The 56543-nt window shown below is 73.0% G+C and carries 49 protein-coding genes, 1 tRNA gene and 1 pseudogene (2 of these 51 only partly in view); 22 read left to right on the forward strand and 29 right to left on the reverse strand.

Annotated features, from left to right (window positions below):
• The 4 genes from ispF to IE98_RS0110525 all read left to right on the forward strand — a co-directional run.
• Nucleotides 1–190, forward strand: the 3' end of a protein-coding gene (ispF, locus tag IE98_RS0110510) for a 2-C-methyl-D-erythritol 2,4-cyclodiphosphate synthase (RefSeq protein WP_030267760.1). The gene continues 338 nt to the left of window position 1, outside the view; only the last 190 of its 528 coding nucleotides appear in the window; its start codon lies off the left edge, out of view; the stop codon is at nucleotides 188–190.
• Between the two features lie 159 nt (nucleotides 191–349).
• Nucleotides 350–1741, forward strand: coding sequence for a cysteine--tRNA ligase (gene cysS / locus IE98_RS0110515; RefSeq protein ID WP_030267761.1), 1392 nt, complete (start codon nucleotides 350–352; stop codon nucleotides 1739–1741).
• A gap of 135 nt (nucleotides 1742–1876) precedes the next feature.
• Nucleotides 1877–2869, forward strand: coding sequence for a 23S rRNA (guanosine(2251)-2'-O)-methyltransferase RlmB (gene rlmB / locus IE98_RS0110520; protein ID WP_030267762.1), 993 nt, complete (start codon nucleotides 1877–1879; stop codon nucleotides 2867–2869).
• A gap of 245 nt (nucleotides 2870–3114) precedes the next feature.
• A complete protein-coding gene (locus IE98_RS0110525; protein WP_052390377.1) occupies nucleotides 3115–4644 on the forward strand; it encodes a DoxX family membrane protein in 1530 nt (509 codons plus the stop codon).
• Between the two features lie 85 nt (nucleotides 4645–4729).
• Here IE98_RS0110525 and IE98_RS0110530 read toward each other — a convergent pair whose 3' ends face one another.
• The 3 genes from IE98_RS0110530 to IE98_RS0110540 all read right to left on the reverse strand — a co-directional run bounded on the left by IE98_RS0110530 (nucleotide 4730) and on the right by IE98_RS0110540 (nucleotide 7593).
• Nucleotides 4730–5530 (reverse strand): nucleotidyltransferase family protein, encoded by an 801-nt coding sequence (locus tag IE98_RS0110530; protein ID WP_078660908.1) that lies wholly within the window; start codon nucleotides 5528–5530, stop codon nucleotides 4730–4732.
• 295 nt (nucleotides 5531–5825) lie between these two features.
• Entirely contained in the window at nucleotides 5826–6254 is a 429-nt protein-coding gene (locus tag IE98_RS0110535) for a hypothetical protein (protein ID WP_030267767.1), read from the reverse strand.
• 247 nt (nucleotides 6255–6501) lie between these two features.
• Complete coding sequence (locus IE98_RS0110540; protein ID WP_030267768.1) at nucleotides 6502–7593, reverse strand: ABC transporter ATP-binding protein; 1092 nt, start codon at nucleotides 7591–7593, stop codon at nucleotides 6502–6504.
• A 308-nt stretch (nucleotides 7594–7901) separates the two neighbouring features.
• On the opposite strand from IE98_RS0110540, the gene IE98_RS0110545 reads away from it, so the two are divergent.
• Nucleotides 7902–7975, forward strand: a tRNA-Thr gene (locus IE98_RS0110545).
• Nucleotides 7976–8052: 77 nt separating this feature from the next.
• Here the strand turns inward: IE98_RS0110545 and IE98_RS0110550 are convergent.
• Nucleotides 8053–8832, reverse strand: a pseudogene (locus tag IE98_RS0110550) (tyrosine-type recombinase/integrase); the annotation flags it as partial.
• Between the two features lie 158 nt (nucleotides 8833–8990).
• Here IE98_RS0110550 and IE98_RS42280 point away from each other — a divergent pair.
• Together IE98_RS42280 and IE98_RS50050 are read left to right on the forward strand one after the other, a co-directional pair.
• A complete protein-coding gene (locus IE98_RS42280; RefSeq protein WP_234443487.1) occupies nucleotides 8991–9236 on the forward strand; it encodes a helix-turn-helix domain-containing protein in 246 nt (81 codons plus the stop codon).
• 474 nt (nucleotides 9237–9710) lie between these two features.
• Nucleotides 9711–10121, forward strand: coding sequence for an integrase core domain-containing protein (locus tag IE98_RS50050; protein ID WP_199922894.1), 411 nt, complete (start codon nucleotides 9711–9713; stop codon nucleotides 10119–10121).
• Nucleotides 10122–10165: 44 nt separating this feature from the next.
• Here the strand turns inward: IE98_RS50050 and IE98_RS0110565 are convergent, their stop codons facing one another.
• The 3 genes from IE98_RS0110565 to IE98_RS0110575 form a co-directional block, all read right to left on the reverse strand.
• A complete protein-coding gene (locus IE98_RS0110565; protein ID WP_234443488.1) occupies nucleotides 10166–11821 on the reverse strand; it encodes a pentapeptide repeat-containing protein in 1656 nt (551 codons plus the stop codon).
• A 483-nt stretch (nucleotides 11822–12304) separates the two neighbouring features.
• A complete protein-coding gene (locus IE98_RS0110570) occupies nucleotides 12305–12601 on the reverse strand; it encodes a hypothetical protein (protein ID WP_030267772.1) in 297 nt (98 codons plus the stop codon).
• Nucleotides 12602–13099: 498 nt separating this feature from the next.
• A complete protein-coding gene (locus tag IE98_RS0110575) occupies nucleotides 13100–13882 on the reverse strand; it encodes a hypothetical protein (protein ID WP_052390380.1) in 783 nt (260 codons plus the stop codon).
• A 284-nt stretch (nucleotides 13883–14166) separates the two neighbouring features.
• On the opposite strand from IE98_RS0110575, the gene IE98_RS0110580 reads away from it, so the two are divergent.
• Complete coding sequence (locus IE98_RS0110580) at nucleotides 14167–14412, forward strand: hypothetical protein (RefSeq protein ID WP_030267774.1); 246 nt, start codon at nucleotides 14167–14169, stop codon at nucleotides 14410–14412.
• A 61-nt stretch (nucleotides 14413–14473) separates the two neighbouring features.
• Here the strand turns inward: IE98_RS0110580 and IE98_RS0110585 are convergent, their stop codons facing one another.
• Nucleotides 14474–15058, reverse strand: coding sequence for a TetR/AcrR family transcriptional regulator (locus IE98_RS0110585; protein WP_030267775.1), 585 nt, complete (start codon nucleotides 15056–15058; stop codon nucleotides 14474–14476).
• A gap of 101 nt (nucleotides 15059–15159) precedes the next feature.
• Between IE98_RS0110585 and IE98_RS0110590 the strand changes: the two genes are divergently transcribed.
• Together IE98_RS0110590 and IE98_RS0110595 are read left to right on the forward strand one after the other, a co-directional pair.
• A complete protein-coding gene (locus IE98_RS0110590) occupies nucleotides 15160–15537 on the forward strand; it encodes a nuclear transport factor 2 family protein (RefSeq protein ID WP_052390381.1) in 378 nt (125 codons plus the stop codon).
• A 10-nt stretch (nucleotides 15538–15547) separates the two neighbouring features.
• Complete coding sequence (locus tag IE98_RS0110595) at nucleotides 15548–16096, forward strand: methylated-DNA--[protein]-cysteine S-methyltransferase (protein WP_030267778.1); 549 nt, start codon at nucleotides 15548–15550, stop codon at nucleotides 16094–16096.
• A 34-nt stretch (nucleotides 16097–16130) separates the two neighbouring features.
• On the opposite strand, the gene IE98_RS0110600 is transcribed toward IE98_RS0110595, so the two are convergent.
• On the reverse strand, nucleotides 16131–17198 hold the full coding sequence (locus IE98_RS0110600) for an ATP-grasp domain-containing protein (protein ID WP_052390382.1): 1068 nt from the start codon (nucleotides 17196–17198) through the stop codon (nucleotides 16131–16133).
• A 487-nt stretch (nucleotides 17199–17685) separates the two neighbouring features.
• On the opposite strand from IE98_RS0110600, the gene IE98_RS0110605 reads away from it, so the two are divergent.
• Together IE98_RS0110605 and IE98_RS0110610 are read left to right on the forward strand one after the other, a co-directional pair.
• Nucleotides 17686–19110, forward strand: coding sequence for a family 2B encapsulin nanocompartment shell protein (locus IE98_RS0110605; RefSeq protein WP_078660921.1), 1425 nt, complete (start codon nucleotides 17686–17688; stop codon nucleotides 19108–19110).
• Between the two features lie 147 nt (nucleotides 19111–19257).
• Complete coding sequence (locus IE98_RS0110610; RefSeq protein WP_030267782.1) at nucleotides 19258–20307, forward strand: family 2 encapsulin nanocompartment cargo protein polyprenyl transferase; 1050 nt, start codon at nucleotides 19258–19260, stop codon at nucleotides 20305–20307.
• Nucleotides 20308–20379: 72 nt separating this feature from the next.
• Here IE98_RS0110610 and IE98_RS0110615 read toward each other — a convergent pair whose 3' ends face one another.
• Nucleotides 20380–21411, reverse strand: a complete 1032-nt coding sequence (locus IE98_RS0110615; RefSeq protein WP_030267783.1) for an NAD-dependent epimerase/dehydratase family protein — start codon at nucleotides 21409–21411, stop codon at nucleotides 20380–20382.
• Between the two features lie 140 nt (nucleotides 21412–21551).
• Between IE98_RS0110615 and IE98_RS42290 the strand changes: the two genes are divergently transcribed.
• From IE98_RS42290 to IE98_RS0110630, 3 genes are all read left to right on the forward strand, one after another.
• Complete coding sequence (locus tag IE98_RS42290; protein WP_043173895.1) at nucleotides 21552–23012, forward strand: DUF1254 domain-containing protein; 1461 nt, start codon at nucleotides 21552–21554, stop codon at nucleotides 23010–23012.
• A gap of 146 nt (nucleotides 23013–23158) precedes the next feature.
• The gene (locus IE98_RS0110625) at nucleotides 23159–23701 is read left to right on the forward strand and encodes a SigE family RNA polymerase sigma factor (RefSeq protein WP_030267785.1); all 543 of its coding nucleotides are present in this window, start codon (nucleotides 23159–23161) and stop codon (nucleotides 23699–23701) included.
• Nucleotides 23702–23822: 121 nt separating this feature from the next.
• A complete protein-coding gene (locus tag IE98_RS0110630) occupies nucleotides 23823–24584 on the forward strand; it encodes a hypothetical protein (protein WP_030267786.1) in 762 nt (253 codons plus the stop codon).
• A 55-nt stretch (nucleotides 24585–24639) separates the two neighbouring features.
• Here the strand turns inward: IE98_RS0110630 and IE98_RS42295 are convergent, their stop codons facing one another.
• On the reverse strand, nucleotides 24640–26796 hold the full coding sequence (locus IE98_RS42295; RefSeq protein ID WP_159400875.1) for a BACON domain-containing protein: 2157 nt from the start codon (nucleotides 26794–26796) through the stop codon (nucleotides 24640–24642).
• Nucleotides 26797–27057: 261 nt separating this feature from the next.
• Here IE98_RS42295 and radA point away from each other — a divergent pair, with 261 nt between their 5' ends.
• The gene (gene radA / locus IE98_RS0110640; RefSeq protein WP_030267788.1) at nucleotides 27058–28590 is read left to right on the forward strand and encodes a DNA repair protein RadA; all 1533 of its coding nucleotides are present in this window, start codon (nucleotides 27058–27060) and stop codon (nucleotides 28588–28590) included.
• A gap of 178 nt (nucleotides 28591–28768) precedes the next feature.
• Entirely contained in the window at nucleotides 28769–29827 is a 1059-nt protein-coding gene (gene disA, locus IE98_RS0110645) for a DNA integrity scanning diadenylate cyclase DisA (protein WP_030267789.1), read from the forward strand.
• Nucleotides 29828–30172: 345 nt separating this feature from the next.
• On the opposite strand, the gene IE98_RS0110650 is transcribed toward disA, so the two are convergent.
• On the reverse strand, nucleotides 30173–30997 hold the full coding sequence (locus IE98_RS0110650; RefSeq protein ID WP_159400876.1) for a hypothetical protein: 825 nt from the start codon (nucleotides 30995–30997) through the stop codon (nucleotides 30173–30175).
• Nucleotides 30998–31176: 179 nt separating this feature from the next.
• On the opposite strand from IE98_RS0110650, the gene IE98_RS0110655 reads away from it, so the two are divergent.
• Nucleotides 31177–31902, forward strand: coding sequence for a rhomboid family intramembrane serine protease (locus tag IE98_RS0110655; RefSeq protein ID WP_030267791.1), 726 nt, complete (start codon nucleotides 31177–31179; stop codon nucleotides 31900–31902).
• A gap of 83 nt (nucleotides 31903–31985) precedes the next feature.
• Nucleotides 31986–32876: an A/G-specific adenine glycosylase gene (locus IE98_RS0110660; RefSeq protein WP_043173925.1), complete on the forward strand. Its 891-nt coding sequence runs from the start codon at nucleotides 31986–31988 to the stop codon at nucleotides 32874–32876.
• 65 nt (nucleotides 32877–32941) lie between these two features.
• Here IE98_RS0110660 and IE98_RS0110665 read toward each other — a convergent pair whose 3' ends face one another.
• On the reverse strand, nucleotides 32942–34531 hold the full coding sequence (locus IE98_RS0110665; protein ID WP_078660912.1) for an MDR family MFS transporter: 1590 nt from the start codon (nucleotides 34529–34531) through the stop codon (nucleotides 32942–32944).
• 218 nt (nucleotides 34532–34749) lie between these two features.
• Here IE98_RS0110665 and IE98_RS0110670 point away from each other — a divergent pair, with 218 nt between their 5' ends.
• Nucleotides 34750–35394 carry a TetR/AcrR family transcriptional regulator gene (locus tag IE98_RS0110670; protein ID WP_078660922.1) on the forward strand — a complete coding sequence of 215 codons (645 nt, stop codon included), beginning with the start codon at nucleotides 34750–34752 and terminating at the stop codon, nucleotides 35392–35394.
• 39 nt (nucleotides 35395–35433) lie between these two features.
• Here IE98_RS0110670 and IE98_RS50055 read toward each other — a convergent pair whose 3' ends face one another.
• On the reverse strand, nucleotides 35434–36387 hold the full coding sequence (locus IE98_RS50055; protein WP_052390385.1) for a M23 family metallopeptidase: 954 nt from the start codon (nucleotides 36385–36387) through the stop codon (nucleotides 35434–35436).
• Between the two features lie 400 nt (nucleotides 36388–36787).
• Between IE98_RS50055 and IE98_RS0110680 the strand changes: the two genes are divergently transcribed.
• Nucleotides 36788–37897, forward strand: a complete 1110-nt coding sequence (locus tag IE98_RS0110680; protein WP_030267796.1) for a threonine aldolase family protein — start codon at nucleotides 36788–36790, stop codon at nucleotides 37895–37897.
• A gap of 91 nt (nucleotides 37898–37988) precedes the next feature.
• On the opposite strand, the gene IE98_RS0110685 is transcribed toward IE98_RS0110680, so the two are convergent.
• From IE98_RS0110685 to IE98_RS0110755, 15 genes are all read right to left on the reverse strand, one after another.
• Complete coding sequence (locus IE98_RS0110685) at nucleotides 37989–40340, reverse strand: immune inhibitor A domain-containing protein (protein ID WP_234443489.1); 2352 nt, start codon at nucleotides 40338–40340, stop codon at nucleotides 37989–37991.
• 342 nt (nucleotides 40341–40682) lie between these two features.
• Nucleotides 40683–43202: an ATP-dependent Clp protease ATP-binding subunit gene (locus IE98_RS0110690; protein ID WP_030267798.1), complete on the reverse strand. Its 2520-nt coding sequence runs from the start codon at nucleotides 43200–43202 to the stop codon at nucleotides 40683–40685.
• Nucleotides 43203–43884: 682 nt separating this feature from the next.
• Nucleotides 43885–44241 (reverse strand): histone-like nucleoid-structuring protein Lsr2, encoded by a 357-nt coding sequence (locus tag IE98_RS0110695; protein ID WP_030267800.1) that lies wholly within the window; start codon nucleotides 44239–44241, stop codon nucleotides 43885–43887.
• Between the two features lie 116 nt (nucleotides 44242–44357).
• Complete coding sequence (locus IE98_RS0110700; RefSeq protein WP_030267801.1) at nucleotides 44358–44885, reverse strand: amino-acid N-acetyltransferase; 528 nt, start codon at nucleotides 44883–44885, stop codon at nucleotides 44358–44360.
• A gap of 9 nt (nucleotides 44886–44894) precedes the next feature.
• Nucleotides 44895–45323: a BlaI/MecI/CopY family transcriptional regulator gene (locus IE98_RS0110705; protein WP_030267802.1), complete on the reverse strand. Its 429-nt coding sequence runs from the start codon at nucleotides 45321–45323 to the stop codon at nucleotides 44895–44897.
• 123 nt (nucleotides 45324–45446) lie between these two features.
• Entirely contained in the window at nucleotides 45447–45605 is a 159-nt protein-coding gene (locus IE98_RS50060) for a hypothetical protein (RefSeq protein WP_030267803.1), read from the reverse strand.
• A 4-nt stretch (nucleotides 45606–45609) separates the two neighbouring features.
• Nucleotides 45610–47172 (reverse strand): bifunctional lysylphosphatidylglycerol synthetase/lysine--tRNA ligase LysX, encoded by a 1563-nt coding sequence (gene lysX / locus IE98_RS0110715; protein WP_030267804.1) that lies wholly within the window; start codon nucleotides 47170–47172, stop codon nucleotides 45610–45612.
• Nucleotides 47173–47275: 103 nt separating this feature from the next.
• Entirely contained in the window at nucleotides 47276–48970 is a 1695-nt protein-coding gene (locus IE98_RS0110720; RefSeq protein ID WP_030267805.1) for a hypothetical protein, read from the reverse strand.
• A gap of 233 nt (nucleotides 48971–49203) precedes the next feature.
• The gene (locus IE98_RS0110725; RefSeq protein ID WP_234443490.1) at nucleotides 49204–49878 is read right to left on the reverse strand and encodes a hypothetical protein; all 675 of its coding nucleotides are present in this window, start codon (nucleotides 49876–49878) and stop codon (nucleotides 49204–49206) included.
• Between the two features lie 175 nt (nucleotides 49879–50053).
• Nucleotides 50054–50839 carry a type III pantothenate kinase gene (locus IE98_RS0110730; RefSeq protein WP_030267807.1) on the reverse strand — a complete coding sequence of 262 codons (786 nt, stop codon included), beginning with the start codon at nucleotides 50837–50839 and terminating at the stop codon, nucleotides 50054–50056.
• Between the two features lie 25 nt (nucleotides 50840–50864).
• Nucleotides 50865–51824 (reverse strand): carboxylating nicotinate-nucleotide diphosphorylase, encoded by a 960-nt coding sequence (gene nadC / locus IE98_RS0110735; RefSeq protein ID WP_030267808.1) that lies wholly within the window; start codon nucleotides 51822–51824, stop codon nucleotides 50865–50867.
• Between the two features lie 47 nt (nucleotides 51825–51871).
• Nucleotides 51872–53530, reverse strand: a complete 1659-nt coding sequence (locus tag IE98_RS0110740; protein WP_030267809.1) for an L-aspartate oxidase — start codon at nucleotides 53528–53530, stop codon at nucleotides 51872–51874.
• A gap of 16 nt (nucleotides 53531–53546) precedes the next feature.
• Entirely contained in the window at nucleotides 53547–54023 is a 477-nt protein-coding gene (panD, locus tag IE98_RS0110745) for an aspartate 1-decarboxylase (protein ID WP_030267811.1), read from the reverse strand.
• 110 nt (nucleotides 54024–54133) lie between these two features.
• Nucleotides 54134–55030 (reverse strand): pantoate--beta-alanine ligase, encoded by an 897-nt coding sequence (gene panC, locus IE98_RS0110750; protein WP_030267812.1) that lies wholly within the window; start codon nucleotides 55028–55030, stop codon nucleotides 54134–54136.
• Nucleotides 55030–55977 carry a Rossmann-like and DUF2520 domain-containing protein gene (locus tag IE98_RS0110755; RefSeq protein WP_234443491.1) on the reverse strand — a complete coding sequence of 316 codons (948 nt, stop codon included), beginning with the start codon at nucleotides 55975–55977 and terminating at the stop codon, nucleotides 55030–55032. Before IE98_RS0110755 ends, panC begins: the two co-directional genes overlap by 1 nt.
• Before the next feature lie 203 nt (nucleotides 55978–56180).
• On the opposite strand from IE98_RS0110755, the gene IE98_RS0110760 reads away from it, so the two are divergent.
• Nucleotides 56181–56543: the 5' portion of an ATP-binding protein gene (locus tag IE98_RS0110760; protein WP_063748901.1), read on the forward strand. The gene runs 1887 nt beyond the window's last position; only the first 363 of its 2250 coding nucleotides appear in the window; the start codon lies at nucleotides 56181–56183; its stop codon lies off the right edge, out of view.

Below are 56543 nucleotides of genomic sequence, written 5' to 3' on the forward strand. Positions count from 1 at the left end.
CGTCGCGATCCAGGTGATCGGCGTCCGCCCGAAGATCGGCAAGCGCCGGGCCGAGGCGCAGGCCGCGCTCTCGGCCGCGGTCGGCGCCCCGGTCGCGGTCTCCGGCACCACCACCGACGGCCTCGGCCTGACCGGCCGCGCCGAGGGTCTGGCGGCGATCGCCACCGCCCTGGTGTACCGGACCTCCTGACACCGCGCCGGTCCGGCCCGGCCCGCCGCCCTGACGGCCCGTCCGCCGCGCCGGCCCGTCCGCGCCCCTGGGGGCGGGCCGGCGGGCCGGTGCTGCGGAGGGAGTTCCGCGCCGGTAAAGGTGGCGGGGCACCCCCGTGTGCCCACTACGCTTGACGCTGTGACCCTTCGCCTGTACGACACCAACACCCGCCAGGTACGCGACTTCGTCCCGCTTGTACCGGGCTGTGTCTCGATCTACCTGTGCGGCGCCACCGTGCAGGCACCGCCCCACATCGGACACATCCGCTCCGGCCTCAACTTCGACGTGATGCGCCGGTGGCTCGCCCACCGTGGTTACGACGTCACCTTCGTCCGCAACGTCACCGACATCGACGACAAGGTAATCGCCAAGAGCCGCGAGTCCGGCGTCCCGTGGTGGCAGATCGCGTACGCCAACGAGCGCGCCTTCAACGACGGCTACACGGCGCTCGGCTGCCTGCCGCCCACCGTGGAGCCGAGGGCCACCGGCCACGTGCCCGAGATGATCGAGATGATGCGCGGTCTGATCGAGCGCGGCCACGCCTACGCCTCCGAGGGCAACGTCTACTTCGACGTGAAGTCCTACCCGGACTACCTGGAGCTCTCCAACCAGCAGCTGGACAACCTGCTGCAGCCGGAGGGCGAGGGCGAGACCGGCAAACGCGACGCGCGCGACTTCGCCATGTGGAAGCGGGCCAAGGAGGGCGAGCCCAGCTGGGAGACCCCCTGGGGCCGCGGCCGCCCCGGCTGGCACCTGGAGTGCTCGGCCATGGCGCACAAGTACCTCGGCCGGGCCTTCGACGTCCACGGCGGCGGGATCGACCTGATCTTCCCGCACCACGAGAACGAGATCGCGCAGTCCAAGGCCTTCGGCGACGACTTCGCGGCGTTCTGGATGCACAACGCCTGGGTCACCCTGAGCGGCGAGAAGATGAGCAAGTCGCTCGGCAACTCGGTGCTGGTCTCCGACATGGTGCAGCGCTGGCGCCCGATCGTGCTCCGCTACTACCTGGCCTCCCCGCACTACCGCTCGATGATCGAGTACAGCGAGGAGTCGCTGCGCGAGGCCGAGACGGCCTTCACCCGCATCGAGGGCTTCATCGAGCGGGCCGTCGAGCGCTGCGGCGCCGTCGACCCCGCCCCCGAGGTGCCGCTCGCCTTCGCCGAGGCGATGGACGACGACCTCGGCGTGCCGCAGGCCCTGGCCGTGCTGCACACCGCCGTCCGCCAGGGCAACAGCGCGCTGACCGCGGACGACAAGGACAGCGCGGTGGCGCGACTGGCCGAGGTCCGTGCGATGCTCGGAGTGCTGGGCCTCGACCCGCTCGACGACTTCTGGGCCGGCGGCAGCCGCGGCGACGACCTGCACGGTGTGGTCGACTCGCTCGTCCGGCTGGTCCTGGACCAGCGCCAGGCGGCCCGGGACCGCAAGGACTACGCCACCGCGGACGCCATCCGCGACCGGCTCGGCCTGGCCGGGCTGGCGATCGAGGACACCCCGTCCGGCCCCCGCTGGACGGTCGACCAGTAGGCCCCGCCCACGGGCGGGACCGGCGAACCAGTAGCCCCGGCCACGGGGCGAGCGTGGGCCGCAGCCGGTGCACCACCGGCTACGGCCCATCCTCATGACGAACCTCAAGACGTAGAAGAGACAGGAAGTACAGCCATGGCCGGCAACAGCCAGCGCAGGAACCGCCGCAACCCCGGGTCGAAGAAGGGCGCGAGTGTCGGTACCGGCGGCCACAGCCGGAAGGCACTGCAGGGCAAGGGCCCGACCCCGCCCGGCGAGGCGCGCAAGGGACACCCCAAGCAGCGCGCCGCCAACGCCGCGATCAAGCGCGAGCGGGACGCCAAGTCCCGCGCCGGCATGCGCCGGGCCGGCGGGGCCGGCCGCGGCGGGCGCGGCGGCGCGGGTGCCGCCGAGCTGGTGGTCGGCCGCAACTCGGTGGTCGAGGCCCTGCAGGGCGGCGTGCCGGCCAACGCGCTGTACGTGATGCAGTTCATCGACACCGACGACCGGGTCCGCGACGCGTACCAGGCCGCCAACGAGCGCGGCGTCCCGCTCATGGAGGCCCCGCGCGCCCAGCTCGACCAGATGACCGGCGGCCTCAACCACCAGGGCCTGGTCCTGCAGGTCCCGCCGTACGAGTACGCGCACCCGGACGACCTGGTCGCCGATGCCGCCGAGGCCGGCGAGGACGCGCTGATCATCGCGCTGGACGGGGTCACCGACTCGCGCAACCTCGGTGCCGTCGTCCGCTCCGCCGCCGCCTTCGGCGCGCACGGCGTGGTCATCCCCGAGCGCCGCGCCGCCGGCATGACCGCGGGCGCCTGGAAGACCTCGTCCGGCGCCGCAGCCCGGCTGCCCGTCGCCCGTGCGACCAACCTGACCCGCGCCCTGGAGGCCTACCAGAAGGCCGGCCTGATGGTGGTCGGCCTGGCCGCCGACGGCGAGGCCGAGATCGGCGACCTGGACGCGCTCACCGGCCCGGTGGTCGTCGTCGCCGGCTCCGAGGGCAAGGGCCTCTCGCGGCTGGTCTCCGAGACCTGCGACATCCGGGTCCGCATCCCGATGCCCGGTCAGACGGAGTCGCTGAACGCCGGTGTCGCCGCCGGCATCGTGCTGTACGAGGCCGCCCGGCTGCGCGCCCGCCGCTGACCGGCGGCGCAACCCGTGACCGTTCCGTCCGGAACGGACAGCTTCGTGGGAGGAACCGATCGGGTCCGGCCGGGCCCGATCGGTTTTCTCATGATCACTTCAAATCCACGCCCGGAATCCACCCGGGAGAGTGTCCTCCGGGCCGGTCACCCGGTTAGAGGGGTGTGGACACCAGAACACCTCGGCGCCCGGGACAGGGCGGCACGGCGGGGATAGACCCCGGACCGGGCCTCAGCACGGTCAGGGTGCCGTCCGATCCCGCGAAGCTCAGCAGCACCCAGGCCAGCTTCCGCATCCGGCTCGCCGCGCCGGTGGCCCCCATGATCGACGTGCCGGTCGGCGCGGCCTTCGGGGACCCGTACGGCATCCAGGCGGGCGCGGCCGGCTTCGGTGCCCGCCCCCTCGTCACGCCGCAGGTCGTGGTGCCGAGCGCGCAGATCCCCGCCCTCGCGGGGGCCGGCGGCGGCGCGCCCCGGCGCAAGGGCCGGGTCACCACCGTCACCTGGAGCGGCCAGGCGGCACCGGGCGACATGGCGGCCACCCGGCTGCTGGAGGCCGTCCGGCTCACCACCGTCCCCGCCCCGGCGGGCGCCCCCGGCAGCGGCTCCGCGGGCGGCCTCGGCGCCACGGCCCCGGGCGACGAGACCCAGCCGCTGCACGCCGTGCCGCGCCAGGCGGGCCCGCCCCCGCTGCCGTACGAGCCGGTCACCCGGGGCTGGACGCCCAGCGGCGAGCTGCCAGAGGTCTCCGCCACCGCGGGCCCGGCCGACGCCCGGCACGCCTGGTACCCGGGCCGCCGGGTCGACCTCGGCCTGGTGCTGCTGCCGCTGCGCGTCGTGCTCGGCTCGCTCTCCGTCTACGCCGGCTTCAGCAAGCTCTGCGACCCGGTGTACTTCGACGGCGGCGAGCGCGGCTCGATGATGCGCTGGCTCTCCTCGCTGCACCCCTGGAAGGTCGCCGAGCCGCTGCTCGCGTTCGCCATGAACCACCCGGTCGGTGCCGGGCTGGGCGTGGCGTTCACCGAGATCGTGGTGGGCGTCCTGACCGTCCTGGGCCTCTGGCAGCGGGCGGCGGCGGCCGCGGCGATGACCCTCTCCGCGGCACTGCTGTTCACCGTCAGCTGGCGGTCGGTGCCGGTGTACGACGCCCCCGACCTGATCTTCCTGGCGGCATGGAGCCCGCTGCTGATCGCCGGGGCGCCGTTCGGTTCGCTGGACGGCCGGATCGCCCTCGACGCCTGGCGCCGGTACGGCCCCGACGCGCCGCAGGCCGTCCGCCGGCGGGTGCTGCGGCGCAGCTCCGTGGTGGCCGCGGTGGTCGTCGGACTGACCCTGCTGATCGGGTCGATGCTCGGTGCGGCCGTCCGCACCGGCGGCGCCACGGGCCCGGCGCCGGTCAAGCCGCCGACCGACTTCGGCTCCCCGCTCTGGCCGGGCAACGGCACCGGCAGCTCGCCGTCCCCTTCGCCGAGCCCCTCGCCGTCGCCCAGCCGGTCGACCTCGCCGTCGCCCTCCGGGAAGTCCTCGCCGTCCTCCTCCTCGACCAAGGGCGGCAAGGCCAAGTCGAGCAGGTCGGGCAGCACCGCCGGCAGCAGTGGCGGACCGGGGCGGTCCGGCAGCACCCGCGGCACCTCCTCGGGGGGTACGGGCGGCGGTTCCACCCCGCGGCCCGGCAGCAGCGCCGGCCTGATCGGCGGCGTGCTCGGCAGCGCCCCGCTGGGCGGCCTCACCCCGCTCGGCATGGACCGTCCGTCCGGGCCGGCGGCCACGGCCTGAGGCCCGGGCAGCACGGAGCACGGCGGAGGGGCCTCCCACCCGGGGTGGGAGGCCCCTCCGCCGTGCTGCTGCGGGCGGTGGGCGGTCAGTCGTCGGTGGGGCGGCCCGCCGCGGCGAGTTCCTTGGCGGCCTCCGTGAGGTCCTTCACGGTGTCGATCGCCCGCCAGTAGCAGCCCTGCGGCAGCTGGTAGCCCGCCAGCTGCTTGGCCCGCGCCAGCTGCGGGAAGGTCGTCCGCTCGTGGTCGCCCACGTCGGGCAGCAGCGCCCGGAACGACGGCCCGAAGACGTACAGGCCGGCGTTGATGAGGAAGGGCGAGGGCGGCGCCTCGACGAAGTCCAGCACGTTGCCGAACCGGTCGGTCTCCACCGCCCCCCACGGGATCCGCGGCCGCGCCAGCGCCAGGGTGGCCACCGCGGCCCGCTCGTGGTGGAAGGCGGCCATCTCGCGCAGGCTGAACCGCGTCCAGATGTCGCCGTTGGTGGCGAACCAGGGCTCGTCCGGCCGCGGCAGAGCGGCGGAGGCGTACTTGAGGCCGCCGCCGCGGCCCAGCGGCTCGTGCTCGACGACCGTGCGGACCCGCACCGGCAGGTCGGTGCCGTCCAGCCACTCCTGCAGGACCTCGGCGAGGTGGCCGCAGGAGATCACCACGTCGGTGACGCCCTCGGAGGCCAGCCAGGACAGTTGATGGCCGACGATCGGGATGCCCGTGCCCGGGATCTCCACCAGCGGCTTCGGACGGTCGTCGGTGTACGGGCGGAGCCGGGAGCCCTGCCCGCCGGCCAGGATCACCGCCTGGGTCACGGCGGGTGCGGCGGCGAGGGTGACGGGGTCGGCGGCGGCCGCGAGCTCCGCGGCCCGGTCGGCGGGCGTCTGGTCAGCGGTCATAGCCAGAACAATAGGGTCCGCGCGGAGCGCGCCCCACGGGTTCGGCGCCACTGCACCCGAACGTGCCGCCGGGCCCGGGCGTTCCGACGCGCCGGCGGCGTCTCACTGCCGCGCAGGGAGACGCGGGGAGATGCAGGGAGACGCCGCGAGCGCCGCGCCCGTCGGTACGGGAGGGCGCGGCGCTCGCGGGGGGTCGGACGGGGCCGGGGTGCAGGGCCGGGGGCGCTCCCCGGCGGTGCCGGTTCCGGTGGTGCCGGTGGTGCCGGTGGTGCCGGTGGTGCGGGTCGGGTGACGGTCAGGCGGTGACGCCGGCGGCGAAGGAGCCGTCGCAGACCGGGCGGGCGAAGGAACGGGCCCGCTGCACGTCGCCCTGGTACTTGCGGACGGCGGCCCGGCCGAGCTCCGAGGCGAGCTCGGTGCAGTACGGCGTCAGCGAGGGCTTCTCGCGCATGGTGCGCTCCAGCAGGTCCAGCGCGGTGCCCGGGTTGTGCGCGTCGAGCTCGTTGAGCAGGTCGGTGCGGAGGGCGTCGCGCGGGCTGTCGGCGGAACCGGCGGAGGTGCGGCCGATGCTGCCGTCGCTGCTGGACGCCGCGACCACCTGCTGGTCGAGGCCCGTCGGAGGAGCCCACGGAACCCGGGTCACGGCGAGAGTGCCGGTGGTCACCAGGATCACCGGCAGGGTGAGGGCCACGGTCTGGCCGATACGGCGTAGGAGCTGCTTCACGCCACAGGAGCGTAGCGACGAGTCGCCGAAAGGTCGCGCTCCGTTACACCAATGAGTGACCGGTGTCCTGATTTGTTCCGTCGCGTGGTTGACGGGCGGGCGGCCGGACGGGTGGTCGGGGCCGCGCGCCCGCCGCCGGGACCTCCCCGGAGGCCGCCGGACGCGCCGGAGCCCCGGCGGAACGGTGTCCGCCGGGGCTCCGGTCGTGCTGCGGTGGGCGTGCGGCCCGGTCACCCGGGCCGTCGGCTCACTTGCTCAGGCGCAGGCCCGTGCTGGTCGAGAAGACGTGGGTCTCGCCGCCGGTCGGGACCACGTGGATCGTCTCGCCCTTCTGCGGGACCTGACGGCCGTGGACGCGCACGACGATGTCGGTGTCGTCGCCGCCGATCTTGGTGGTGCCGTAGACGTAGCCGTCCGCGCCGAGCTCCTCGACCACGTTGACGGTGACCGCGACGCCCTCGATGCCGCCGCCGGAGACGATCTCGAAGTGCTCCGGGCGGATGCCGACCGTGACGGTCTTGTCGGTGCCGGCGCCGGCCAGGTCCTCGCGGGAGATGTTGATGACCGAGCCGCCGAACTTCACGCCGCCGTCGACCAGCGGGACCTCGACGAGGTTCATCGCCGGCGAGCCGATGAAGCCGGCCACGAAGACGTTGGCGGGCTTGTCGTACATGTGGCGGGGGGAGTCGACCTGCTGCAGCAGACCGTCCTTGAGCACCGCGACGCGGTCGCCCATGGTCATGGCCTCGGTCTGGTCGTGGGTGACGTAGACCGTGGTGATGCCCAGGCGGCGCTGCAGGCCGGCGATCTGGGTACGGGTGGAGACGCGGAGCTTGGCGTCCAGGTTGGACAGCGGCTCGTCCATGAGGAAGACCTGCGGCTCGCGGACGATCGCGCGGCCCATGGCGACGCGCTGGCGCTGACCGCCGGAGAGCGCCTTCGGCTTGCGGTCCAGGTACTGGGTGAGGTCGAGGATCTTCGCGGCCTCCTCCACCTTCTGGCGGATCTCGGCCTTCGACACGCCCGCGATCTTCAGGGCGAAGCCCATGTTGTCGGCGACGGTCATGTGCGGGTACAGCGCGTAGTTCTGGAACACCATCGCGATGTCCCGGTCCTTCGGCGGCAGGTGGGTGACGTCGCGGTCGCCGATGCGGATGGCGCCGCCGTTGACGTCCTCCAGACCGGCCAGCATGCGGAGGCTGGTCGACTTGCCGCAGCCGGACGGGCCGACCAGGACGAGGAACTCGCCGTCCTCGACGTGCAGGTCCAGGGCGTCGACGGCGGGCTTGTTGCCGCCGGGGTACAGGCGGGTCGCCTTGTCGAACGTGACAGAAGCCATGGCTGTGCTCTCCTTCACCGGCAGGAACGTGCCGGACGATCCGAGTAAAGGCTGGATTGTCGGTACCGGGTCGCCGCGTTCAGGAGTCGAACGGGGGCCGGTCCCTCCGCGACCGTACCCGGACGTTCATCGGCTTGTCAGCCCCCGCCGGTGGCCGAATTCGGCATCGGTCCGATCACAACCAGGACACATCGCGCAAATCGCCCGCCCGGCACACCGCCCCACCGGCCAAAACCGACGGCGCCGCCCGGCACCGGCCCGCTACACTGCCCGTGGTACCGCAGTGGTTTGCCGCTGACGGTCACCGTGCCTCCTTAGCTCAGCTGGCCAGAGCACCGCTCTTGTAAAGCGGGGGTCGTCGGTTCGAACCCGACAGGGGGCTCGCCCATATCGGCAGGTCAACGGCCTGCCGAACGCGAAAGGCCCCGGACCGGCGACGGTCCGGGGCCTTTCGACATCTCAAAGTGACATCAGCGGGCGGGGGCGCCGGCGCTTCAACAGCCGGTCCATGTGGCTCATGGCCTCCCGCTGGTTCGCCTGCACCACATGCGCGTAGATCTCCATCGTGACCGCGATCTGGCTGTGCCCGAGGATCGCCATCAGGTCCCGCGGCTGCACGCCAGCCGCGGCGAGCAGGGGCGCGCAGCCGTGCCGGGTGTCGTGCAACCGGACCGGCGGCAGTGCCTCGGCCGCCGAGATCCGGGTGAACGACCGACTGAGGTTCCGCGGCTCCACCGGCCGCCCGCTTGAAGTGGTGAACACGAAGCCCGACACCTGCCAGCCTTGCCCGTCGGCCAGGCGTCGGCGCCGCTGCTCGGCCTGCCGCATCCGCTGCCACCGCAGCGGCGCCACGCACATCAGGGGCAGCGGGATCACCCGCATCCGCCGGGACTTCGGGCTGTCCGCGTACAGCTCGCCGCCGATCCGCTGGAGTTGCTGGCGGACTGTCAGGGTTCGCTTCTCCAGGTCGATGTCGCGCCAGTGCAGTCCCAGGATCTCGCCGCGCCGCAGGCCGAGCGCCACGGCCAGGACGAACGCCGGGTACAGCGGGTCGGTGCGGGCCCCCTCCAGGAACAGCAGGGTGTCGCCGAGGCTCCACGGCCGGGTCTCGCGGTACTGAACGCGCGGTGCCTGCACCAGCTTGGCCACGTTGCGCGTGATCAGCTCGTCCCGCACTGCCGCCGACAGCGCGGTTCGCAGCACCAGGTGAGACTCCTTGGCGGTGGCCGCGGACACCTTCTTGGTCGCGGTGGCGATCATGTCGCGCGTCAGACTTTGTGGCAGGACTCGTTTCTTGCAGGTCCTGTTGCTTGAAGGAGTCTGACCGATCATGGTGAGACCACCGGCGCTCCCGCCGGAGGAGAAGGTCCGGATCGTGCTGTCGATCCTGGCCGGTGATGACCGTCGCCGAGGCCGTGCGACGGGCGAAGGTGTCCGAGCAGCCGATCGGGACCTGGAAGCGCCAGTTCCTGGAGTCCGGCCGGGCTGGCCTCGCCGGCAAGTCCGGCCCCAGCACCCGGGAACAGCAACTCGAGGCCCAGGTGGCGGACTTGACCCAGGCACTGGGTGAGGCCGCAGTCGAGTTGCGGGTGTGGAAGAAGTCCGCGGAGGGCCGGCTGGGCCCTTCGAGGACCTCGAGGTGATCCGCACCGAGGCGGGCATGCCGACCGCGAGGTTCTGCCGCCTGATCGGCGTGCCCGAGCGGACCTGGCGCCGCCACCAGTACCGCGCCCGCCATGGAGCGCAGACCAGAGGTCCGTGGCCGCGCCCGGCCCGCGAGGGCGTCCGGCAAGCCGCACGCCGGCACGCGCTCGCGCATCGCAGGTCACCGTGCTGCGACTGCTGCGGGACGAGGGCCGGCTGCTGGAGGCGAACTACCAGCGGGAACGGCGGCAGCTCGCCGCTCGCCGCAAGGCCGCCTTCGCGACCGAGCCGACCGGCCCGAACCAGGTCCGGCAGCTGGAATTCTCCGAGTTCGAGACCGCCCCGGGCGGACCCGGCGGCTCGCGGGCTGCCGGGACTACTGGTCGAAGTACGAGCTCGGCCGGCACGTCTCGCCCACCGCGAACCAGCACGACGCGATCGCTGCGATCGAACTCGTCTTGAGGGAAGCGGAGTTGCTGTCGGGAAAGCCGCTGGCCGAGCTCGCCCCGCGCGACGCGGACGGCACCGTGCTGCCGCTGGTCACCATCGTCACCGACAACGGCGGACCGTTCCGTTCGTTCCGATTCGAGGCGTTCATCGCCACCCGCCCCGAACTGCGGCACGTCCGCACCCGGGTCCGCACCCCGGGCCAGAACGGCTCACGCGAGCGCGGCTTCGGCTCGCTGAAATACGAGGCGCTGTTCCTGGAAGAGATCCCCGACGCCCTCGACCTGGTCCGCCACGCCGAGGACTACCGGCGCGAGTACAACACCGTCCGGCCCCACGAGGCCCTCACCCGGAACCGACCCCACGACGTGCACACCGGCCTCGCGGACCCGCTCGTCCCCAACTTTCCCGAACCCGAAAACCCGCCAACTGCTTGACGCGGGACACGGCCAGGTGGGAGCCGCGGGAAGTCGGAGCTGCGCTACCGCTTGACGCGACTCCGGACGGCGAGGACGGCGAGGGCAAGAAGGACTGGTTCGAGGATCCGGGACGCCATCTCGATGAAGGTGCCTGTGGTGGTGAGGTACTGGCCCGAGGAACGAAAGACCACCGAGTTCACGACGACGCGGGCAGCGCTCTCCGCCCGCTGGGCAGTCAGGCGCTGGTACATGGGGCCGGTGAGCACGGGGTCGGGGCTTTCGGTGGTCAGGGCGATGGTGCCCCCGGTGAGGCTGCCGACGCTGTGAGGCATGGGGGCATTCGTGGGCAATCCCCACAGGACAAGCGTCAGTACAGTGACGGCCATGGCCACCCCCAGACAGGCTAGGGCACGGGAAGCGCGCAGTCCGTAGCCGGAGATCAGCCAGTAGGCCCACAGCAGTCCTCGTTCACCGGCGGGTGTCCCGGCCCGATTATGGCGGCGCATCTCCATCTCGCCGTAGTAGAAGTCCGCTGCGCCGGGCTCGTTCTTGCCATCCTCGAATGTCTTGCGCAGCTGCCGATAGATCGCGGCCACATCGTCCAGCCCAGGGGCGAGACCGGGATCGGGATGATGCGGACTGCTCTGCCATCCACGCGGCGGGGCCGGGTTGCCAGCCATCAGCGCGCGCCAGTGGTGCTCTTCGGCCACGGTGCGTCGGCGGGCCCACCGGCACGGCCAGATCTTGTGACGCCAGTGGATACCGCTCGGAGTGCGAGCGAAGGTGCAACGGCCTTCCAGGCGGAGCTGATCGAGATGGAAGGTACCGACGAAGAGGCAAGCCGACAGGTCGGTCCCAGCCAGGACCAGATGCGCAGCGTCCACTCCTCGGATGGATACCACCCGCACGTCGGGGTCGTGGCCGCACAGCATGCCCTCGTCTGATGCTTTACCTGCTGTGGTGGAGAACGGGGCCGGCATGGCCGTGACGGCAACCGGGGACGACAGCACAGCGTCAGTGAGGTCGACGGTGGCGTAGCGCAGCCGCAGGGTGGCTGTCGACTTCCAACGTGTCCGCGCGCAGCTCAAATGCTGTGCCGCGACTTCCATCGTCACTGGCGCCTCGAACAGCGCGCCGGAGACATCAACCGTCTCCCCGCACACGAGCGGACCGAGCAGCGGAACGTTTGCCAAGAAGATCGCCCCGCTGAACGTGGCGGTGCCGGCGACTGCCGCACCGCCGAAGCAGGTAGGGCCAGTGAACGTCGTCCTGGCGAACCCGGCGTCGCCGGCAAACCTCGCGTCGCCGAACTCGGCGGGGCCCGTGAACGTGGCTTCGCCGAACCCGGCATGCCCGGTGAACGTCGTCCTGGTGAATCCGGCGGCACCAGTGAACATGGTCCTGCCGAACCCGGCGGTACCTCTGAACATCGCCTCGCCGAACCCGGCGTTGCCTGTGAACGTCACTCCACCGAACCAGGCATGCCCGCCGAAAGCCGCGCCACCGAACCAGGCGTCACCGCCGAACGTGGCCCCGCCGAAGAAGGCAGTGCTGCTGAACGTCGCCTCACCGAAGCCCACGATGCCGGCCGACGCCGCCCTGCTGAACCCGGCATGCCCGGTGAACGTTGCGAGCCGGAACCTGGCTTGGCCGAACGTCACATTGTCGAACCTGGCAGTTCCAGCGAAGGTGGCCTCGTCGAACGCCGCGATACCCATGCTTGGCTGCCCGGTGACGGGATCGAGGAGAGCGTGGAGGAGGGCTCGGAGGAGTGGTTCGGTAAAACGGGTACCGCGGTGGTCGATGTCATCCCCGGGAGCCAGGGCAGCTAGGTAGGCGTGTCGGTCGCTCTCGGACACATGGGCCAGGCATGCGGTCTGGCCGGGGAGTTGCGCGCCCGGGCAGCCGCTCGGATCATTCGCGGCCTCTGGGCTGTGCCCACAACGGGCCCACGAAGATGAGGACCGCGTCAGAGATGGTGGCGTTGTCATGGTCTGGACTCCACCGGCTCACCGGCATTTGGCTGGCACGCCGCATCTGGTCCTGGCAGCGGACATGACTTGCCGTTGTCTGTCCTCGAAGTCCGGTCCGAGAATTCTGTAGCAGAATCCGCCTTCGCCGTCGAGAGGTCATTGCCGGCCTCCGGTTTAATCTATACCTCTTGGCCGTGGCCGCCGATGGCAGAGGAGTGCGGGACGGGATCAGGCGCCCACGTGGTTGAATACCGGGTAAATCTTGGGTTGCACGTCCGGGGCGCCGATCTCTTCGAGAATCGGCATGATGATCTGGCCGAACTGCTGAAACGCTTCCTCGGACTCCCAGATGTCGATGGCGATCCAGCCGTTAGGCGTAGGCGCAGCAGTGTGCGAGATGAGACCAGGAACGGGCCAGTCCGCCGGACTCTTGACGGGGCCGCGGCCGCCGGTCAATCTGTCCGATCCCTGTTCGTAGGTTGCTTGGGTCATGCCGGGGACTTCAAAAATTGCAAGGACTGCCATAATGCGCTCCTTCGCGGAAGCCTGCCGAGCCCGTTCAGTCGACCATCCATGCAGGTTCACTGCACGTCGGTCTGAGCCGTACGGGTACGCATAGTGCGCGGACCAGATGGAGCAGGATCCACTTCGGCATGCTGCCGTGCAGCAAGCGAGAGCAGGGGGATCCCCGGGCTCGCTTGCGGGCCGACCGAGTCGGCTTTCCCTTTCTCCTTAAAGCTGGCTTCTATAACGCGCACCTCCCGCACACAAACAGTCATGCACATTTACGGCGCTGGCTAGACCTCGCGGCATCCGGTTGATCGCTGCGCGTCAGCGGGGCTGGCCCTCGGTCTGAAAATTCGAACGGTCACACTCGCTGCCGCGAGGGGGAACGACATCAGTTGCTGACACCAACGCGAGGGGATGCTGAGCGACCGTCTGGCGCAGGCGGCGATAGACGATGCCGTGACGGGGACATCCGACCCAGTGTGGCTGAATGCTTGATCGGGCTTGTTGCAGCGGTCAGGTGCACTTCACCGTCGTGGTGAACAGGGAGACCGCGGTGACCTTGCCGGCGGCGGTGGCGAAGACCATCTCCCAGCCCGGGGCGTCGGCGAGGTGGCGGCTGTACCCGCCCTCGACGGGTTCGGCGTCCGGGTAGGCCTTCTTCAGGTCCGCCTCGGAGGTGCCGGCGCCGATGCCTTCGGCGGTCCGGGCCTTCGGCGGGGCGACGAGCTGCTTGAGCTGTCCGGTGGTGCCGAACTTGGCTCCGCCGGCCGCCTCGAAGGCCTTCTGGCTCTCGGCGATCAGCTTCGTCTCCTCGGCGACGGCGGCGGCCGACTCGGCGAGCTGCCGGGCGAGTTCGGCCGACTTGCGGGCATCCGTGGCCGCTCCGGACCCGCCCGCCGTGTCGCCGGTCCCCTCGGTCTTCCCGGTCTTCGCCGTGACGGCCTTCTCGGCCGCGATCACGGCCGGGTCGGGAGCCGAACCGTCCGCGTACCCGAAGAGGCCGCACCCGGTCGGGGCGGACATCGGTTCCGTCCGCAGGGCCCCGCCGGCCAGGGCCGCGTCCTTGGTGGTGCCCGGTCCGAGACCCCGGTAGCCCTTCGGCCCGAAGACCTCGTCCCGGGCGGCGGCGTAGCCCTTGCCCGCGTCCCGGCCGGAGCCGGAGCAGGCGGTGCCGCCGGCGATCACCGCGGCGGCGGCCAGCGCGGCGCACAGCAGCCGCACGCCGCCTCCGCGGTGCGGGACCGGCCGCCCGGGCACCCGGAACGGAGGCGTGGTCTGCTGCAGGGCGTGCGTCATGGAGGAACCTCGTGGTGCAGGGGAGCGGAAGGCCGCCGGGCGGTCCCGCCCGGCCCGCCGGGGACGGCGGCGCCGCCACCCGCGCCACCCGGCGCGGTGTCCCGGTGGCCCGGGGTGACCGGCCGAGAGCCTGCCAGATGGTTCGAGGACGCCTCAAAGGGTTTGTTCGATCACCGGGGACGGGCGGCGCCGGGTTGGGCGCGCCGGGGGCCGCCCGGCGGTCGTACGGTGGACGAGGGGCCGTAGACGCCTGGCGGCAGGCGTGAGACCCACGGGAGGTCGCGATGCCCGGTTCTGTCACGATCGGCCACACCGACGCGCTGGTGATGCTGAGCCACGACGACGCCCAACGGCTGTCGACGATGCTCGGGGAGATGGCGCACATGCTGGAGTCCTCCGGCGCGAGCCGGCTCGGCGACGCCCAGGTCGACGAGCTCTGCCGCGGCCGGGAGGCGTCCCGGGAGGCGTCCCGGGAGGAGCTCACCGGCTGGTGCCGGAACCTCTCGCAGTTCCTGGCCGAACACCTGTGATCCGACGCCCCGGGCCGGACTGACGCGGGACCGGTGCCGGTCCCGCCGCCCGGGGCGGCGATCAGCCTGCGCCCGCGCGCGCGGCGAGCGCGTCCAGCACGGCGTCGACCTCGGCGCCGACGGCGGCCAGGGCGGCGGTCGGATCCGCCGCCCTGGCCAGCAGCATGCCCGCTTCGCAGAGCGCGCCCAGCAGCAGGTGCGTGCGGATCTCCGGGTCGCTGCCTGGCGATGCCGCGGCGAGGCCGCGGCGGAGCAGCGCGGTGGAGTGCTCGGCCTCGATCGCGCGGACCTCGTCCCAGCCGAGCACGGCGGGCCCGTCGAGCAGCAGGATCCGCCGGGCTGCCGGGTCGAGGCAGCCGCGGAGGAAGGCGTGGCAGCCGGCCCGGACGGCGGCCCAGGGCGCGAGGCCGGCGGCGGCCCCTGCGAGGCCGCGGGCGCGCTCCTCCTCGGCGCGGGCGAAGACGGCGCGCAGCAGCGCGGGCTTGCCGTCGAAGTGGTGGTAGACGGCGCCCTTGGTCAGGCCCGCGGTACGGGCGATGCCGTCGATCGAGGTGGCGGCGTAGCCGGCCGTGCCGAAGTGCTCGGTGGCCGCGTCGACGATCTGCCGGGTGGTCGCCCCGGACCGGTCCGCCTGGGTGCGTCTCATGGATCCGCCGTCTCCCGCCTCGGTGTTGACACGCATACTAGCGGTACGTAAGTTACCTACCCAAGGTACGTACTTCGAGTATGCAACTGAGGGGGTGGACCGTGGCCGATGGGCACCGGGACTTCGTGGAGCGCTGGGCGGCCTTCTGGGCCGCACCGGATCCGGCCGGGCTGGACGGGCTGAGCGCGCCGGACATCGTGCTGGAGTGGCCGGGACGCGAGGAGCCGATCCGCGGGCTCGACGCGTGGCGGCAGCAGGTCGCCGGAGCGCTCGCGCGCTTCCCCGGCCTCGTGCTGGAGGTCGTCGCGGACGCCGCCGACGGCGACACCTCGTTCGTCGCCTGGCGGGCCGCGGCCTCCGTGGACGGCCGCGCGGTGCACTGGCAGGGCGTGGACCGGATGGAACTGCGGGACGGCCTGGTCGTGCGGTCCGTGGTCGTCTTCGACACGGCGCCCCTGCGGGCCCCGGCCGCGGGGTAGGTTCGCCGGTATGGAGCCGCTGTCCTGGATCGACGTGCCGACCCCGCTGCCGACCGGCCCGATGCGGCTGGCGGTCACCCCGACGGGCGTCGCGGCGGTCTCGTACGCGGGCGTCCCGGCGGCCGCCACGGGGGCGCCGGAGTGCACCGACCGCCGGGTGGTCGAGGCGGTGACCGGGCAGCTGGCCGAGTACTTCGGCGGCGGCCGGCGGGTGCTGGAGCTGCCGATCGACTGGCGCCTCGCCACCGGGCCGCACCGCGTGGTGCTGGAGCGGCTGGTGGCGGACGTCGGCTACGGGCGGACCATCACCTACGGCGAACTAGCCGCCCGCAGCGGGGTCTTCGAGGACGTCGCCGAACCCGGCCTGGCCGCCCGCACGGTCGGGCAGATGATGGGCGCCAACCCGCTCGCCCTGCTGGTGCCGTGCCACCGCGTGGTCGCCTCCGACGGCCTGGGCGGGTTCGGCGGCGGACCGCAGGGGCTGGAGACCAAGCGCTGGCTGCTCACCCTGGAGGGCGTGCTGCCGCCCACGCTGGACTGGGACGGGCCGGTCGGCTGACCGGCCGGTCCCCGCACGTCGCCGCGGCCGGGGGTCAGACGGCGGCGGCCGCCGCCCCGAGCTGCCAGTCGTGGGTGCGCTGCCGCGGCAGCACCGGCTGGATGCCGGAGACCAGGGTGTACTCGGTGTCGAGCAGGTCGGCTGCGAAGGCGGTGGACGGGGTCTCGCCGAGCGCCAGCTGCACCGCCGTCCAGGGCAGGTTGAGCCCGCAGAGCCGGAGCTGGTGCAGCCCGCCGGAGGGGCGGGTGTTGACGTCGAGCACGACCGGGCGGCCGTGGTGGTGCCGGTACTGCACGTTGGAGAGGTAGGAGACCCCGAAGGTCTCGACGAGCCGGCGGGTGGGCTCCAGGTACCGCGGTTCGGTGGTGAAGGTCCGGCGGCGCCGGGTCTTCGTCCGGCCGACCGCGGCGAGCAGCCGGCCGTCCGGGGAGGTGAGGCAGTCGACCGAGACCTCCGGGCCCTCCAGCAGCGGCATCACCAGCAGGTCGGCCGGCTCGGGGCTCTGCTCCAGGGCGTTCAGCACCTGGTCGAGCTGGACGCTCGCGTCGGGGAAGCCGGCGAGCCGGCGCAGGCTGAACGGCTCCCTGGTGAGCACCCGGAAGCCCTCGCCGCCGGCGCCCGAGGCCGGCTTGAGGCAGGCGGTCGAGCCCTCCGCCTCGATCTCCTCGACCGCGGCGAGCAGCTCGTCGGCGGTGCGGACGTGCCGCCACAGCGGCACCGGCAGGCCGGCCGCGGCCATCGCCGCGTAGCCGTCGGCCTTGCTCTCGAATACGGCGATCGCCGCGGCGGACGGGCACACCAGCGCGGTGCCGATCGCCTCGAAGTCGCGCCTGCGCAGGGATATCGCGAGTTGGCCCAGCCGGGGGAGGAAGACGTCTATGCTGTGCCGGGCACAGAATTCCAACGCGAATTCCACATAGGCCTCGGGGGAGAGGCCTTCGGGTTCGAGCGATCCGAAGTCCGCGGCGGCGAGCACCGGAGAGTCCGGGTCGACGTGTGTGGCATGGATCTCGACCGGGCGCGGAGCGGCGCGCAACAGGTCGATGAAGAAGACGTTCTCGGCGTAGGTACGGTTCAGCCAGACGCGAACGGGGGCGCTCACGGGGGTCTCCCTGGAAAAGGGCGCAACGGTGGGAGGGCGCGGTCGGGCGGCCTGCCTGCCGGCGTCTTGCCGCGCTCTTGAGGTGGCACCTTAGCGCCCGGGCCGGGCCGGGCGAACGGGGGGTGGGGTGTTGTGGTGGCGATCGGTCAACATTCCCGCGCACCAGCCTAGTTGATGATCGATGACGGGACCGTGACGTCGGGTTCCGGCATGTTGCGGTCAGATGAATTCGGCGCCGGCCGGGCCGGGCGGTGCGGCGGGTGGCCCGGCGGCGATGGGCGTGCTCATGACGGCCGCGGGCCGCGGCGGCGCCGGTGCGGTGTTCGGCCGACGGTGCGCATTTTCGAGTGCGTGCTCTATTCGTACTATTTGCAGGTTTCAATTGACCACTCGTACGAGTGATTGCGGACGGGGCCGAACGGGCGTCAGCATATTTCGACAAAGCGACACGTCCGGTGTGCGCACGCTCAGCGCGAAGGGTTCCTCGATGTCGACCGAAACCAGCACCGGTGTTCCTGCGCAGGGGGGCGGGTCGCAGTCGCGGCAGCAGTCCAGCCTGAGCACGGCCGGTGCGCGGAATCTGGCCAGCACCAGCAAGTCGGCACCCCAGATGCAGGAGATCAGCTCGCGCTGGCTGCTGCGGATGCTCCCCTGGGTGCAGGTCTCCGGCGGTACGTACCGGGTGAACCGCAGGCTCAGCTACGCGGCCGGCCGCGGCCGGGTCGCCTTCGCCCGCACCGGCTCGCGGGTCGAGGTCGTGCCACCCTCGCTGCGCGAGCTGCCACTGCTGCGGGACGTCCGGGACGACGCCCTGCTCGCCGCCCTGGCCGCCGGCTTCGGCCAGCGGGAGTTCCGGGCCGGTGAGCAGCTGGCCGCCGCGGGCGACCCGGTCGGCGAACTGCTGCTGATCGCGTACGGCAAGGTCGAGCGGCACGGCACCGGACGCTACGGCGACGCCACCGTGCTCGGCTCGCACGCCGACGGCGACCACCTGGGCGACGAGGCGCTGCTCGACGCGGACGCCCGCTGGCCGGCCGGCCTGCGCGCCACCACGGCCGGCACCCTGCTCGCCCTGCCCCGCGCCGCCTTCGAGCAGGTCGCGGCCGCCGCACCGGAGCTGCGCGAGCGCGTCCGGGCCCTCGCCGAGGGCGGTCGGCGCCCGCAGAACAAGCACGGCGAGGCCGCGATCGGGATGTCCGCGGGCCACACCGGCGAGCACGAGCTGCCGGCGACCTTCGTCGACTACGAACTCGCCCCGCGCGAGTACGAGCTGAGCGTCGCGCAGACGGTGCTTCGGGTGCACACCCGGGTCGCCGACCTCTACAACAAGCCGATGGACCAGACCGAGCACCAGCTCCGGCTCACCGTCGAGGCGCTGCGCGAGCGCCAGGAGCACGAGCTGGTCAACAACCCCGAGTTCGGGCTGCTCACCAACGCGGACCACGGCCAGCGGATCCAGACCCGCTCCGGCCCGCCCACGCCCGACGACATGGACGACCTGCTCAGCCGCCGCCGCGGCACCCGGTTCTACCTGGCCCACCCCAGGGCGATCGCCGCGTTCGGCCGCGAGTGCAACCGGCGCGGCCTGTACCCCGGCACGGTGGAGGTGCACGGCCGCCGGGTGCCGGCCTGGCGCGGCGTGCCGGTCCTCAGCTGCGACAAGATCCCGATCGCCGACGGCACCAGCTCGATCCTGGCCATGCGCACCGGCGAGGACAAGCAGGGCGCGATCGGCCTGCACCAGACCGGCATCCCGGACGAGTTCGAGCCGAGCCTGTCGGTGCGCTTCGCCGGCATCGACGAGAAGGCCGTCATCTCCTACCTGGTCACCGCCTACTACTCCGCCGCGATCCTCGTGCCCGACGCGGTGGGCGTGCTGGAGAACGTCGCCCTGGACGGCCCGCGCGGCTGATCCGCACTCCCGCACCCGCATCGGCACGCGGACCGGCACGAGAGCACGAGAGCACGAGAGCACGACGGCACGAGGCAGGACACAGCACCACGGCACGGGCGGCGCCGCACCGCCGCCCGTGCCGTCACACCGAGGGGGAGGACCACCATGGGGATCTTCGCGCCGGAACGCGACCAGACCGACGGGAACGAGGCCGCCGACGTGCTCGCCCGCGCCCGCAGCGCCGTCGACCCCGGCCTGCGCGCCGCCGTCGACACCCTGCCGGGCTCGATGCGCCGCGTCGCCGGCTACCACTTCGGCTGGTGGGAGGCGGACGGCACGCCCGGCGCCGCCGACTCCGGCAAGGCGATCAGGCCGGCGCTGGTGCTCGCCGCCACCCAGGCGGCCGGCGGCCTCCCCGCCGCGGCCGTCCGGGCCGCAGCCGCGGTCGAGCTGGTGCACAACTTCACGCTGCTCCACGACGACGTCATCGACCGCGACCGCACCCGCCGCCACCGCCCCACCGCCTGGCGGGTGTTCGGCACCACCGAGGCCATCCTGGCCGGCGACGCCATGCACTCCCTGGCCCTCCGGGTCCTCGCCGAGGACACCCACCCCGCCGCCCCGTCGGCGGTCCGCAGGCTAGCCGACTGCGTGGTCGAACTCTGCGCCGGCCAGCAGGCCGACTGCGCCTTCGAGCAGCGCACCGACGTCACCCTGGCGGAGTGCCTCGCCATGGCCGAGGGCAAGACGGGCGCGCTGCTCGGCTGCGCCTGCGCCGTGGGCGCCCTGTACGCCGGGGCCGGCGAGGCGGCCGCGGACGTGATGGACGCCTTCGGGCGGGAGATCGGCCTGGCCTTCCAGTTGATCGACGACCTGATCGGCATCTGGGGCGATCCGGCGGTCACCGGCAAGCCGGTCGGCGCCGACCTCGCCGCCCGGAAGAAGTCCCTGCCGGTGGTGTACGCGCTCTGCTCCGGCACCGAGGCGGCGGCCGAGCTCGCCGCGCTCTACGCACTGGACCGCCCGCTCGACGCCGTCGAACTGCAGCGGGCCGCAGCCGCGGTGGAGCAGGCCGGGGGCCGCAGCTGGGCCCAGGGCGAGTCCTGCGAGCGGATGGCCTCGGCCATCGCCCACCTCGCCGAGGCCATCCCCGACCCCTCCGAGGCGGACGACCTGCTCGCCCTGGCCGAGCTCGTCACCCGCCGCTCCCACTGACGGGCCGACGCCCTCGGCGAGGAGCGGGGCAGCGGGGGCAGGGGCAACAGAGGTAGGGCGGCGGTGCGGCCCTCAGGCGCTCCCGTCCGTACCCGGTGCCCCGGCCGCGTGGGCGAGGAGCATCCGCTCCTTCTCCTCGGGGATGCCCAGGGGTGTACCACCCTGGGTGTACGGGGTGTCGCGGGGGCCGCGCCGTCCGAGCCAGGCCCAGGTGTCGCGGACGGTCTCCTCGACCGGGCGGTTGCGCAGACCGGCCTCCCGGCCGCGGGTGGTGTCGGCCTGCCAGATGCCCGCCCAGTCGGGCTGGCCGGGCGTCCACAGCGGCAGTTCCGTCCACGGCGCGACCTCGGCGGCGAGCAGCACCTCGTCGTCGACCGGGACGAACTCGGCGTCGGATCCGGTGGCTTCGGCGCAGGCGCGCAGGAAGCCGCCCATGGTGGTCCCGCCGGCCGGCCCGGTGGTGATGTACCGGCCGGTCCGGCCCTGTTCCAGCAGGCCGAGTCCGAAGGCGGCGAAGTCGCGGGCGTCGATCAGCTGCATGGCGCGGTCGGGGTCGCCGGGGAGGATCACCTGCCCGCCGCGGGCGATCCGCTCCAGCCACCAGAGCAGCCGGCCGACGTTCTCGTGCGGGCCGATCAGCAAGCCGCAGTTGAGCAGGGTGGAGTCGTCGCCGAAGTTTTCCGTCACGGCGCGCTCGCAGCCCGCCTTCAGCGCGTTGGCGGGCGGCTGGTCCGGCGGGGTGTCGGCCGGGCAGTCGAAGGTGGCGGAGGTCTCGTCGACCGGCTTGCCCGGCCAGTCGGAGAAGGCGTGGACGGAGGAGACGAAGCTGTAGTGGCCGGCCCGGCCGCGCAGCGCCCGGGCGGCCGCGGCGACGGCGTGCGGCTGCTGGCCGGAGGTGTCGACGACGGCGTCCCAGCTGCGGCCGTCCACGAGCCGGGCGAGGTCCTCCGGTCTGGTCCGGTCGCCGTGCACGGCCTCGACCCCGGGGCGGTCCGGCCCGGTGATGCCGCGGTTGAAGGTGGTGACCCGGTGACCGCGGGCCAGGGCGTCCGAGACGTAGGCCCGTCCGAGGAAGGACGAGCCGCCGAGCATGAGGATGTTCATACCGCTGACCCTCTCCGGCCCGCTCCGTCCGTACACGGGCGTTCACTCCTGGCGGAGCGGGCGGCATCGTCGGCTGCCGGCGGGTCCGACGGGTCATTAGTCTCACTCCGTACCGATTTGTCCGACGGGAGTGTGGCGGCATGGGTAATCCGGTCCTGGTGGACGAGGCCACGGTGCGGGGCACGGCGGCGGAGGCCTGGATCTGGGGGCTGCCGATGCTGGAGAACTACCGGACGCTCTACGCCCGGGCCGTCGACGACGCGGACCCCCGCCATGTCGGCGGCTTCGGCGTCTTCCGCCACTACCCGCACTCCGGCACCCCGGCCGACACCGACCTGGTCACCCCCGACGGCGACACCCCGTACTCGCTGGCCTGGCTCGACCTGCGGACCGAGCCGTGGGTGCTGGAGGTCCCGGCCGCGGACCGCTACCACGTACTGCCCCTGCACGACCTCGATACCTGCTACGTCGGCTTCGTGGGCACCCGCACCACCGGCAACGGCGCCGGCCGCCACCTCGTCCTCGGCCCGGACCACCGCGGCACGTCCGCGGAGGGCTTCGACGGCGTCCTGCAGGCCGACACCCGGCTGGTCGGCATCGTCGGACGGACCCACCTGGCCGGCCCCGAGGACGTCCCCGCGCTGGAGCAGGTCCAGGCCGGCTACCGGCTGCGCCCGCTGAGCGCCCACCTGGGCACCGAACCGCCGCCGCCCGCGCCCGACCCGGTCTGGCCGGTCTGGCGCGAGGAGGTCCTCGACAGCCTGGAGTTCTTCTCCTTCCTGGACTTCCTGCTCGGCTTCTTCCCGGTGCTGCCGGCCGATGCCGACCTGCGCCGCCGCCTCGCCGAACTCGGTGTCGGAACCGGTGACTTCGAACCGGCCGCGCTGCCCCTGGAGATCCGTGCGGCGATGGCGGCGGGCATCGCCGACGCCCGGACCCGGCTGGGCGCGGCGGTCGCCGGGAGCCACGGCTCCACCGCCCTCTTCGGGACGCGGGCCCAGCTCGGCACCGACCACCTCGGGCGGGCGATCGGCGTGCAGCGCGGCCTGTACGGACTGCCGGTCGAGGAGGTCTGGTACACCGGCTGGACCACCGACGACGGCTCCGCGGAGGAGGGCGCCACCGGAGACGGCCACGATGCCGGGCACGCCGAGGACACCGGGCACACCGGGGACACCGGGGACGTCGACGTCGCGGAGGACGCCGGATTCGACGTGGACGCCGAGTTCGGGGAGTTCGGCGAGTACGGCCGCCCGCTGGACGGTTCCGCCCGCTCCTACACCCTCCGCTTCCCGCCCGGCAGCCGCCCGCCCGCCCGGTACTTCTGGTCCGTCACCGTCTACGGGCTGCCCGACCGGTGGCTGGTCGCCAACCCGATCGGCCGGTACGCGATCGGCGACCGCACCCCCGGCCTCCTCGCCGACGAGGACGGCGGCCTGACCCTCCGCCTGCGCCACGAACGCCCCGAGGAGCCGGGCGCGTCGGCCAACTGGCTGCCCGTACCGGCCGGACCGTTCATGGTGGTGCTCCGGGCGTACGGCCCCGAGCCCACCGTCCTCGACGGCCGCTGGCAGCGACCCCCGCTGATCGCCGACCGCTGACCACCGACTGCCGCCCGTCGTCGCGCCCGGTCCGCCCCCTGCGCACGGCCGTCCGGAGAATGGCGTGCAGGCTGTAACGCCGTGCCGTGCCCGCCGCGTCCTACAGGAGGAGGCGCACGGCGGCGACAGGGGAGGAGGGGACGGGCATGGCCGGGGAAGGGCCGGGGCGCGGCGGCAGGGACGACGAGTTCCTGGAGTTCGCGGCGACCCGATCGAACCATCTCTACCGTTCCGCCTGCCTGCTGACGGGCGGTGACACCCACCTCGCCGAGGACCTCGTCCAGGAGACCCTCGGCCGGATGTACGCGGTCTGGCGCACCGGCGGCTGGCGTCCGGGCACCCGGCGGATCGACAACCCCGCCGCCTACGCCCAGGGCGTGCTCTACCGCCTGTTCCTCTCGCACATCCGGCGCCGCAGCAGCTCCGAGCGCCCGGTCGGGGACCTGCCGGACCGGGCCGCTCCGACCGGGGACTCCTCGCTGCGGGTCACCCTGATCGAGGCGCTCGCCCGGCTCTCGCCGCGGGACCGCGCCGTGCTGGTGCTCCGCTACTGGGAGGACGTCAGCGTCGAGGAGACCGCGGATCTGTTGGAGTCGAGTCCGGGTGCGGTCCGGACACAGACCTCACGGGCGCTCACCCGGCTGCGGGCCCTGATCGGCGACGCCCTCCCCGACCTCGCCCTGCGCTGACGGTGCCCGGCCCCGGCCCGAGCACCGCGCTGCCCGAACACCCCCTACGACCACACCGCACGACCACTCCGCCCGACCATCGAGAACCACCCGATCCGACTGCAGAGACGGTGAACCAGCCATGTCCGACTCACCCGAGCCACTCCCCGAGGAGGAGCTCGTCCAGCTCTTCCGGGAGGCCGGTGACGGCTTCCTGGCCGACCGCCCGCAGATCGTGCTCGCCGCGGTGGAACGCGGCCGGGCCCTGCGCCGCCGTCGGACCGCGGCCATCGTCGGAGGGACGGCGGCGCTGGCCGTCATCGCGGGCGGCGGGGCCCTGCTGGTGCCCGTCCCCGGCGGCGCCGGCCGGTCGAACCCGACGGCCGCGGACTCCGCCGCCTCGGGCATGACCGACCAGGAGATGGTGGCGGCACTCAGACCGCACCTGGACGGCTGGCGGATCGTCGACGTCCGCGGCACCGGGACGGCCGGTTCCACCGAAGCCGGAACGGCGCCCCTGGTGGAGATCACCGTGGACGACGGCCACGGTCGGGCCGGCGTCCGGACGGTGGTCTGGCACGACACCGTACGGACGGTGCTGCAGTCCACCGCCTGCCCCGAGCCCCGGCACTCCGAGGTCACCTGCGACCGGGCCGCGCTGCCCGACGGCTCCGCCCTGATGACCTGGAAGTCCGGCTACGCCGACACCGGGGCCAAGTCCTGGTGGTGCCTGCTCGCGACCCCGTCCGGCAAGCGGGTGTCGGTCACCGAGTGGAACTCCTCCGAGGCCGGCGAGACCACCAGCCGCACCGACCCGCCGCTCACGGTCGACCAGCTCCGGGTGATCGCCGCCGACCCGGTCTGGGACCGCGCGGTGGACGACACTGACACCCCGAAACGCTGACCGCACGCCACCGACCGCCCGGCGCGGCGGGGACGGCCCCGTGCCGGGCCGCGGCCTACGGGGTGGTGGCGCCGCCGGAGTGCGGCGGAGGAGCGCTGTCCCGACCCGGGGCGGGATCGCTGCCGTGGGCCGGCCCGGAACCTCCGGCGGACGGCGCCGAGCCGTCACCGGCAGGAGCGGACGCACCGCCCGACCCACCGCCACCGGTGCCGCCCGTGCTGCCTGCACTGCTTGCACTGCCCGTACTGCTCGGCTCCGGGCCCCGGCTGCCGCCGGGCCCGGACGGGCCGCCGCCGGATCCGGTACCGCCCGAGCCCGCGCCGGACGTACCGGTGGACGTACCGGTGGGGGTGCCGCCGGACGTGCCGGTAGGCGTTCCGGGGGCGGGTGAGCCGCTGTCCGAGGGGCCGTCCGGACCTCCGCCGCGTTGGACGGGCCCGCCCTCCAGGGTGACCACGGCCCGGGACGGCGGCAGCGCGATCTTCGCCGTCCAGTGCCCGGCCGGGGCGCGATCCTCGTCCACCGTCACCGTCACGGTGACCCGCTGGCCGGGCTCCAGGGTGCCCTCGTCCCGGCTCAGGCGCAGCCAGTCCACCTCGACCACGGCGTGCCAGTGGAGGGCGGTGCCGCCGGAGTTGGTGAGGGTGACCACCGTGCGGTTGCCCCACTCGCTGGCCTCCACCGTGAGCTGCCCCGGCCGCGCGGGCTGCACCGGCGGCACCGGGACGACCTCGGCGGCCGCCAGCGCGTGGGAGCCGTGCGAGGGCACCGGGACGGCCGCGCCCTCGACCACCGGCAGCAACGTTTCTGCAGCCTGCGCCCCGGCCAGCTGCAGGCTCTCCTGCGCGCCGCCGTTCCGCTCACTGCTGCCGTTGGTGCCGGCATCCCCGCCGTTCGGCTGCTCGGTCGTGGCCGCGTCCGGGGAGAGCCCCGGCGAGTCCACCCGGACGGAGGACACCGGGGAGGCCGAGCCGACGTTCTCGCCGCCGCCGCGGTACGCCGCCCACAGAGCCACCACCGGCGCCGTCAGGACGGCCGCCAGGACGCCCGTGGTCACCACCCGCTGCCGCACCAGGGCCAGCCCCGCGGAGGGGGCCCGGTGCCGCGGGAAGCCGCGCTGGTCGAAGCGGATCGCCGCCGGACCCTGCACGGGTGCCGCGGCCAGCCGCCGGCCGGCTGCGGCACCCGCCAGGAAGGCCGCACCCGCCGCACCGCCCGGGACCTGGGCCGCGGTGGTCGCCACCCGTACGGTCACCGGCGCCGGCAGCAGCGGCAGGCCCGCCGTCCCCGCCAGGTCGGCCGGACCGGGCTGTGGCCCGGCCGCCACCCGCTCCGTGGTGCCCCGGCAGGTCGGACAGTCCACCACGTGCTGCACCAGTTCGCGGCGGAGCGCCGGGCCGAGCACCCAGCCGCTGCGGCCCTCCGCGCCCGTCCCGCCGAGCTGGGCGAGCTCCGGGCAGCCGCCCGCCGCGAGCACCAGCAGGGCCGCTCGGGTGCGCCCGACCTCGGCCGCGGCCGTCTCCAGCAGTTCCTCGGCGGCCGGCAGCGGCACGGCCAGGACCGCCGCGACCTCCTCCGCGGCCAGCCCGTGACGGACCGCCAGCTCCAGCGCCTCGCGCTGCTCGGGGCCGGTGCCGGCCGCCTCCGGCCAGGCCAGCCGGGCGAGCTCCTCGCGGCGCTGGGCGAGCACCGCGGGCCCGGCCGCGCGGGCCGGGGCGATCCCGCCCGGGGCCGCCGCCGTACCCGTGGTGCCGGTGGTCCCGGGCGCGCCCGTGGTGCGCGGGGTGTTCACCGCGCCCGCGGACCGTGCCCCGGAGGACCGCCCGCCCGCGGCGCGGGCACCCGTCGCGGCCCGCCCGGCGCGCAGCTTCCCGACGGGCGCGGACGCCCCGGCCGGGCGCTGGCCGGACGTCGGCGCGGGCTCCCGCACGGGGACGCCGGCGAAGGCGGCGTCGGCCCCGGACTCCAGGCGTCGCAGGCAGCAGTGCCGGGCCAGGGCGTACAGCCAGGCCCGGCGGAGCGCCGGGTCGGCGAGCCGGGCGCCGTGCCGCAGCGCCAGGTCGCGGACCTCGGCGACGGCGGCCACGGCGGCGTCGTGCTCGCACAGGACGGAGAGGCAGTAGGTGAACAGGCCGTCCACGTGCTGCCCATAGGCGCGCAGTACCGGTGGTGCCCCGGTGGCGGCCACCGGGCTCTCAAGCAAGCTCGTCACGGCTTCGACGGTAGGGACGGGATTCGCCCGGTCCGGTGGTTTCCCGGCGCTTGTACTTCTTTCGGGTAACAGCACCGGCCGACCCGTGACCCCGCGTGCACCGGGCCCGCGCGCCGCCCGGATGCTCCACGCCCCCCCTGGCTCCGGGAGGGCCTCCGCGGCCCCGCGGAGCGGCTCCGGCCGGACCGCGGCCGGACCGCGGCCGGACCGCCGCGGGCGGAGCGGCCCGCGTTGTCGGACCCACCGGCTACGGTTGGCCGCATGGCAGCCCGCACCAAGACCACCGCCAAGCCGCGCCCGGCGTACCGCTGCACCGAGTGCGGCAACCAGCTCCCCAAGTGGGTGGGCCGCTGCCCGGAGTGCAACTCCTGGGGCACGGTCGAGGAGTACGGCGCCGTCCCGCTGCGGACGACCGCGGCCGGCCCGGTCAGCTCCCCGGCGAAGCCGATCGGCCAGGTCGACGGCCAGGTCGCGACCGCCCGCACCACCGGCGTGCCGGAGCTGGACCGGGTGCTCGGCGGCGGGCTGGTGCCCGGCGCCGTCGTCCTGCTCGCCGGCGAGCCCGGCGTCGGCAAGTCCACCCTGCTGCTGGACGTGGCCGCCAAGGCGGCGAGCGACCGGCACCGCACCCTGTACGTCACCGGCGAGGAGTCGGCGGGGCAGGTCCGGCTGCGCGCCGACCGGATCAACGCGCTCTCCGAGCACCTCTACCTGGCCGCCGAGTCGGACCTCGGGGCGGTGCTCGGGCACATCGACGCGGTGAACCCGGGGCTGCTGATCCTCGACTCGGTGCAGACCATCGCCTCCGCCGAGCTGGACGGCGCGCCCGGCGGCCCGGCCCAGGTCCGCGAGGTGGCGAACGCGCTGATCAGGGCCTCCAAGGAGCGCGGCATGGCGACTCTGCTGGTCGGCCACGTCACCAAGGACGGTCAGATCGCCGGCCCGCGCCTGCTGGAGCACCTGGTCGACGTGGTGCTGAGCTTCGAGGGCGACCGGCACGCCCGGCTGCGGATCATCCGCGGGGTCAAGAACCGTTACGGGGCCACCGACGAGGTCGGCTGCTTCGAGCTGCACGACGAGGGGATCGCCGGGCTGGCCGATCCGTCCGGGCTCTTCCTGACCAGGCGTGACAAGCCGGTGCCGGGCACCTGCCTGACCGTCACCCTGGAGGGCCGCCGCCCGCTGGTCGCCGAGGTGCAGGCGCTGATGGTGGATTCGCAGATCCCCTCGCCGCGCCGGACGACCTCCGGCCTGGAGTCGCCGCGCATCGCGATGATCCTGGCGGTGGTCGAGCGCCACGGCGGGGTGAAGCTGGGCAAGCAGGACATCTACACCGCGACGGTCGGCGGCGTGAAGCTCACCGAGCCCTCCGCGGACCTCGCCATCGCCCTGGCGGTGGCCAGCTCCTCCTCCGACACCCCGCTGCCGAGCAACCTGGTCGCCATCGGCGAGGTCGGGCTGGCGGGCGAGGTGCGCCGGGTGACGGGTGTCCAGCGACGGCTGGCCGAGGCGCACCGGCTGGGCTTCACCCACGCGCTCGTCCCGCCGGACCCGGGCAAGGTGCCGTCGGGGATGAAGGTCGTGGAGGTCTCGGACATCGGCGAGGCGCTGCGGGCGATCCCGGGCCGCCGCCGCTCCGCCCGGCCCCGACAGGAGCCGTCCGCACCGCCCGCCGCCGCTCCCCGGGGCGGTGCCGGCGACCCGGCGCGGGCGGCCCTGCAGGCCTACGTCCCGGCCCACCCGGACGAGCTGATGGACGGCTGGGAGCCGGTCGGAGCGGACGAACTCGGCTGACTCCGGCCCCGCTATTGCCGCACGCAGTTAGACTTTGCCCTGTCTAATGGGCAATCGGTAATCGGTGCAGTAATAAGCGAGAGACCGTCGGGCGCCGCGCCACGCGGTCCGGCTCGACCGGAGGAGTCACGTGGCAGCCAGCGACCGGGCGGACAGGTCCCCCCGCGAGGAGGCCCTGCTGCGGGCTTCCCTCACTGCGATCGCGCCCGGCACGGCGCTGCGGGACGGCCTGGAGCGCGTGCTGCGGGCCAACACCGGCGGGCTCATCGTGCTGGGCTTCGACAAGAGCGTGGAGTCGCTCTGCACCGGCGGTTTCGTGCTCGACGTCGAGTTCACCGCCACCCGGCTGCGCGAGCTGTGCAAGCTCGACGGCGCGGTGATCCTGGACAAGGACATCACCAAGATCGTCCGCGCCGGGGTGCACCTGATGCCGGACTCCGCGATCCCGACCGACGAGACCGGCACCCGCCACCGCACCGCCGAGCGGGTGAACCGGCAGACCGGGTTCCCGGTGGTCGCCGTCTCGCACTCGATGCGGCTGATCGCGATGTACGTCAACGGCTCCCGCCGGGTGCTGGAGGACTCCACCACCGTCCTCTCCCGGGCCAACCAGGCGCTCGCCACCCTGGAGCGGTACAAGCTCCGGCTGGACGAGGTCGCCGGCACGCTCTCCGCGCTGGAGATCGAGGACCTGGTGACCGTCCGCGACGTGGCCGCCGTCGTCCAGCGGCTGGAGATGGTCCGCCTGATCGCCGCCGAGATCGCCGGCTACGTGCTGGAGCTCGGCACCGACGGCCGGCTGCTCTCGCTGCAGTTGGACGAGCTGATCGCCGGCGTCGAGCCGGAGCGCGAGCTCGTCGCCCGGGACTACTTCCCGGAGCGGGCCGCCAAGAAGGGCCGCACCGTCACCGAGGTGCTCGCCGACCTGGAGGCGCTCACCCACGCCGAACTGCTCGACCTGCAGACGGTGGTCAAGGCGCTCGGCTACTCGGGCTCGCTGGAGTCGCTGGACTCGGCGGTCTCGCCGCGCGGCTACCGGCTGCTGGCCAAGGTCCCCCGGTTGCCGAACACCGTGATCGAGCGCCTGGTGGAGCACTTCGGCGGCTTGCAGAAGCTGCTGGCGGCCAGCATCGACGACCTGCAGACGGTCGAGGGCGTCGGCGAGACCCGGGCCCGCTCGGTGCGCGAGGGGCTGTCCCGCCTCGCCGAGTCGTCGATCCTGGAGCGCTACGTCTGACGCCCGGCGGGCCCGCCGCGGCCCGGAGCACCACCGGCCCGTCCGGTGGGGCGGACGGGCCGGCTGCTGCCACCACTCTGCCGTCCGGCAGGTCCGCGACAAAGAGGCTTTCCCGACACCGCACAGGCTTCACACAGGCGTGCAGCATTCGGGCCCGCGAACCCGGACGTACCGGTGCACACCGCCGCCGACGACATCCGGGCGTGACGCCGCGTCGGACGGCCGACACACGCCCGTCACGCCGCGCGGCGCCGGCACGGCCGAAAACCGCCGTGCAGGGTCCCGCGACCGTACGGAACGGCCCGCCTCCGAGGTGTCGGGGGCGGGCCGTCCGGGTGCCGGGGGTCAGTCCTCCAGGCGGATGGACGTCCGGGCCGAGACCGGGCCGCCGGACGGGCCGGTCAGGTCGGCCTGGACGAGGTAGTTGCCGGAGCCGGCCTGCGTGCCGTCGGCGGAGGCGCACTGCGGCTTGCTGCGGTTGCGGCTCCAGGTGAAGTTCTCGGTGAGCCCGGCGCCGGCCGCCAGCTGCACCCAGGTCGCCTGCCGGCTCGCCGGGCAGTCGCCGGACGACCAGACCCGCTCGCCGCTGCTGGCGGTGACGGTCAGCGTCGAGGCGGTGCGGCCGAGGTCCACCCGGCAGCCGGTGCCCGAGGTGTTGCGGACGGTCAGCGAGAACCGCGGCTTGACCTTGGTGGTGTACGAGTTGAGGCCGCTCGCCAGCTCCAGCGAGACCTGGGAGGCCGCGCAGGCGGGCAGGGCCATCACCTCGGAGGTGTTGGTCGGCGGCTGGCCGCCGCCCGTTCCGCCGCTGCCGGTGCCGCCGGCCGCGGAGCCGTCCGTGCCGCCCGCGGTGCTGCCGGTGCCGTCCGAACTGCCGCTGCCGGTACCGCCGGTGGACAGGCTGACGTCCCCGGAGGAGTTGCTGCCGCCGGTCGCCGCGCCGCCGGTCGAGCCGCCGGTGCCGCCGGGGCGCGAGGTGATCGCGGAGCCGGACGGGCTGGCGCCGGGTGTGATCGACTGGGCCGGGGCCGCCTGTGCGCTCTTCTTCTGCCCCTGCCCGCCGTCGCCCGATCCGGCGAGGAGCCAGAGCACCAGCGCGGCGACCACGGCCAGCGCGGCGAGCACGACAAGACGCCGTCGCCAGTAGATCGAGGCGGGCAACGGTCCCACGGGTTGACGCAGAGAGGGCACGCGCAAACTCTACGAGACTGTGTGCACCCGTTGATGCATCAACACTGTACGGGGATCACTTCCTTCACATGATCCGCCATTTGCTCCGGACGGGCGAGGGCGGTTCAGGCCGGTCCGAGGGCCTGTCCCGGCCCTCCGCGGCCCCCTATAGTCGCGTCATGCCGACCGAGCAGCGCACCGAACCCGACCCGGCCCGGACCGTCGCCGAGGCGCGGCGGGCGTTCTTCGTGATGTTCGCCTTCCTCTGCACGGTGTGGGCCCTGCAACTGGCCAACTGGCTCGGCGACTACGCGCTCACCCTCGACTTCGGCATCCGTTCGCACCGGCTCGAACGGCTCCCCGACGTGCTCGCGGCCCCGCTGCTGCACGTGAACTGGCAGCACGTGGAGAGCAATTCGGGCCCGCTCTTCGTCTTCGGCTTCCTCGCCGCGTACCGCGGGGTGCGGAAGTTCCTCGGTCTGACCCTGCTGGTGGCGCTGACCAGCGGGGCCGCGGTCTGGTTCTTCGAACGCGAGCAGGTGGTGACGGTCGGCGCCAGCGGGCTGATCTACGGCTACTTCGGCTACGTGGTGCTGCGCGGCCTGATCGACCGGAACCTCATCGACAGCCTGATCGGCCTGGTGATGGCTGCCTCGTTCGCCTACATCCTCACCACCGCCGTGCCCGGCACCCCGGGCGTGAGCTGGCTCGGACACCTCGGCGGGCTGGTCGGCGGCCTGCTCGGCGCCTGGCTGCTGCGGGACCGCGGCGCCCGTGCCGCCCTCGCCGGCGGCGGGCCGGTGTCCGCCGGCACGGTGCCCGCCCCGGGCCCGGCCACCGCCGGCGCCCTGCCCGGGAGCCCCCGGGCCGCACTGCTCAAGGAGTTGGACGACCTCGGCCTCTGAGGCACCGCGACGACCACGATCACGAGCCCGGCCCGGTGACGCGGTCCGGCCGTCGCCGGCGGCGTGGGAGGATCGGGAGTGCCATGGTTGCCATCAATGCCACTCCCTCCCGACTGCACTCCGCCGTCATCGGCTGGTACGAGGCCAACGCCCGTGATCTGCCCTGGCGGGACCCGACCGCCACGCCGTGGGCGGTGATGGTCAGCGAGTTCATGCTCCAGCAGACCCCGGTGAAGCGGGTGCTGCCCGCGTACGCGGCCTGGATGGAGCGCTGGCCCACCCCCGCCGACCTGGCCGCCGACGCGCCCGGCGAGGCCGTCCGGATGTGGGGCCGGCTCGGCTACCCGCGGCGCGCCCTGCGGCTGCACGGCGCCGCGGTGGCGATCACCGAGCAGCACGGCGGGCGGGTGCCGGAGGACCACGCGGCGCTGCTGGCCCTGCCCGGCGTCGGCGAGTACACCGCGGCCGCCGTGGCCTCCTTCGCCTTCCGGCAGCGCCACGTGGTGCTGGACACCAACGTCCGCCGGGTGTTCGCCCGGGCGGTGACGGGCGTCGAGTACCCGGCGCAGGCGACCACCGCCGCCGAGCGCCGCACCGCCGCCGCGTACCTGCCCGAGGCCGACGACCGGGCGGCGACCTGGGCGGTCGCCGTCATGGAGCTCGGCGCGCTGGTCTGCACCGCGCGCGGCCCCGAGTGCGCCGACTGCCCGCTGTTCGCCGCGTGCGCCTGGCAGAAGGCCGGCCGCCCGCCGTACGAGGGCCCGGCCCGCCGCGGGCAGACCTACGAGGGCACCGACCGCCAGGTCCGCGGCAAGCTGCTCGCCGTGCTGCGCGAGGCGCACGGCGAGGTGCCGCAGGCCCGGCTGGACGCCGTCTGGCCGGACTCGGTGCAACGGGCCAGGGCGCTGGACGGGCTGGTCGCCGACGGCCTGGTCGAACCCGTCGCCCAGGGTGTCTACCGGCTGCCGGGCTGACCGGCCCGGAGCAACGGACAGGGCCCGCCCGGCACGTGCCGGGCGGGCCCTGTCGTCGTACGGGATCAGACCGCTTCGAGCTGCGTCTCCGGCTTCTGCGCCGCGCCGCTGCGCAGCGGCACCTCGCGCAGGAAGACCGCCGCGGCGACCGCGACCAGGCTGATCACGGCGCCCCACAGGAACACGGTGTGCATGCCGTTGGCGACGGCGTGGTGGTAGGCGTCCTGGATGGGGGCGTCCATCTTGCGCAGCGCGCCCGGGCCCATCTGGCCGAGGTTGGCGCTCTTCGCGCCGGCGGCGCTCCCGAGCCGCTCCTTCATGGTCGCGGTGACCTGGTGGTTGAAGAGCGCGCCGAACAGCGCGACACCGATCGAACCGCCGATGGTGCGGAACAGCGTGGCGGTGGAGGAGGCCACGCCCATGTCCTTGAGCTCGACGCTGTTCTGCGCGACCAGCATGGTCACCTGCATCAGGAAGCCCATGCCGGCGCCCAGCACGACCATCCAGCAGGCCGAGGTGAACCGGCTGGTCTCGGTGCCGAGGGTGGAGAGCAGCAGCGAGCCGCCGGCCATCACCGCGGTGCCGATGATCGGGTAGATCCGGTACTTGCCGGTCTTGGTGATGGCCTGGCCGACCACCAGCGAGATCACCAGCATGCCGAACATCATCGGCATCAGCAGCAGGCCGGAGTTGGTCGCCGAGGCGCCCTGCACGGTCTGCTGGTAGAGCGGCAGGAAGGTCACCGCGCCGAACATCGCGAAACCGACGATGAAGCCGATCACCGAGACCAGGGTGAAGTTGCGGTTCTTGAAGAGCGTCAGCGGCAGCATCGGCTCCTCGACGCGCTGCTCGACGTAGCAGAAGCCGATCAGGGTGGCGACGGCCAGTGCGCCGAGGCCCAGGATCTGCTTGGAGCCCCAGGCGTACTCCGAGCCGCCCCAGGTGGTGACCAGGACGAGCGAGGTGATGCCGACGGTCAGCAGCAGCGCGCCCAGGTAGTCGATCCGGGCGGTGGAGCGGACGGTGGGCAGCTTCAGGGTGATCACGATGAAGGCCAGCGCGAGCACGCCGAGCGGCAGGTTGATGTAGAACGTCCAGCGCCAGCTCAGGTGGTCGGTGATGAAGCCGCCGATCAGCGGGCCGCCGATGGTGGCGAGCGCCATCACCGCGGCGAACATGCCCTGGTACTTGCCGCGGTCGCGCGGCGGGACGAGCGCACCCATGATCGACATCACGCCGACCATCAGGCCGCCGGCGCCGAGGCCCTGCACGGCGCGGAAGGCGATCAGCTGGCCCATCGAGCCGGACAGGCCGGAGAGCGCCGAACCGGCCAGGAAGATCGCGATCGACAGGACGAAGGTGCCCTTGCGGCCGAACATGTCGCCGAGCTTGCCCCAGACGGGGGTCGAGGCCGCGGTCGCCAGCGTGTAGGCGGTGACCACCCACGACAGGTGCTCGGCGCCGCCGAGCTCACCGACGATGGTCGGCATCGCGGTGCCGACGATCAGGTTGTCGAGCATGGCGAGCAGCATCGCGACGACGAGGCCGATCATCACCAGCCGGATCTCGCGCGGCGAGCGGGGGACGGCGTCGACCGCCCCCGCGGCGTCGGCCGCGGGACCGTCCGCGGCTTTTTCTACCTGCTGGTGTGACATCGAGAATCTCCCCGGGAGCGGCTCGGCCGCGTGGTCCGCGGCTTACTTACTTGTCGACCGGCTAGTTATCGGTCGGGTCGCACGGTAAGTTGTCCCCCAGCCGGACGTCAAGCCGGTTTCGGCGGACCGCCCCCGGGCAGGGAGAATGGACCCTGGAGGTGCGCCGGAACCGGAGCGCCACCGCCACCCACCGCAGCCACGAGGCAGGCCATCCACCGATGAGTACGACCCAGAGCCCCCGCAGCGACACCCGAGCGCGCATCATCGAGGTGGCCCTGGAACTCTTCGCCTCACAGGGGTACGAGAAGACCTCGCTGCGCGAGATCGCCGACCGCCTCGGCGTGACCAAGGCGGCGCTGTACTACCACTTCAAGACCAAGGACGACATCGTCCACGGCATCGTCGAGTCGATGGCCGCGCCGATAGACGAGGCGATCGCCTGGGGCCGCGACCGGCCCTGGTCCCCCGAGGTCCGCGACGAGCTCGTCCGGCGCTTCGCCGCCGGCATGGCCGACCGTGCGCCGCTGCTCCGCTTCTTCCACGAGAACCAGCCCGCCCTGCGGGAGTCCGCGGCCGGCTCCGAGTTCAAGGACCGGATGCTGGCGATGATCGGGCTCATCCAGGGCCCGGGCGCCACCTTCCGGGAGCGGCTGCGCGCCACCGTGGCGCTCTTCTCGATCAACTCGGCGTTCTTCCTGCTCAAGCAGGACCACGGCGAGCCCGGCGAGCACGCAGCCGCCTGCGCAGAGGCCCCGCCGGCCACCCTGCCGGAGGCCATGGAGGCCGCCGTCGAGCTCGCGCTGGAGATAGCGTCCGGCATCTCCGCCGCCGATGCGGCAGCCGCCGGGGCGGCCGCCTCCTGACGGCCGCCCCGGCGGCAGGTCCTCCCGCGAGGGGTGCGATCAGAAGTTGCTCGCGCCGTGCGCCGAGAGGTACTTGATCGGGTCGATCACGGCGCCGTACCGGTTCGCGGTGCGGATCTCGAAGTGCAGGTGCGGGCCGGTCGAGTTGCCGGTGTTGCCGGACAGGCCGACCCGGTCCCCGGCGTGCACCTTCTGGCCCGCGTGGACACCCAGCTTCGACATGTGCGCGTACTGGGCGAAGTGACCGTCCGACAGCTTCAGCACGACCTGGTTGCCGTACGCGCCGGCCCAGCCGGCCGACACCACGGTGGCGTCGCCCACCGAGACCAGCGGGGTGCCCGGGCGGACGGCGAAGTCCACACCGGTGTGGAAGCCGGCCGCGTAGCTGTGGTTGGTCTTGTGGTAGGGGTTGCTGGTCGGCGCGCCCGGGGCGGGGGAGGACCAGCCGGGCTGCGCCGGGGCCGGCGCCGGGGCGGGCTGGGCCTGCTGCTGCGGCTGCGCCTGCTGGGCGGGCTGCGCGGGCTGGGCCTGCTCGGGCTGCGGCTGGGCGGCGGGCTGGGGCTGCTCGGCCGGGGGCTGGGCGAGGTTGTGCGCCACCGCCACGGAGTCCTGCGCGGAGGCCGAGCGCGGCTGCTTGTAGGTGGTCGGCGCGGACACCTGGACCACCCGGCCCTCCTGCTGCGGGGCGGCGGAGGCGGAGAACACCGAGCTGCCCGGCACCGTCGGGTGGACGGTCGTCTGCGCGGCCGCGTGGCCCGGCAGCAGCAGGGCGCCCAGCGCCAGCGCGGCGACGCCGCCCGAGGCCACCTTCGCCCGGTTCCGCAGCAGCGGGGAGGCTGCCGCCCGGACGCCCGAGAACGAGCCCGCCGTGGTGCCCGGCAGGCCGCCGTTCAGTGCACGGGAGGACAGCGAACGGGCGTTGAGCAGGGCCGCGGCGGTGCCGGCGGAGGCCGTGCGGACGATGCGACGGGTGGCGTCGGAGAACGAAGGCATGGTGGCTGGACCTCGCGGAAGGGGGCGGTGCGCAGCGGAGCCGCACGGCTCCCTGGCGGGGACCACTCCGGTGTAGTCGCTCGGCCGGACGGACCCAAACGGTGTGACCTACGACGGTCCGTCGTCGTGGACACCCGCCCGGCGACGCCCGCCCCGCCCCCGCGGGCCGCACCGCGGCCGGTCGCTACTACCCGCCGTCGTACCGGCCCGGGGGCCTGTGACCACTGCCACCGCGGTACCCCGCCACGCGGGCGCCAATCGTGACCCGCCTCACGGCCGCCGCCGGGCGGTGCGTCCGCCCGGTCACGTCCGGTCCCGAGGGGTCGCGGGAGAAGCCGACCGGCAACTTCCCGTCCTCCTCGCGCCATCCGGGGCGCCCGGCGCCGATCCGGGCGAAGATCTGAGCGTGAACGAGGAACTCCAGCAGCGGCGGTACGCCGCATTCCGGTCCTGCAGTCGGCTGCTCTCGGGCAGCCGGCCGGTCAGCCTGCGCGAGCGGATGGCGTCGCTCGCCGCCGACGCCGACCTGGCCCACGACCTCGACGAGCGGCCCGACGTGTACGGGGACGGGGTGGTCCGCGTCCTGGAGCAGAAGGTGGCGGCCCTGCTCGGCCGGGAGGCCGCGGTGTACTTCCCGACCGGCACGATGGCCCAGCAGGTGGCGCTGCGGTGCTGGGCGGAGCGGACCGGCAGCCCGATGGTGGCGATGCACCCGCTCGCCCACCCCGAGCTGCACGAGCGGCGGGCGGTCACCCGGCTCACCGGTCTGCACACCGTCTGGCCGACCACGGCGCCGCGGCTGCCCACCCCGGCGGAACTCCGCACCTGCGAGGAGCCGTTCGGCACCCTGATGCTGGAACTGCCGCTGCGGGACGCAGGTTTCGTGCTGCCCGCCTGGGAGGAGCTGGTGGAGACGGTCTCCGCCGCCCGCGGACTCGGAGCCCGGGTGCACCTGGACGGCGCCCGGCTGTGGGAGTCGACCGTCCACCTGGGCCGCCCGCTGCCGGAGATCGCGGCGCTGGCGGACTCGGTGTACGTCTCCTGCTACAAGTCGCTGGGCGGCCTCAGCGGCGCCCTGCTGGCCGGCGACGAGGCCTTCGTCCGGGAGGCCCGGGTGTGGCAGCACCGGTACGGCGGGAAGCTCTTCCAGCAGTGGCCGGCGGTGCTCTCCGCGCTCGCCGGACTGGAGCGCGAACTGCCCCGGCTGCCGCGGTACGTGGCGCACGCCCGGACGGTCGCCGCGGCGCTGGCCGAGGTGCCCGGTGCCCGGGTCCACCCGGCGCCGCCGCACACCCACCAGTTCCGGCTCTGGCTGCCGCACACCGCGGACGCCCTCACCGAGGCCACCCTGCGGCTGGCCGAGGAGCAGGGCCTCGCCCTGTTCCACTACTGGGACGAGCCCGGTGCGCCCGGTCTCGCGATGACCGAGGTGACGGTGGGCGCCGCCGCCCTGGAGTGGACGGCCGAGGACGTCGGCAAGGCGATGGCGGCCCTGCTGGCACTGCTCTGACGCCACGGCCCGGAACGCACGTCGGCCCGGTTCCTCCCGCCGGAGGAACCGGGCCGACGCAGTGTCAACTGTCAGTACCCGTGGGTGCCGATCAGAGGGTCGGACGGACCATCAGGATGGTCTCCAGCTTGTTGGAGCTGTTCCACAGCACGTCGATCGCGGTGTGGGTGTCCGGCACCTTCACGCTGGAGTACGGGGTCTTCTCGTCCCAGTACTTCTTGGTGTGGTCGTTGAAGGTGGTGACGCCGGCCGCGCTCGGGATCTTGGTGAGCACGTCGGCCTTGTGCAGCTGCAGACCGTCGGTGCGCTCGAACCCGAACGGGGAGTCGTAGCCCTGGATGCGCGAACGCATCACGGTGCCGTCGGCCCAGGTGATCGGGGTCGGGTGCGAGTCGACCGGCAGGATCAGGCCGGAGCCCGGGTGGTCGGTGACGTTGTTGTCCGACTGCGAGGTGTCCCACAGCCACACCAGGATGCCGTTCTGGTTCTGGTAGTGGTCCACCCAGTCCGGGCGGGCCGCGGAACCGAACACGTACGGACCGGTCTTCAGCGTGGTGTCGTAGGACACGTACTGACGGTTCTCGACGATGTAGTGCTGGGCGTAGTCCTTGGAGAACTTGCCCGTGATCCGCGAGAAGCCGGTGGCGGTCCAGCCGTTGTCACCCTGCTCCGCGTCGTCGCTGAACAGCGCGGCACCGTCGGCGTTGATCGCGATGTTGTCCAGCGCGAGGCCCTTCATGTGCAGGCCGCCGTCGGTGGTGTAGTGGAAGCGGACCTTGACGGCCTTGCCGGCGTAGGCGTTCAGCGAGTAGGACAGGTCGCCCCACTTGCCGCCCGAGTTGCCGGTGAGGCCCGGCGCGTCGGCGCCGTCCTTCTGCAGCGGGGTGCCGTTGAAGGTGCCGTCGAGGGCGGTCCAGTGGGCGCCGCCGTCGGTGGAGACCTCGGCGTAGCCGTAGTCGTAGTCCTGCTCGATGTCGTACCAGGCCTTGGCGGACAGGGTCGCCGCGGTCTTGCCGGTCAGGTCGACATCACGCGCCAGCGAGACGTTCAGGTCGTCCGCGCTGCCGCTCCACCACTCGTTCGCACCCGCGAACGGAGTGTTGATCTCGGTGGTGACCGTCTTGTTCGGAAGGTCGACCACCACGGCCTGCGGGCGCTTGCTGTTGTACTCCGCCGGACCGGTCCAGTGGAAGGACAGCTTGTTGGCGCTGGCCTTGTCGTAGTTCAGCCAGCCGAGCTGCAGCTTGCTCCAGGCGTCGAGGTCGCCCGGCTTGTCGCCGATCGACGACTTGCCGTCGCCCAGCCAGGAACCGGAGGACATCAGCGACCAGAAGCCGACCGAGTTGTCGTCCTTGCCCGTGGTGTCGTACAGGTCCGGCAGACCGAGGTCGTGGCCGTACTCGTGCGCGAAGACACCGAGGCCGCCGTTCTCGGGCTGCATGGTGTAGTCGCCGACCCACAGGCCGCTGGTGCCGACCGGGGTGCCACCGAGCTTGTTGTTGTCCGGGCCGGTCTTGCCGGCCTGGGCACCGTAGACGTAGCTGCGGTGGGCCCAGAGCGCGTCGGTGCCCTGGACGCCGCCGCCGGCGGACTGGTCCTCACCGGCGTGCACGATCTGGAAGTGGTCGATGTAACCGTCGGGCTCGTTGAAGTTGCCGTCGTGGTCGTAGTCGTACCGGTCCCACTGGTCGTACTGCGCGATGGTGGCCTTGATCTGCTCGTCCGTCTGGCCCTTGGCCTTCTGGTCGGCGACCCAGGCGTTGATGCCGTCGCGGATCAGGTCCTGCGCGTTGTTGCAGACGTGTGCACCGCAGTAGTCCGAGCCGTAACGGGCCTCGTTCCACGGAACCTTCACCCAGTCGGTGACCTGGCCGTCGACCGAGTAGCGGCCCGAGGACTGCTTCTCGTAGAAGGTCTTCAGCGAGTCGCCGGTCTTGGAGAAGTACATGTCCTGGTAGTGGGCCTGGTTGTAATCGGCCTGCCAGGCAGTGGAGTTGTCCTTGGTGCGGTCCGGCTGGGCGATCATGTTGTGCGCCGGGCCGGGCTGGCCGCCGTACTTGACCTTACCGTCCGGGGTGGTGGTGGTGCTGTCCACCTGGTCGCCGAAGTCGACGAGGATGGTGAAGATCTTGTCCGTGCGCTCACGGGCCAGCTCGACGTACTTGTCGCGGCCCAGCTTCACGGACGTGCTGCTGCCGTGCTTCTCGATCTTGGCGGTTCCCGCCAGGAGCTGCTCGGTGGCGGCCTTCTGCTCGGCCTCGACCTTGGCGGTCAGCGGGCCCGGCAGGTCGTGGTCGACCTTGAGCGCCTGCGCGTCGGCAGGGTCGTGCGAGACAGGGGCCGGCGTGGCGGCGGTGGCCGTCCCGGGCAGCAGGCCCGTGCCGAGCGCGGCCGTGACCGCGATGGCAGCAGTGGCCGCAGCGGCCCTCTTGGATATCTTCAACGTGGTGACGTCCTCCCCTTGCCGGCACGGCTCTTGGCCCGCCGGCGAACCAATGAAAGACAGGTGGACGACATTTGATCCAAGCCCCGGTCAAAAAGAAAGACCTTGACCATGCATGATCACGACGCTATCCTCCGGCGGCTGTGATCAACTGACGAGCAGTCAAGAGTAAAGCAGGGGCCGCAGTTGGGGCATCCATCGCACGCGCACGAGCAGCGAAGCGCCCCGCCGGGGCCTCCGGCGGGGCAAAATCACAGGTTATGGATGTCTAAACAGTTTTCAAACTGAAAAGGACTCGGCCCCGGCGATCCGCCGGGGCCGAGTCCTTGTGCGTACTACTGCTTACTTGGTCAGGTCCGGCCCGGAGGTCGAGACCGCGGCCGCCGGGGTGTCGGCCACCGGGGACTTCTCCTCGCCGCGGAACGTGAACTTCGCGTCCTTGCCCTCGCCCTCGGTGCCGACGACCACGATGTGGCCGGCGCGCAGCTCGCCGAAGAGGATCTTCTCGGACAGGTGGTCCTCGATCTCGCGCTGGATCGTCCGGCGCAGCGGGCGGGCACCCAGGATGGGGTCGTAGCCCTTCTTCGCCAGCAGCTTCTTCGCCTCGACGCTGAGTTCGAGACCCATGTCGCGGTCCTTCAGGCGCTGGTCCACCTTGGCGATCATGAGGTCGACGATCTGGATGATGTCGTCCTCGGACAGCTGGTGGAAGACCACGATGTCGTCGACGCGGTTCAGGAACTCCGGCCGGAAGTGCTGCTTGAGCTCCTCGCTGACCTTGGCCTTCATCCGCTCGTACCCGCTCTGCGCGTCACCCGTGGCCGCGAAGCCCAGGTTGAAGCCCTTCGAGATGTCCCGGGTGCCGAGGTTGGTGGTCATGATGATGACCGTGTTCTTGAAGTCGACCACGCGGCCCTGGGAGTCGGTCAGGCGGCCGTCCTCCAGGATCTGCAGCAGCGAGTTGAAGATGTCCGGGTGGGCCTTCTCCACCTCGTCGAAGAGGACGACGGAGAACGGCTTGCGGCGCACCTTCTCGGTCAGCTGGCCGCCCTCCTCGTAGCCCACGTACCCGGGCGGGGAGCCGAACAGTCGGGAGACCGTGTGCTTCTCCGAGAACTCGGACATGTCGAGCGCGATCAGCGCGTCCTCGTCGCCGAACAGGAACTCCGCCAGCGTCTTCGACAGTTCCGTCTTACCGACACCGGACGGACCGGCGAAGATGAACGAACCGCCGGGGCGCTTCGGGTCCTTGAGGCCCGCACGGGTGCGCCGGATGGCCTGGGAGAGCGCCTTGATGGCGTCCTTCTGGCCGATGACGCGCTTGTGCAGCTCGTCCTCCATGCGCAGCAGGCGGGAGGACTCCTCCTCGGTCAGCTTGAAGACCGGGATGCCGGTGGCGGTGGCCAGGACCTCGGCGATGAGCTCCTCGTCCACCTCGGCGACGACGTCCATGTCGCCGGCCTTCCACTCCTTCTCCCGCTTGGCCTTCGCGGTGAGGAGCTGCTTCTCGTCGTCGCGCAGCGAGGCGGCCTTCTCGAAGTCCTGCGCGTCGATCGCGCTCTCCTTCTCGCGGCGGACCTCGGCGATCTTCTCGTCGAACTCGCGCAGGTCCGGCGGCGCGGTCATCCGGCGGATGCGCATCCGGGAACCGGCCTCGTCGATCAGGTCGATCGCCTTGTCCGGCAGGAAGCGGTCCGAGATGTACCGGTCGGCCAGGGTGGCGGCGGCGACCAGGGCGGCGTCGGTGATCGAGACGCGGTGGTGCGCCTCGTACCGGTCGCGCAGGCCCTTGAGGATCTCGATGGTGTGCGGCAGCGACGGCTCGGCGACCTGGATCGGCTGGAAGCGGCGCTCCAGCGCGGCGTCCTTCTCCAGGTGCTTGCGGTACTCGTCGAGCGTGGTGGCACCGATCGTCTGCAGCTCGCCGCGGGCCAGCATCGGCTTGAGGATGCTGGCGGCGTCGATCGCGCCCTCGGCGGCGCCCGCACCGACCAGGGTGTGCAGCTCGTCGATGAACAGGATGATGTCGCCGCGGGTGCGGATCTCCTTGAGGACCTTCTTCAGGCGCTCCTCGAAGTCACCGCGGTACCGGGAGCCGGCGACCAGGGCGCCGAGGTCCAGGGTGTAGAGCTGCTTGTCCTTGAGCGTCTCCGGGACCTCGCCCTTGACGATCGCCTGGGCCAGGCCCTCGACGACGGCGGTCTTGCCGACGCCGGGCTCGCCGATCAGCACGGGGTTGTTCTTGGTGCGGCGGGACAGCACCTGCATGACCCGCTCGATCTCCTTCTCGCGCCCGATCACCGGGTCGAGCTTGGCCTCGCGGGCGGCCTGCGTGAGGTTGCGGCCGAACTGGTCGAGGACCAGCGAGGTGGAGGGGGTGCCCTCGGCGGGGCCGCCGGCGGTCGCCGACTCCTTGCCGCCGCCGGAGTAGCCGGAGAGCAGCTGGATGACCTGCTGCCGGACCCGGTTGAGATCGGCGCCCAGCTTCACCAGGACCTGGGCGGCGACGCCCTCGCCCTCGCGGATCAGGCCGAGCAGGATGTGCTCGGTGCCGATGTAGTTGTGGCCGAGCTGGAGGGCCTCGCGGAGCGACAGCTCCAGGACCTTCTTCGCCCGGGGGGTGAAGGGGATGTGGCCGGACGGGGCCTGCTGCCCCTGGCCGATGATCTCCTCGACCTGCTGCCGGACCGCCTCGAGCGAGATCCCGAGGCTCTCCAGGGCCTTGGCGGCGACACCCTCACCCTCGTGGATCAGACCCAGGAGGATGTGCTCGGTGCCGATGTAGTTGTGGTTGAGCATCCGGGCTTCTTCCTGAGCCAGGACGACAACCCGCCGCGCGCGGTCGGTGAACCTTTCGAACATCGTTTTCGCTCCTCAGAGCGGTCGGCCAGTTCGGGGTCCGTCCCCGCCCTGTCCTTCCGCATGCTAGTCCCGCTCAGCGGCGCGGCCCACGGACAACCCCCACTCGCGTGGGGACATCATGCTGCGCGACCAGCCGACACCATTCCCAACCTGATGCTGGGAGACGGTGTTCCCACAGGGGGCCCCGATGCACCCGATGGCCGCTACGCCATCGGCGAACAGAGGCTCCGGCTGCGGTGGCGGCCGGCCGCGCGAACTGCCCGGTCGGGGCCCTGCGACCCCGCCCACCTGCATTCATACCCGGTCTCGGAGAGAGATTCGCGCTGTTTCCCCGGTGGCGCTGTTCGCCTGGCGAGAAGTCCGGCCCCCGGAGCGCCGTTCGGCGCGGCGGGAATGACGGCGCATCAACGGCCCGGCCACGGCTCCACGGTCCGGCACAGGCCGATCGGGCCCGCGGGTACCGCCGGTCGGACGCCTCCCGCAGGGCCGTTCCGCTCCCTACAGCGTTGCACAGCCCGGTCCGGTCCCGCTGCCCGTCATCGGACCGGCCGATCATGCACCTGCCATGACAACGGGCGGACGGCACCGGCGGACGGACGGCTCCGGCCGCCCCGGCCGACCGCCGGCCGCGACCGGCCGGCGCCGGGGCACCTCGCCCCGGGCCCGGCCGCACGGCCACCGGTCAGGACGCGTGCGCCTTGTCGTACTTCGCCTTGATGTCGCTGGGCACGCGACCGCGGTCGTTGATCTCCAGGCCCTGCTCCTTGGCCCAGCTGCGGATCTTGGCGGTGTCCGGGCCGGCGGCGGACGAACGGCCCGCGCTGCGGCCGGCACCGCTGCTGCGGCGCGCACCCGCGATGCGGCCGCTCTGCTTGCGGCCCTTGTCGACGTACGGAGCCAGCAGATCGCGGAGCTTGTCCGCGTTGGCGCTCTTCAGGTCGATCTCGTAGGCAACGCCGTCCAGCGCGAACATCACCGTCTCGTCCGCGGAGCCGCCGTCGAGATCGTCTTCAAGAATGACCTGCACCCTCTGTGCCACGGGCTTCCCTTTCCGAGTAAACGAGCCAATGCCTAGGCAAAGGAAACCGCCTTTTCCCGGAAAACTCAAACCCCTACCCGATCGGGATGCGTCCCGCAAGGCTCACAAGGGCGCGCTCAGAGGCGCAGGAGCATGCGCGAGTTGCCCAGGGTGTTGGGCTTCACCCGCTCCAGGTCGAGGAACTCCGCGACTCCTTCGTCGTACGAGCGCAGGAGTTCTTCATAGACTTCCGTGGCCACGGCCGCCGGGTCTGACGTACGATCGTCGGTTTCCCCGATCTCGACGAAACCGTGTTTCGCGAAGAACGACACCTCGAACGTCAAGCAGAAAATCCGACGGACGCCGAGCCAGCGCGCGGTCTGCAGCAGCTTCTCCAGCAGGAGGTGTCCGATGCCCAGGCCGGTGCAGGAGGGGTGCACCGCCAGCGTGCGGACCTCGGCCAGGTCCTCCCACATGACGTGCAGCGCACCGCAGGCGACCACCGTCCCGGTGTCGTCGCGCTCGGCCACCCAGAACTCCTGAACGGATTCGAACAGGGTGACCGTCGGCTTGTCGAGCAGAATGCCGTCGCGGGAGTAGGCGTCGATGAGTGTCCGTACGGCCCGCACATCGGTGGTCCGCGCCCGGCGGATGGTGACCTCCATGCCGGGACGTTATCGTGCCGCGCCGCCGCCGGTCTCCCCGGTGCCCCGTTCCGTCCCGGGCCGCGGCGGTTCGGCGGGAAGGACGGCGGCGACCCGCAGTGCGTCCCGCAGCGCCTCGCGCTGCTCGGGCGACATCAGCCCGAAGAAGTGCACCAGCGCCGCCGCCGGATTGTCGCTCGTCGCCCAGGCGTCGTTCATCAGCGCCGCGGTGTACGCCTCCCGCGAGGAGACCGGCTCATATCGATACGCCCGGCCGACCTGTTCCCGCCGGAGCCAGCCCTTTCTGTACAGCTTGTCGAGCACCGTCATCACGGTGGTGTACGCGATATCGCGTTCCGTCCGTAGATCCTGCAGAACCTCGCGAACCGTGACCGGGCGGTTCCACTGCCAGACCCTGGTCATGATGTCGTTCTCGAGTTCTCCGAGTTGCCGCACCATAGTCCGGCCAGGATAGGAACTGATTCGGACAAAATCGGCGATTCCCCAAGCGCACCGGCGCGCCGCCACCCCCTCGGCGGGGGCGACGGCGCGCCGGTGGTGCGTGTCCGGGGCCCGCTGCGGCTATTCCGCGGCGCGCGGGGCCGCGGCGGCCATCGCGTCGGCGGCGGCGTCCTCCTTGGCCTTCTGGGCGCCGCCCTGGCTGCGGATGATCGCCCGCACCAGGAAGCCGAAACCGATCGCCATGACCAGCGGCGGCACGATCGCGCTGACGTAGTCCATCAGGTCACTCCTCTTCTGCGTCGTCCGCAGCGGCGGCGCCGCTGCTGCCCTTCGCCTCCGGCTTCACCAGCGGGAAGAGCACCGTCTCGCGGATGTTCTTGCCGGTCAGCAGCATGATCAGGCGGTCCACGCCGAGGCCGAGGCCGCCGGTGGGCGGCATCGCGTACTCCAGGGCGCGCAGGAAGTCCTCGTCCAGCTGCATCGCCTCGACGTCGCCGCCGGCCGCCAGCAGCGACTGGGCGGTGAGGCGGGCGCGCTGCTCGACGGGGTCGATCAGCTCCGAGTAGGCGGTGCCGATCTCGGTGCCGAAGATCACCAGGTCCCACTTCTCCGCGACGCCGGCGACCGAGCGGTGCTGCCGGGTCAGCGGGGAGACCTCGGTCGGGTAGTCCCGGATGAAGGTCGGCCGGATCGCGTGGTGCTCCAGCAGCCGCTCGATCATCTCCAGCACGATCTGGCCGTGGCCCCACTCCTTCTCCCACGGCACGCCGGCGCCGTCGGCGAGCGCCCGGAGCTCCTCCACGGAGCTCTCCGGGGTGATCTCGGTGCCGAGGCGGGCGGAGATGCCCGGATAGACCGAGACCTCCTCCCAGGGCTCGGCCAGGTCGATCTCGTGCTCCTGCCCGTCCGGGCCGAGGCCGCGGACGACGGTGGTGCCGAGGGCGTCCCGGGCGGCGTTGACGATGATCGCGCGGATCAGCTCGGCCTGGGTGTCGTAGTCGCCGTACGCCTCGTACGACTCCAGGGCGGTGAACTCCGGGTTGTGGGTCGCGTCTGCGCCCTCGTTGCGGAAGTTCCGGTTGATCTCGAAGACCTTCTCGGCGCCGCCGACCACCAGGCGCTTCAGGTAGAGCTCGGTCGCGATGCGCAGGTAGAGCTCGATGTCGTAGGCGTTGATGTGCGTCTTGAACGGACGCGCGTTGGCGCCGCCGTGGATCGGCTGCAGCATCGGGGTCTCGACCTCGAGGTAGCCGCGGTCCTCGTAGGTGCGGCGGATCGAGCGGATCACCCGGGTGCGCAGCTGGAGCATCTCGCGCGCCTCGGGGTTCACGATGAGGTCGACGTAGCGCTGGCGGACCCGGGCCTCCGGGTCGGTCAGGCCCTTGTGCTTGTCCGGCAGCGGGCGCAGGCACTTCGCGGTGAGTTCCCACCGGTCGACCATGACGCTCAGCTCGCCGCGGCGGGAGGTGATGACCTCGCCCTCCACGCCGACCTGGTCGCCGAGGTCGATGTCGGACTTCCACGCCGACAGCCGCTCCTCGCCGAGCTTGTCCAGCGACAGCATCACCTGCAGGTCGCCGGAGCCGTCGCGCAGGGTGGCGAAGCAGAGCTTGCCGCCGGTGCGGGCCAGGACGACGCGGCCGGTGACGCCGACCCGCTCGCCGGTCGCGGTGTCCGCGGCCAGGTCCGGGTGCTTGGCGCGGAGGTCGGCGATGGTGGTGGTGCGGGGGAACCCGACCGGGTAGGGGTCGATTCCGGCCGCCCGGAGCCGGTCCAGCTTCTCGCGCCGGACGCGCATCTGCTCGGGGAGGTCGTCGGCCTGGGGCACGGTGGTCTGATCGCTCACCCCACAAGGGTAGCCACCACCGGGCCGCGCTCCCGCACGGGTTTCCGCCCGGAGGCCCCGGGACGCCGCTGCGGCGCCCCGGGGCCTGCGGGTACGGCGGGGACTACTGGTGCGAGCCCTTGCGGCGCCGTGCGCCCAGGAAGACCGCACCGCCGATCAGCACCGCACCGGCACCGGCCGCGGCGATGGTGCCGAGCCCGGACGCGCCGGTGAAGGCGAGGCCGCCGGCGGTGGTCGCCGAGGGGCTCGGCGAGGCCGTGGTGGCCGAGGGGTTGGCCGAGGCCGAGCCGGTGGGCCGGACGACGACCGGCGGGGTGCTCGCCGCGCCGCCGCCGGAGGGCGGGGTGGGCACGCCGGTCGGGATCGAGCCGCTCGGCTCGGAGCCGAGGACGACGGACACCGCCTCGTTGGCGTGGTTCGGGTCGAAGGTGAGGTTGCCCGCGGTCGCCCCGCCGCCGTAGAGGCTGGTCTCGTCCTGGAGCGTCACCGGCACGGTGGCCCGGGTGGTGCCGGCGTCCAGCGAGACGCCGAAGTCGAAGGTCCGCCGGGTGCCGCTGCTGATCCACATGCCGGTGTCGCAGAGGTACTTGTCGGGGTGCTCGACCTGGTGGCCGTTGTCCCAGGTCCTCGGCGCGCAGCCGGTCGGGACCCTGGTCACGGTGACGCCCTTGGGGAACTGCGCCTGCACCTTCACCACGTCGTCGCCGGAGCGGTAGAAGATCGACGCCGGGCCGGCGTTGCGGTACCCGACCGTGAGCGTGCCGCGCTTGCCGCCGTCGGCCGGGCTCCAGGCGCCCAGCGCGGAGAAGTCGGCGGTGTTGGCGGCCGAGACCTCCAGCTCCACGCGGTTGTCGTAGCTGTGGCGCGGTGCGGCGAGCAGCGCCGGGTCCTGGGCCGCCTTGACGGTGAGCGGGGCGTCGGTGCCGCGCTGGAAGCGGTGGTCGGCACGCCAGCGCGGGACGCTGGAGTACTGCGCGTCCTCGGTGGCGTACAGGCTGATGTCGGTGAAGGTGTACCAGGCGCTGTCGGTGACCCCGAACTGCAGCGGGTCCAGGGTGTGGACCGCGCCGGGGGCCAGCGAGACGTCGAGGGTGCAGACGGCCATGGTCTCGCCGGGCCAGGACTTCTGGTTCCAGGCGCCCTCGCCCACGGTGGCGAACTCGCAGTTGGAAGGTCGCTTCTTGAAGTCGAGGCCGGAGACGGCGTCGATCGTGACGACGAGCCTGGTGGCGGCGGCGTCGCCGACGTTGGCGAACTCGACCGCCGGCGCGACGACGGCGCCGGGCTTCACGCCCTTCTGCGGGGCGAGGTCCTTGGTCTTGAAGTCGGGCCCGCCGACGTCGACCCTGACGTCCTTCTCGGCGCGCTCGGCGTTCGAGGAGGTCAGCGTGATGTGCAGCTTGCCGCTGCTGCCCGGCTTGGCACCGGCGACGGCGCTCAGCCACGGGTGCTGGGTGATGTTGATCGAGTCGAAGTCGACGGTGTGGGCGTCGCAGGTGACGACCGTGCCGGCCGTGGTGCACTCCGGGACGGTCAGCTGCGCCACGCCGGCCAGGCCGGCCGTGTCGAAGGCGACCTTGACGTCCTTGGCCGCGACGGTGCCCGTCCGGCCGATGCGCAGGTTGAGGTTCTCGTCGAACTGGCCGGGCGTCGTGGGCTTGGCCGAGATCTGGACGGAGTCGGCGACGTCGAACGTGAGCCTGGTGCCCGCCGCTTGGGCCGGTACGGCAGCGGCGGTGACGGCGGCCGCGGCGACGGCCGTCGACAGGCCGAACGCCCTGATGCGCTTGGCGCGCATGGTCCCCCCATGGGTCGTGATCGGAGCTGTGCGATCGCAGACCCTAGACGCCGCGTCCCTCCGCCGGGGCGAGATCAATCGGGCACATCGGGACGGGACTGTTCGTACCGCTCTCAAATTTTGCCGAGGCGTTACGCGCGAGGCCGTCCCGCGTTCCGGCATTGTCGACACGTCGACGTGCGGCGGCCCCGGAGCGTGCGGGACGCTCCGGGGCCGCCGCCGAACGGGGTGGCTCAGCCGGTGCCGGTGGCGAGTTCGGTCTCCTCGTCCTCCGGTGCGGGGGGCTGGGGTTGGGGTCTGGCCTTGGGGCGGCGGCCGAAGAGTTCGGCGGGGGTGGGCATCCTGCGGGGCTGCGGCTGCTCGCCGGGGGCCGGGGGCCTGGGGCTGCTGCTCATCGGGACGCGTCCTCCAAGGGTGAAGGCGGGCAGGGGTTCGGTCGCCGGACTCGGAACGGCCGTCAGGTGGCGCTGGCCGGAGGCGAGCGAGAGCCGCTCGCGGACCTCGGCCTCCGCCAGCGCGTGGCAGCGGCCGGCCAGCCGGGAGCGCCGGGCGCGCTCGGTGTGGCCGCAGGGCTGCCGGGAGAGCGAGCGCAGCGCGGACAGGTCCTCCGGGGTGGGGAGGTAGCCGTCCGTGACGGCGTCCTCCAGCCGTTCCAGGTAGCCGGGGGCACTGCCGGGCAGCGCGTACCGGTAGCGGGCCAGGTCGGCCAGCATGAAGCTGCGCAGCCGGCCGCCCTCCCGGACGGCCTCGTCGATGGACTCGGTGAGCCGCAGCGCGTCCTGGACGTCCTCCGCCCACAGCGCGGCGGACGGTCCGGGCGGCTGGAGCCGGTCGTCGGGGAGAGCCGGGTAGAGGGCTTGGGCGAGGGCGCGGCGCAGCACGCGGACTTCGTCGGCGCTGAAAGCCATGCCGCCGCGCGATCCGTGTGGCGTAGGCATGAGGTGACAGTACGTGGCGTACGTCCGATTTCGGGCGATTGGCGCCCCGGTTGTCCCGATTGGCGTATCTGCCGCTGATCCGACGTGCGGACGGTCGGCCCGACCGGGCCGACCGCCCGTCAGCATGCTTGGCGCGGAAGCCCGTTCAGGACTTGTTGCGCTCCCAGACCAGCCGCAGGCCGATCAGGGTGAGCCAGGGCTCGTGCACGTCGATGGTCTCGGCCTCGCCGAGGACGAGCGGGGCCAGGCCGCCGGTGGCGATCACCTGGACGTCGTCCGGGTCCTTGGCGAGTTCCCGGGCCATCCGGTTGACCAGGCCGTCGACCTGGCCGGCGAAGCCGTACAGGATGCCGGACTGCATCCCTTCAACGGTGTTCTTGCCGATGACGTTGCGGGGCCGGGCCAACTCGATCTTGCGCAGCTGCGCGCCGCGCAGACCGAGCGCCTCGACCGAGATCTCGATGCCGGGCGCGATCGCGCCGCCCACGTAGTCGCCGCGGGCGTTCACCGCGTCGAAGGTGGTGGCGGTGCCGAAGTCCACCACGATGCACGGCCCGCCGTAGAGGTGGTTGGCGGCCAGCGCGTTCACGATCCGGTCGGCGCCGACCTCCTTGGGGTTGTCCATCAGGACGTGCACCCCGGTCTTCACGCCCGGCTCCACGATCACCGCGGGCACGTCGCCGTAGTAACGGCGCGTCACCTCGCGGAGCTCGTGGAGCACGGCGGGCACGGACGAGCAGATCGACAGCCCCGCCACCTTGTCCTCGGCGGACACGATGGGGTGGGCACCCATCAGGCCCTGCATCAGCACCGCCAGCTCGTCCGCGGTGCGCCGCGGGTCGGTGGAGATCCGCCAGTGTTCGACGATGTCCTCGCCGTCGAACAGGCCGAGCGTGGTCTGGGTGTTGCCGACGTCGATGGTGAGGAGCACGGGATGGCTTTCTGTTGAGGCGCGGTCAGGCGCGGAGGTCCAGGCCGATGTCGAGGACCGGCGAGGAGTGCGTCAGGGCCCCGACGGCCAGGTAGTCGACACCAGTCTCGGCGACCTCGCGCGCGGTGGCCAGGGTCAGTCCGCCGGACGCCTCCAGCTTCGCCCGGCCGGCCACCAGGGCGACGGCCTCCTTCAGCTGCGGCACGGTGAAGTTGTCGAGCAGGATCAGGTCCGCCCCGGCCTCCAGCACCGGCGCGATCTGCTCCAGGGTGTCCACCTCGACCTCGACGGGGAGGTCCGGGTAGGCCGCCCGCACCGCGCGGAAGGCCTCCGCGACGCCGCCGGCCGCCACCACGTGGTTGTCCTTCACCAGCGCGGCGTCGGACAGCGCCATCCGGTGGTTGGCGCCGCCGCCGCAGCGCACGGCGAACTTCTCCAGCGCGCGCAGGCCCGGGGTGGTCTTGCGGGTGTCCCGGACGACCGCGCCGGTGCCCTCCAGGGCGTCGGCCCAGGCCCGGGTCGCGGTGGCGACGCCGGACAGGTGGCAGAGCAGGTTCAGCGCGCTGCGCTCGGCGGTCAGCAGGTCGCGGGTGCGGCCGCGGACGGAGAGCAGCACCTGGCCGGCCTCGACCCGGGCGCCGTCCTCGACGTGCCGCTCGACCTCGAACTCCTCCTCGCAGACCAGCGAGACGACGGCCTCGGCCACCCGAAGGCCCGCCACCACACCGGCCGAGCGGGCGGTGAAGTCGGCGGTGGCGACGGCGTCCGCGGGGACGGTCGCCACCGAGGTGACGTCCTCGCCGCCGGCCAGGTCCTCGCCGAGCGCGAGCATCGCGATGTCCTCGACCTCGACCGGGTCCAGCCCGGCCTCCTCCAGCAGCGCCGCCAGCGCCGGGTCCAGCCCGGTCTCGTACGCCTCGCCCTCGCCGCAGGCGCAGCCGTCGCCGCAGCCGGCGGAGGCGAGCGGGAGTTCGTCGTGGGTCATCGTGGTGCTCCTAGTCGATCGGCAGGGTCACGCCGGGGGAAGGGGGGTCACGCCCGGACGCACGGGCGTCCGTCGGCGTCGAGGGTGGTGACCAGGTGACGCCGCCAGTGGGCGTCGTCGCGGTCGGGGAAGTCCTCGCGCCAGTGGCAGCCGCGGGTCTCCTCGCGGAGCGCCGCGGCGGCGACCAGCGCGGTCGCCACCAGGTGGAGGTTGGTGGCCTCCCAGGTCTCCACCCGCGGGTCGGCCGGCTTCTCGCCGGCCGCGTGCTCGCGGGCGTCGGCGGCCAGCCGGTCCAGCCCCTCGGCGGTGGCCGCCATCGACGCGGCGGAGCGCAGCACGGCCGCGCCGCGCGACATCAGCCGCTGGATCTCGGCGCGGGCCTCCGGGGCGAGCAGCGGCACGGCGCGGGCGCCGCGGGCCGCCGCGGCGTCCACGGTGCGCTCGGGCAGGTCGCCGGCGGCCCACCGGGCGGCCAGGTCGGCGGCGATCGCCTCGGCGAAGACCAGGCCCTCCAGCAGCGAGTTGGAGGCCAGCCGGTTGGCGCCGTGCACGCCGGTGCAGGCGACCTCGCCGCAGGCGTACAGACCGGGTACGGAGGTGCGGCCGGCGAGGTCGGTGCGGACGCCGCCGGAGGCGTAGTGGGCGGCGGGCGCGACCGGGATCGGCTCGGTGACCGGGTCGATGCCGTGCGCCCGGCACGAGGCGAGGATGGTCGGGAAGCGGTGCTCCCACATCTCGGCGCCGAAGTGCCGGCCGTCGAGGTACATGTGCTCGGTGCCCCGCAGGTGCATCTGCCGGGTGATCGCCTTGGCGACGATGTCGCGCGGGGCGAGCTCGGCGAGTTCGTGCTGCCCGAGCATGAACCGCTCGCCGGTGGCGTCGACCAGGTGGGCGCCCTCGCCGCGGACGGCCTCGGAGACCAGCGGCTGCTGGCCCTCGGCCTCGGCGCCGAGCCAGAGCACGGTCGGGTGGAACTGGACGAACTCCAGGTCGGCGACGTCCGCGCCGGCCCGCAGCGCGAGCGCGACGCCGTCGCCGGTGGAGACCGCCGGGTTGGTGGTCGCGGAGAAGACCTGGCCCATGCCGCCGGTGGCGAGCACCACGGCGCGGGCGCGCAGTGCGCCGACGCCGTCGCGCTGGCCCTCGCCCATGACGTGCAGGGTCAGGCCGGCCGCGTGGCCGTCGGCGTCGGTGAGCAGGTCGAGGACGAGGGCGTGCTCGATCAGCTCGATGCCCGGGTCGCTGCGGACGGCGGAGACCAGCGCACGGGATATCTCGGCACCGGTGGCGTCGCCGCCCGCGTGCGCGATCCGGCGGCGGTGGTGGCCGCCCTCGCGGGTCAGCAGGATCGCCCCGTCGGCGTCCCGGTCGAAGGCGGCGCCGACCTCGATGAGCCGCCGCACGGCGTCCGGGCCCTCGGTGACGAGGGTGCGCACGGCCGCCTCGTCGCACAGGCCGGCGCCGGCGACCAGGGTGTCGTCGAGGTGCTGCTCGGGGGTGTCCCCCTCGCCCAGGGCGGCGGCGATGCCGCCCTGGGCCCAGCGGGTGGAGCCGTCGTCGAGCATCGCCTTGGTGACCACGGTGGCCCGCAGGCCGGCCTTGCGGGCGTTCAGCGCGACGGTCAGGCCGGCCACGCCGGAGCCGACCACGACGACGTCGGTGGTCGCGGTCCAGCCCGGGGCCGGGGCGGTCAGACGGTACGGCATGGCTTCACGTGCTCCTTCAGCGCGCGGCGTCGGGAGTCGCGTCGCCCGCATCACGGTACGCTCCCCCGCCCGCGGAGGGGGAAGCCGCCAGGTCGCCGCGGACGAGGCCGCTGCCCTCGGGTGCCTCGGCCGCGTCGCCGCCCGTGCCGGTGATCCGGTTGTCGCCGTCCACGAACACCACCCTGGGCAGGTACGCCTTGGCCTCGGCGGTGTCCATCTGGCCGTACGCGATGAGGATCACCAGGTCGCCGGGGTGCACCAGGCGCGCGGCGGCGCCGTTGATGCCTATGACGCCGGAGCCGCGCGGGCCCGCGATGGTGTACGTCTCCAGGCGGGCGCCGTTGTTGATGTCGACGATGTGGACGAGCTCGCCGGGGAGCAGGTCCGCGGCGTCGAGCAGGTCCTCGTCGACGGTGACGGAGCCGACGTAGTGCAGGTCGGCCTGGGTCACCGTGGCCCGGTGGATCTTGGACTTGAGCATGGTGCGGAGCATCTGGTCACGCCTCCTGGTGGGACCCCCGGCCGGGCCGGGGGAGAGTGCATGCCTACGGGGGGTCGTACGGGGGTGGAACGGGCTGGAACGGGCTGGAACGGGATGGTGCGCTACCGGACGATGACGCCGACGTTGTCGATCAGGCGGGCGGGGCCCACCGTGGCGGCCACGGCCAGCAGGGCCTCGCCGGTGAAGTCGTCCGGCACCTCGGTGAAGGAGTTCGGGTCGATCAGGGCGAGGTAGTCGGGGGTGACGCCGTCCGCGCCGTCGAGGACGGCCGCGGCGGCCTCGCGGACCGCCTTGGCGCCCTGCGCGCCCGCGTCGCGGCCGGCGAACAGCGCCCGGGACAGCGCGAGCGCCCGGGAGCGCTCGGTGTCGGAGAGGAAGCGGTTGCGGGAGGAGAGCGCCAGCCCGTCCTCCTCGCGGACGGTCGGGACGCCGACGATCTCCACGTCGAAGTCCAGGTCCGCGACCATCCGGCGGACGATCGCCAGCTGCTGCGCGTCCTTCTCGCCGAAGAGGGCGAAGTCCGGGTCGGTGATGTGCAGCAGCTTCGCGACGACGGTCAGCATGCCGTCGAAGTGGCCGGGGCGGGACGCGCCCTCGAAGCCCTCGCCCATCGGCCCGGCGGACAGCCGGACGAGCGGCTCGCCGTTGGGGTACATCTCCTCGACGGTCGGGGCGAAGACCACGTCGGCGCCGGCCTCGCGGGCGACCTCCAGGTCGTCGTCCAGGGTGCGCGGGTAGCGGTCCAGGTCCTCGCCGGCGCCGAACTGCAGCGGGTTGACGAAGACCGTCACGGCCACCCGGCCGTCCCGGCCGACCTGGCGGCGGGCCGCACGGATCAGCGCGGCGTGGCCGGCGTGCAGCGCTCCCATGGTCATCACCACGGCGTTGTCCACCGGCTGGTCGTCGGGCCAGAACGCGGCCTCGAACTCCTCCACCGTGCGGGTGAGCGCGGTGGTGCGGGGGGCCTTCGCCTTCGCCGGCTGCTTGCCGCGTGCCATCAGGGGGTCTCCTCGTCGAGTACGTCCAGCAGCGCAGCCGCCGCCTCTTCCTTGAGCGATCCGCCGCGGACCGCCCGCTGTGCGGTGGCCCGGGCCATCGCACGGTACGCCTGCCCGATGTCCGGGGACACCGTCCGCAGCTGCTGCAGGTGCCGGCGGAGCGTCCCGGCGTCGCCGCGGGCGACCGGGCCGGTCAGCGCGGCGTCGCCGGAGCGCAGCGCGTTGTCCAGGGCCGCGCCGAGCAGCGGGCCGAGCAGCTGCCCGGGCTCGGCCACCCCGGCGCCGCGCAGCAGCTCCATCGCCTGCGCGACCAGGGTGACCAGGTGGTTCGCGCCGTGCGCGAGGGCCGTGTGGTAGAGCGGGCGGACCTCCTCGGGCACCCACTCGGGCTCGCCGCCCATCTCCACGACCAGGGCCTCGGCGACCGGCCGCAGCTCGTCGGGGGCGGTGACCCCGAACGGGCAGCCGGCCAGCCGGGCCAGGTCCACCGAGGTGCCGGTGAAGGTCATCGCCGGGTGCAGCGCCAGCGGCAGCGCGCCCGCCCGGGCGGCGGGCTCCAGCACCGCCACGCCGTGCGCGCCGGAGGTGTGCACCACGATCTGGCCCGGGCGGATCGCCCCGGTCGCGGCGAGTCCGGCGGCGAGGTCGGCGAGGGCGTCGTCGGGCACCGTCAGCAGCACCAGGTCGGCGGCGGCCAGCACCTGCGGCGGGGTCACCAGCCGGACGCCGGGCAGCAGGTTCTCGGCGCGGCGCCGGGAGGCCGCGGACACTCCGGAGGCGGCGACCACCCTGTGGCCGGCCAGCTGCAGGGCGGCGCCGAGCGCCGGGCCGACCCGGCCGGTGCCGACCACGCCGACGGCGAGCCGGGCGGGCCGGTTCTCCGGGTCCAGCGGATCGCCGTAGGGGTCGACCGGCCCGAGGGCCGGGGCATTGTCGGACGCGCTCACCGCTCGGCCCTCGTCATTGCTTCCCGTTCCAGTCCTGTGCAGGTACCAGACGTACCGCTCCATCGTACGGGGCCGCCGGTGCGCCCCCTCCGCGCGGGGCCGGGCCGCCGGATCTCCACGGAAGCTTCACAACGCTCCCGGCGACCCGAACGCTACGGCCGGGTAACTTGGCGCAGTCCGAGCCCCGGGACACGAGGGAGACCATGCCCAGACGCCTCGGCCTTGCCCGTCCGCACAGACCCCGCACCATCCGCACCCGCATCATCGCGCTGGTGCTGATCCCCGTCGTCGCCCTGGTCGGTCTGTGGACCTTCGCCATGGTCTCGATGACCGGCGACCTGCGCGCCCTCGTCCGCCTCAAGGACGCCTACCAGTACTTCGGCAGCCCGGTGGACACCGCCGTCGGCCAGATCCAGATCGAGCGCCGGCTGGCCGCCGAGTACCTGGGCTCCGGCGGCGACGCGGCCGCGCTCGCCGCCTACACCGCGCAGGAGCGGGCCACCGACGAGAAGATCCGCGCGATGCGGGCGGCCGCCGAGGACCCCGACCGGCAGGACGAGCTCACC

The organism is Streptomyces sp. NRRL B-24484 (assembly GCF_000717715.1).
Taxonomy (GTDB): Bacteria; Actinomycetota; Actinomycetes; order Streptomycetales; family Streptomycetaceae; genus Kitasatospora.

Excerpts from the sequence above, each read along its gene's own strand:
- rlmB (WP_030267762.1), top strand. The coding sequence starts at position 1,877 with ATGGCCGGCAACAGCCAGCGCAGGAACCGCCGCAACCCCGGGTCGAAG.
- IE98_RS0110530 (WP_078660908.1), bottom strand. The coding sequence starts at position 5,530 with ATGACCGCTGACCAGACGCCCGCCGACCGGGCCGCGGAGCTCGCGGCC.
- IE98_RS0110540 (WP_030267768.1), bottom strand. The coding sequence starts at position 7,593 with ATGGCTTCTGTCACGTTCGACAAGGCGACCCGCCTGTACCCCGGCGGC.
- IE98_RS42280 (WP_234443487.1), top strand. The coding sequence starts at position 8,991 with ATGACCGTCGCCGAGGCCGTGCGACGGGCGAAGGTGTCCGAGCAGCCG.
- IE98_RS0110565 (WP_234443488.1), bottom strand. The coding sequence starts at position 11,821 with ATGGGTATCGCGGCGTTCGACGAGGCCACCTTCGCTGGAACTGCCAGG.
- IE98_RS0110570 (WP_030267772.1), bottom strand. The coding sequence starts at position 12,601 with ATGGCAGTCCTTGCAATTTTTGAAGTCCCCGGCATGACCCAAGCAACC.
- IE98_RS0110575 (WP_052390380.1), bottom strand. The coding sequence starts at position 13,882 with ATGACGCACGCCCTGCAGCAGACCACGCCTCCGTTCCGGGTGCCCGGG.
- IE98_RS0110580 (WP_030267774.1), top strand. The coding sequence starts at position 14,167 with ATGCCCGGTTCTGTCACGATCGGCCACACCGACGCGCTGGTGATGCTG.
- IE98_RS0110585 (WP_030267775.1), bottom strand. The coding sequence starts at position 15,058 with ATGAGACGCACCCAGGCGGACCGGTCCGGGGCGACCACCCGGCAGATC.
- IE98_RS0110595 (WP_030267778.1), top strand. The coding sequence starts at position 15,548 with ATGGAGCCGCTGTCCTGGATCGACGTGCCGACCCCGCTGCCGACCGGC.
- IE98_RS0110605 (WP_078660921.1), top strand. The coding sequence starts at position 17,686 with ATGTCGACCGAAACCAGCACCGGTGTTCCTGCGCAGGGGGGCGGGTCG.
- IE98_RS0110610 (WP_030267782.1), top strand. The coding sequence starts at position 19,258 with ATGGGGATCTTCGCGCCGGAACGCGACCAGACCGACGGGAACGAGGCC.
- IE98_RS0110615 (WP_030267783.1), bottom strand. The coding sequence starts at position 21,411 with ATGAACATCCTCATGCTCGGCGGCTCGTCCTTCCTCGGACGGGCCTAC.
- IE98_RS42290 (WP_043173895.1), top strand. The coding sequence starts at position 21,552 with ATGGGTAATCCGGTCCTGGTGGACGAGGCCACGGTGCGGGGCACGGCG.
- IE98_RS0110625 (WP_030267785.1), top strand. The coding sequence starts at position 23,159 with ATGGCCGGGGAAGGGCCGGGGCGCGGCGGCAGGGACGACGAGTTCCTG.
- IE98_RS0110630 (WP_030267786.1), top strand. The coding sequence starts at position 23,823 with ATGTCCGACTCACCCGAGCCACTCCCCGAGGAGGAGCTCGTCCAGCTC.
- radA (WP_030267788.1), top strand. The coding sequence starts at position 27,058 with ATGGCAGCCCGCACCAAGACCACCGCCAAGCCGCGCCCGGCGTACCGC.
- IE98_RS0110655 (WP_030267791.1), top strand. The coding sequence starts at position 31,177 with ATGCCGACCGAGCAGCGCACCGAACCCGACCCGGCCCGGACCGTCGCC.
- IE98_RS0110660 (WP_043173925.1), top strand. The coding sequence starts at position 31,986 with ATGGTTGCCATCAATGCCACTCCCTCCCGACTGCACTCCGCCGTCATC.
- IE98_RS0110665 (WP_078660912.1), bottom strand. The coding sequence starts at position 34,531 with ATGTCACACCAGCAGGTAGAAAAAGCCGCGGACGGTCCCGCGGCCGAC.
- IE98_RS0110670 (WP_078660922.1), top strand. The coding sequence starts at position 34,750 with ATGAGTACGACCCAGAGCCCCCGCAGCGACACCCGAGCGCGCATCATC.
- IE98_RS50055 (WP_052390385.1), bottom strand. The coding sequence starts at position 36,387 with ATGCCTTCGTTCTCCGACGCCACCCGTCGCATCGTCCGCACGGCCTCC.
- IE98_RS0110690 (WP_030267798.1), bottom strand. The coding sequence starts at position 43,202 with ATGTTCGAAAGGTTCACCGACCGCGCGCGGCGGGTTGTCGTCCTGGCT.
- IE98_RS0110700 (WP_030267801.1), bottom strand. The coding sequence starts at position 44,885 with ATGGAGGTCACCATCCGCCGGGCGCGGACCACCGATGTGCGGGCCGTA.
- IE98_RS0110705 (WP_030267802.1), bottom strand. The coding sequence starts at position 45,323 with ATGGTGCGGCAACTCGGAGAACTCGAGAACGACATCATGACCAGGGTC.
- IE98_RS50060 (WP_030267803.1), bottom strand. The coding sequence starts at position 45,605 with ATGGACTACGTCAGCGCGATCGTGCCGCCGCTGGTCATGGCGATCGGT.
- IE98_RS0110720 (WP_030267805.1), bottom strand. The coding sequence starts at position 48,970 with ATGCGCGCCAAGCGCATCAGGGCGTTCGGCCTGTCGACGGCCGTCGCC.
- IE98_RS0110725 (WP_234443490.1), bottom strand. The coding sequence starts at position 49,878 with ATGGCTTTCAGCGCCGACGAAGTCCGCGTGCTGCGCCGCGCCCTCGCC.
- nadC (WP_030267808.1), bottom strand. The coding sequence starts at position 51,824 with ATGACCCACGACGAACTCCCGCTCGCCTCCGCCGGCTGCGGCGACGGC.
- IE98_RS0110740 (WP_030267809.1), bottom strand. The coding sequence starts at position 53,530 with ATGCCGTACCGTCTGACCGCCCCGGCCCCGGGCTGGACCGCGACCACC.
- panD (WP_030267811.1), bottom strand. The coding sequence starts at position 54,023 with ATGCTCCGCACCATGCTCAAGTCCAAGATCCACCGGGCCACGGTGACC.
- panC (WP_030267812.1), bottom strand. The coding sequence starts at position 55,030 with ATGGCACGCGGCAAGCAGCCGGCGAAGGCGAAGGCCCCCCGCACCACC.